Raw genomic sequence first — 53,922 nt, 5'->3', positions numbered from 1 at the left:
GCTCTCGATGACGGTGTCACCGCCATCGCCGGTGTCGTCGAAGATGCGCTGCGGTTCGCGGAAACGCGAGCGGTACCACGAGGCGCCGGCGCTCAGGCGCCATTGCGGCGATGGCTGCCAGCCGAGGTTGGTTTCCATGCCCAGCACGTTCGAGCCCGAGGCGTTGTAGCGCAGCTGGCTGAGCCGGCCGTCGTCGCCGCGCTGGATCTCGCCCAGCGCGAAGGTATCGCGGATGCGGGCGTAGGAGGCCGTGGCATCCCAGCTCCACACCGGATTGGCCGGGTCCGAGCGCCAGTCGAAGCCGAACAGGGTGGTCAACGCGCGCTCTTCCTTCAGGCCGTCGGCATTGCGCACGCGCACCTGTTCGGCCCCCAACGTATCGACATGCACGTCCTCGACGAAGATCTCCGGTGCACGGAAGCCGGTGGCAACGCCCGCCCGCCACTTCAGCTTCGGCGTCGCCTGCCAGGCCAGCGCGACGCGCGGCGAGAACACCACGTTGTCCAGCTCCGAGCTCTTGTCCACGCGGGCACCCAGCACCAGGTCGACGTTGTCGTGCAGGCTCCACTCGTCCTGGATGAAGGCGCCCAGGTTGTGGAAGGTGGCGTCTTCGAGCACTGCCAGGCGCTGGCCGTCCCCGGCGCGGTTGTCGTCGCGCAGCGCCTCATGCTTGTACTGCACGCCGAAGGCCAGCGCGTGCGCACCCAACCGCCAGTTCAACTGGCTGTCGATGTAGCGCAGTGGGTTGTGGGTGCGGCCGTACTGGCGCCACGAACGCGAGGCCGCGCTGCCGGCCACGTCGGGGTCCAGCTGCGACGGGTCATAGCCGGGCGCGGACGGATCGGTGACCACGTCACCCAGGCCACCATAGAAACTGTCGCGGTCGATGTCGGCGAAGGCGTAGGCCAGGCGGAAATCGACGTCGGCATTGATTTCCTGGTCCCACGACACGCTGCCACGGCGGTATTTGGTATCCAGCGATTCGGCGATGTTGGCCAGGTATTCCGGCTGGTCCAGGCGGTTGCCACCGCGACGGGTTTCATCGGTCACCTGCAGGTCCAGGCGGAGGCGGGTGCCGGGGTTGGGTGCATACCAGGCCTGCAGCCCGCCGACCTTGAGGTTCTTGCGGGTGATCTCGCTGTAGCCATCGCCGTTGTAGTCGATGCCGCTGTTCCAGTTGCGCTGGGCGATCACCGACAGCCCGGCGTCGGCGTCCTTGGCCACCAGGTCGAGCCGCACGTCGGCATTCTTCTGCGGCGTGCCCTTCAGCACGTCCACGCCGGCCTGCACATGCCCGCCGCTGCGCGCCGGCAGCGGCGGAATCAGGTTGATCACACCGGCCACCGCACCCGGCCCGTACAGCGCCGAGCCGCCGCCCTTGACCACTTCGATGCGGTCGACGAAGCCGGCCGGTATCTGTTCCAGGCCATAGACGCTGCCCAGCGTCGACAGCAGCGGAATGCCGTCGAACAGCAGCTGGTTGTAGGCACCGGGCAGGCCCAGCAGCTGTACCTCGCTGGTGTTGCAGTTCTGGCAGTTGCTCTCCACGCGCAGGCCGTTGATCAGTTCGACTGCGCGCGAGAAGTCGGTGGCCGCGCGCAGCGCGATGTCTTCCTTGCGCAGCACTTCGGTGCGGATCGGGACATCGGACAACAGGCGTTCGCTGCGGGTGGCGGTACTGACCTTGACCTGCACCCGGTCCAGTTCGGTGGGCGAGGGCGGCGCGGCCACGGCCGGCAGCGGCAGCAGGGTGGCCAACGCGGTGGCCAGGGGAAGGCGGCGGAAGACGGGGATGGCAACGGGCATGACAACGGCGTCCTTGGAGGGAAGGCTGGCGAGGACGATCTGGCTGGGCCGTAGTAAAGCAGTTGCTCATGAATATAGCAATTGCTATATCGGCGCTGCCACACCGGGCCACGTCGGCACAGATCAGTCGACAGCGTTGTTATAACATTACATTCAACGGGTGCGACCGTGCCTGTGGTCACGTCACCGGAGCGAAGGGATCAGCCGCGGCGGAAGGCGGCGGGGCTGCGTGCACCGACGATGATCATGCGGATCATCGTGGAAATCTGTTCCACCAGCTCCGGATCGTTCTCCGGTGGCTGGTCCATCGCCGAGGCGCCCATGGCGAACACCAGGCGGGTGATCGCCATCGACACCAGTTCCGGCTTGTGCAGCACCGCGCCGTCGAGTGCGGCCAGGCGCACCAGGTCGTGCTGCAGCTCTTCCTCGAAGTAATGCAGTTCACGCTCGACCGCGTGCTTGAAGTCGTCCGAGCCGACCGCGCCTTCGCGCAGCAGCACGTGCAGCAGCTTGTCGTCGGCGCGCAGCTGTTCCATGAAGGTTTCCACCGACACCCGCACCACGCTGGTGGCACTGGAAGTGGCGCGCTGGCGGGCTTCGCCGATGATGGTGCGCAGCGAACGCCCGGCGACGTCGATCAACGCCACCGCCAGTTCGTCCATGTCGCGGAACTGGCGATAGAAACTGTTGGGCGCGATGCCGGCCTCCCGCGCGACCTCGCGCAGGCTGAGCGTGGACAGGCTGCGATGCGGACCGATCAGTTTCAGCGCGGCGGCCAGCAGATCCTCGCGGCTCACCGTACGGCGGGCCGGGCTGTTGGCATCTTCAGGCGGTGACAGAACGGTGGCGGCGGCCATGGGACTTCCGGTAGGGCAAGGCTGAATCATACCCAATCCGGTTCAATATACACATGTATACACAGCTGTGTGTGCGCCCGTATAGTGCACCCATGAGCGCCGTCGTCCGTCCGTCCCTGTTTTCTCCCCACCGCTGGCTGTCGCCGTCGCTGTTCGATTTCTGGGCCGGCCAGCTGAATCCGTTGTGGACCCTGCGCGAGCCGGTGGCCCGCCTGGTCCGGCGCGAGCCGGCCGGCGAGGGCGCGGCCACTCTGGTCCTGCGCACCAACCGGCACTGGGCCGGCATGCGTGCCGGGCAGCACGTCACCCTCGGCGTCGAGATTGAAGGACGCCTGTGGCAACGCAGCTACAGCCCCACCGCACTGGGCCGACGCGAGCTGGCGATCACCGTCAAGGCGATCGACGGCGGCCGGGTCAGCCAGCATCTGGTTAACCATGCGCAGCCGGGCGAACTGTTCCGCCTTGATGCCGCCTTCGGCGAATTCCATATGCCGGCCGCGGCGCCGGTGCTGCTGCTGGCGGCCGGCAGTGGCATCACGCCGATGCGCAGCCTGTTGCGCGACGCCTGCCAGCGCCCGCTGGCAGCACCGGTCGATCTGTTCTACTGGGAGCGCAGCGCCGCCCACCTGCAGTTCCGTGACGAACTGCTGGCGCTGGCCGCGGCGCATCCCAACCTGCGTGTGCACCTGCTGACCACCCGCGAGGGTGAGGCGCCGGCCGCGCGCATCGATACCCATGATCTGCAGGTGGCCGGCGATGACACGCCGTTGGCGCAGCGCCATGTGCTGGCCTGCGGTCCGGACGGCTTCGTTGCCGCTGCGCGCGAGCGCCTGGCGCACCAGGTGGCCGGTTTCCAGGCCGAAGCCTTCACCCCGCCGGCGCCGCTGCGCGATGCCAGCAGCGAAGGCGAGGTGTCGCTGACGCTTGCGCGCAGTGGCCGCCAGCTGAGCGTGCCGCGTGGCCGCTCGCTGCTGGAAAGCCTCGAAGCCCATGGCATCAAGCCCAGGCATGGTTGCCGCATGGGCATCTGCAATACCTGCACCTGTGATCGCGTCAGTGGCGCCACCCGCCACCTGCGCACCGGCGACCTGCAGTCCGAATCGGCACAGCCGGTGCGGATCTGCGTGAGCGCACCGACCACCGACCTGACCCTGGATCTCTGAGGACGCCTGCCATGACCCGCGCTACCGACCGTGCCCTGAGTACTGCCGAGATGCATGCCTTCGGTGAGGAACTCGACGCGATCCGCGACCGTGTGATCGGCAGCCTCGGCGCCTCCGATACCCGCTACATCCGCCGGGTGGCTGCCGCCGTGCGCTGGTTCGGCGTGGGCGGCCGTGGCCTGCTGTTCCTGGCGGCATTCTCGCCGTTGTTCTGGATGCCGCTGCTGTGGCCGGCCGCGATCACCGGCACGCTGCTGCTGGCGCTGTCGAAGATCCTGGAGAACATGGAGCTGGGCCACAACGTGATGCACGGCCAGTTCGACTGGACCGGCGACCCCAAGCTCAATGGCAACACCTACGAATGGGACATCGTGGCCACCGCCGACAACTGGCGCAAGACCCACAATTTCCGCCACCACACCTATACCAACGTGCGTGGCATGGACGATGACATCGGCTACGGCCTGCTGCGGATCTTCCCGGAACAGCGCTGGAAGCCGTTCTACCTGCTGCAGCCGATCATCGCGCCGATCTTCGCGCTGCTGTTCCAGTGGGGCGTGGCCGCGCAGGACCTGCGCCTGGGTCGTTGGCTGAAGGGGCGTATCAGTGGCCGTGCGATGTGGCTGCAGACCCGCCCGGTGGCGCGGAAAATGGCCCGCCAGGTGCTGAAGGACTATGTGTTCTTCCCGCTGCTGGCCGGCCCGTTCTTCCTCACCGTGATGCTGGGCAACATGGTGGCCAATGGCCTGCGCAACATCTGGACCTACGTGATCATCTTCTGCGGCCACTTCACCGCCGAATCGGAGACCTTCCCGAAGGAATGCCTGCGCAATGAATCGCGCGGCCACTGGTACCTGCGCCAGCTGCGCGGTTCGTCCAACATCAGCGGCGGCTTCCTGATCAACGTGCTGTCGGGCAACCTCAGCCACCAGATCGAGCACCACTTCTACCCGGACCTGCCGGCCAACCGCTATGCGGCCATCGCCAAGGAAGTGAAGGACATCTGCCGCCGTTACGGCCAGCACTACAACAACGGCTCGCTGCCGCGCCAGTTCGGCCAGGTGGTCTGGCGCATCCTGCGCCACGCGTTCCCGAGCAAGCCGCGCCGCCTGCCGATGCCGGACATCATGTCCGCGCCGGCATCGGCCAACGCGGGCTGATCGACTCAGCCCGCTTTCGCCAGGCCCGCCTGTTCGCGGTCCAGGCGTCGCAGGAAGACCTGCATTTCCCTGCGGGCCTGCTGGTCGCCCTTGCTGCCGGCCACACGCAGTCCGCGCTGCCACGCTTCACGCGCCGCCTGCGGCTGGCCTCCGGCCAGCCAGGCCTTGCCCAGCAGCTTCCACGCCGCCGAGTAATCCGGGTCCAGCACCACGCAGCGGCCCAGATGGGTCGCTGCGCGTACCGGGTCGCCGGCATCCAGCCAGCCCTTGCCCAGGCCAAAGCGCAGCAAGGCGCTGTCGCGGCCGGAGGCAAGCATCGTCTCGAGCGACGGGATGTTCATCCGCGCACCTCCACCAGCGTTTCCAGCGGCCCGGGCAGGAAGCGCCCGCGGTGGAACAGCAGGGGCGCGCCGCCGTCCTCGTGCACATCGATGATGCGGCCGGCCAGCAGCAGGTGATCGCCCACCGGCCACTGCGCGTGTCGGGTGCAGGTCAGGTGGGCGACGGCGCCGGCAATGCGCGGCGGCGCCTGGTCGTCGTCGTCCAGCAGCGGCACATCGGTGAAACGGTTGCGTACCTGTGGATCGGCGAAGCGTCGTGCCAACGCCTCCTGGCCAGCGCCGAGCACGCTGATGGAAAACTGCGTGGCGCGCTGGAACACCGAAAGACTCTGCGCGTGCAGGGCGAGGTTCCACAGCACCACCGGAGGCTGCAGCGAGACCGGGACGAACGAGTTGATGGTCAGTCCCTGCGGCTTGCCCTGCGCATCGCGTGCGCAGACGATCGCCACGCCGGTCGGAAAATGGCCCAGCAGCCGCCGCAGGGCACGCGGCGGCAGGTTGACCGACGGCACCGGCGCCGGGGCGGGGAAGACCCCCGCCCAGGGCCCGGCATAGGGCAGTGTCTCGCCACTCATGAGGCCCGGGCCTGGCGGTAGCGCCGGCCGACTTCGGCCCAGTTGATGAGGTTGAAGAACGCGCCGATGTAGTCGGGGCGACGGTTCTGGTAGTGCAGGTAGTAGGCGTGTTCCCAGACATCGAGCGCCAGGATCGGGGTGTTGCCGGAGGCGCCGATGGCTGCGCCCATCAAGGGGCTGTCCTGGTTGGCGCTGCTTTCGATCTGCAGGCGACCTTCGCGGTCGACGGTGAGCCATGCCCAGCCACTGCCGAAGCGGGTCTGTGCGGCCTTGCTGAAGGCCTCCCTGAAGGCCTCGTAGCCCCCGAGGTCGCGGTTGATCGCCTCGAGCAGGGTGTCGTCGGGCGTGCCGCCGTTGGCACTGAGCACGGTCCAGAACAGGCTGTGGTTGGCATGCCCGCCACCGTTGTTGCGCACGCCGGCACGGATCGATTCGGGCAGGGCATCGAGATCGGCGATCAGGGAGTCGACCGGCTGCGCAGCGATGCCGGCCTGTTCGAGGGCGGCGTTGAGGTTGTTGACGTAGGTCTGGTGGTGCTTGCTGTGGTGAATCTCCATCGTGCGCGCATCGAAGTGCGGCTCGAGGGCGTCTAGGCGTAGGGGAGCGGGGGAAGCGAGTACGACATCGAAGCAATCTCCGTGGGGAAGGCCAGCGTGCTGGCCGTGGGGAGATCGTTATCGCACCTCAACATTGGTTGAGGTCAAGGGCAGGATTGAGCGGAATCCAAGGCCAGGGACAGGAGCAAGAGCGGCCGGCGCTGCGAGCGCCGGCGCCTTCATCGACTCAGCCCAACCACTCCTTGCACGCGGCATCGGGCTGTTCGCCGCACGCCTGCTGCATCCGCTGCTGCAGCCGCGCCAGTGTCTGCGCACCCTGGTGCCTGCCACTCCACGTCTTCAGTTGGCCCGCCAGGCGCTCGAAGCGCTGCCGGGTGCGCTGGTGATAGCCCGAGGGCTGCGCCTCCAGTTCGGCGATCAGGGCGGCGGTGGCCTGTTCAATGCGCGGCGCGTCGTGGGGTGCCAGCCGCAACAGGCCCTCGACATACAGCACGCCCCACTGCACGCGGGTCGCAGGTCCCTGCGCACCATCGTAGGCACGCTGCAGCCACGCCAGTGCACCGGCAGCATCACCGCGCTGCTCGGCCAGTTCGGCGAGCTCGGGCATGTAGTAGTAGGGCTGTTCGCTGAGCTTCAGCTCGGCCAGCAGCAGCGCTTCGGCGCCCGCATCATCGCCGACCTGGCGCAGCGCGTAGACCGCGCTGCTGATCGTGGCCTGGCGTGCATGCGCATTGGTGGCGGCGGCATCGGCAGCGGTCACGCGCTGCTTCACCCGCTCGACCAGGGCCGCCGGCAATGCGTCCTTCGGCTGCTGCTGGCGGGCCAGCGATACTTCGGTCAACGCACGCGACAACGCGTCGTCGGCGCGTTCACCGCGCTCGGCGTCTGCGCGCTCCAGTGCGACCAGCAGCTGCTGCCCCAGCGTGTTGCTGGTGGCCGGCCCGGCACTGGCCTGTTTGACCAGCTGCACGCCTGCATGGCCCAGCAACTCACGGTTGCGGCGCACCTCCGCCGGTTGTGCCAGCACCGCCTGCAGCAGTTCGCGCACTTCGGTGGGCGAGGCATCGGGTGTTTCGGTCGTTGCCAACGCCAGCAGGGCGAAACGGCGCTGCAGGGCAGCGTCGGGGGCGGCCTTGGACAGCTGGCGCAGCACGTCCTGGCTCCTGCGCTCGCCGGCCAGGCGGTTGGCGTCCACTTCCCAGCCGTAGTCGCCCAGCACCTGCCAGTCTTCGGCAGCCAGTCGGTCCGGCGTTTCCAATGCGGTGGCCAGGGTGGCGGCAACAGCACTGCGGCGGCCTGCGGCGACGGTCAACGCGCGGGTCAGCTCGGCGGCGTCATTGCCGCCGGCCACGCGGGTGATCTCGTTGCGCTGCGGGTCCAGCACGATCAGGGTCGGGTAGCCGCGCACACCAAAGCGCTCGCCCCAGGCCTGCGCGCCTTCCTCATCGCCATCCAGATAGACCGGAACGAATCTGCTTGTCAGCGCGATGAAGGCCGGGTCCTTGAACAGTCCGGCCTTGAGCTGGTTGCACGGTGGGCACCAGACCGCACCCCAGTACAGCAGCACCGGCTTGCCGCTGTCGCTGGCCTCGTTGAACGCGTCGTCGACATCGCCCTGGCGCCAGGCAATCGACGTGGCAGGCGCAGCGCTGGCCGCTTGTGCCGACGGCACCGGGGCGGACGCCGGCGAGCAGGCAGCGAGCGTGCCAGCCAGCAGCATGAAAACGATGGCACGCATCGGCAGTATCTCGACGGGCAGGATGAGGGCCATTGTAGGAACGGCCGCGGCGCCCGCTGATGCGCTTTGCTCATGTCAAACCGCTGCCCGGGCATATGCGCCCGCCGTCAGTGCGGTGCCGCCGCCGCGGTCAGCACCATCTGCTGGTACACCAGCCCATTGAACTCGCCGACCTCGCCGTCCAGCACGAAGCCATAGCGCAGGTAGGTCGGCACCGCGTTGAGCGAGGCGCGCACCGTCAGCACCGGTTCGCGGACCTGCGGCAGTATCGCCCGGAACAGCGCGTGGCCGATGCCCTGGCCCTGGCAGGCGGGATCGACGAACAGCATCGCCAGGTGCCGGCCTTCCTTCAGTTCGACCACGCCGACCACGCTCGCATCCTGCTCGGCCACCAGGATGTGGTTATCGCCCTGCAGGCGTGCGGCGAATGCATCGGCGGCGGCGACGCTGCCGAAGGTGGCGATGCCGGCCGCGCCGAGTGAAGGCGCCACCGCCTCGTTGAAGGCGGCCAGGCACACCGCGCTGATCGCAGGCACGTCGTCGATGTGGGCGGAGCGGATCTTCGGCATGCAGCGTTCTTCCTGTGTTGTGTGGCGTGTCATCGTCGCCGGGTACCTGCACGCTAAGCTGGTGGCATGAGTGAATTCAATCCCGCCTACGCTTCGTTGTTTCCGCAACAGGGACTGAGCCTGGGCCTGATGACGCCCGTTGCGGCGCATGGGTTGGCCGATCCACGTGAGGCCCGACGTATCGCGCGACTGGCCGATGACCTGGGCTTTGCCGCGTTGTGGACGCGCGACGTGCCGCTGATGGTGCCGCAGGGTCCGGATGCGACAGCGAGCGCACTGGATGACCCGTTCCTGTGGCTGGGCATGCTGGCCTCTGCGACCGAGCGCATCGTGGTCGGCAGCGCAGCGATTGTGCTGCCGTTGCGCCAGCCGTTGCAGGTCGCGAAGTCCGCGTTGAGCCTGGACCGGATCAGCGGCGGACGCTTCGTACTGGGCCTGGGTTCGGGTGACCGCCCGGAAGAGTTCGCCGCATTCGGCGAGGATCTGGAGGGCAGGGCGGCGACCTTCCGTGAGCGCTGGACGTTGTTGCGCGCGGCGCTGTCACCGGAGGCCGATGAGCGGACAGCCGTACTGCAGGCTACCGGTGGCTTCGACGTACTGCCGGCGCCGGCAACGCGCATCCCGATGCTGGTGGTGGGCACGGCGCGGCAGAGCCTGCAGTGGATCGCGCGCGAGGCGGAGGGCTGGGCCACCTATCACCGCGAAGAAGCCGCGCAGGAAGGGCGCATCGGCCTGTGGCAACAGGCGCTTGCGCAGCGCGGCGGGCCAGGCAAGCCGTTCGTGCAGTCGATGCTGCTGGACCTGCAGGCGGATCCGCAGGCGCCGCCCGAGCCGCTGCCGCTGGGCCTGAAGGTCGGCCGCGATGGCCTGCGCGATTACCTGCTGCGCGTGCATGCCCAGGGCGTGGCGCATGTGATGTTCAACCTGGTCGACAACGGGCGGCCGGTGGACGCGGTGCTGCGCGAGATCGGTGAGCAGGTGTTGCCGCATACGCTTCGGTAGGTGTCCACCCGGGTGGGCCCGCGCTTGCCGTTGCCACCGCTGCCCTCGCCGGTGTCCGCAACGCTCGCATCTGCGTATCATTCGCATTTGATATTCCGATGCCGGAGCCCTGCGTGACCCGACGTTTCCCCATGCACCCGACCGGCCGCCTGTTCGCTGCGGTCGCCTTCATCGAGGCCGTGACCTGGGCCGGCCTGCTCATCGGCATGTGGATGAAGTACGGCCCGATGGCCAACGTGGCGCTGGTGAAGCTGTTCGGGCCGCTGCACGGCGTGGCCTTCCTGGTCTATGTGGCGGTCACCCTGTTTGCGGCGGTACGCCTGCGCTGGCCGTGGTGGGCCAGCGCGCTGGCGCTGCTGGCGGCGATTCCGCCACTGGTGACGCTGCCGCTGGAATGGTGGTTCAAACGCCGTGGCCTGCTGGGCCTGCGTGCGATGCGCTGAACCCACTGTTGCATGCCCATTCAAGAGAACGGGTATCAAATGCAAATACGAGCCGTTATCATTTAAGGGTGGCGTCCGGTCCTGAACAGGACCGGTGCCGGGCGGGGCGCGCAGGTGCGCCCGGCCATCCTTTCCTGTTACGGCTGGTGTTCCATGCATTCACGTCCCGTCGTTCCCGGCTTGCCGGCGCTGGTGTTGGCAGCCCTGATCGGCACCATGGCGATGATGTCCTTCGTCGCTGTGATCGGTCCGGTGGTCCGCATGCTCGGCTTGTCCGAATGGCATGCCGGCCTGTCGGTCACCGCCGCAGGCGTGCTGTGGATGCTGGCCGCGCGGCCCTGGGGCCAGCTCAGCGACCGCATCGGCCGCAAGCGTGTGCTGATGCTGGCGATGAGCGCCTACACCGTGGTCTACATCGCACTGGCGGTGTTCATCGACGTTGCCCTGCAGGCGGTGCCGCCGGTGCTGGTATCGGTGCTGGTGCTGGTTGGCGCGCGTGGCCTGATCGGCCTGTTCTACGCCGCCGTGCCTCCCACGGCAGCGGCCCTGATCGCCGACAAGGCGCCGACGGGCCAGCGCGCGAAGTTCCTCGCACGCCTGGGCAGTGCCAATGCGCTGGGCATGGTGCTGGGTCCGGCAGCGGCCGGCTGGCTGGCCTATACCAATCTGTCGCTGGCGCTGTACGTGGCCGCCTTGCTGCCGCTGCTGGCACTGGCGCTGCTGGCCTGGCGGCTGCCGGCGACGCCGCCGGTGGCGGGCGCCAGCGCACAGCGCCGCGTGCCGATGCGCCGGCTGGATCCGCGTCTCCGCCTGCCGCAGCTGGCTGCGTTCGTTGCCATGGTGTCGGTGACCATCGCGCAGGTCACGGTGGGCTTTTTTGCCATCGATCGCCTCGGGCTGGATGCCGCCGCCGGCGCCCGCATGGCCGGTATCGCCCTGACTGCGGTCGGCCTGGGCCTGATCCTGGCGCAGGGGCTGGTGATGAAGCTGGAGGTGCATCCGCGGCGCTGGATCATGCTCGGTGCGCTGATTTCCGGCATCGGCTTCGCGTCGGTCGCTGGCGTGCAGCAGGCCTGGCAGCTGCCAGCGGCCTATGCGCTGGCGGCGTTCGGCATGGGCTTTGTATTCCCTTCGTTCCAGGCGCTGGCCGCTGATGCGGTGCAGCCCCACGAACAGGGCGCTGCGGCCGGCACGGTCGCCGCCGCGCAGGGGCTGGGCATGGTGGCCGGGCCGATGCTCGGCACCGTGCTGTATCGCGGCGGGCCCAGCCTGCCGTACCTGCTGGTGGGTGCGCTGCTGCTGATGCTGTGCGTGCTGGTGGCCGCGAACCGGTCCAAGGAGACGACATGAACGATTCCCTGATGCAGGGTGCGTGGCCGGAGGCTGCGCCGGCTGCGCTGGAAAGCAGCGACGACGCCTCGCTGTTCCTGCTGCAGCATGCCGGCCAGCACGTGCATGCCCGCGGCTGCCGCGCGCCGCTGCCGACCGGTGCGCTGGCGACGCTGGCCGAGCGTGCAGCAACGTTCTTTGCCCAGCAGCGCGGCGGCCCCGGGCTGCTGGTCGGCGCGGTGCCGTTCGAGCCGCGCGCCGATGACGCGCTGTACCAGCCCGAGCGCCTGCTGCCGGCACTGTCGTTGCAGCCGCAGGCGGCGCCCGCACTGCAGGGCGCGCTCCAGGCCGAGCCGGAGCCGCAGGACTATGCAGCCGCAGTGGCTACCGCGGTACAGACGCTGCGCGCACCCGGGCAGGCGCTGCACAAGGTGGTACTGGCGCGCAGCCTGCTGGCCCGCACGCAGCGGGCGATGTCGCCGGAAGTGCTGCTGGCCCGTCTGGGGGCCGATCCGTCGGTGGCGACCTATGCGGTGCCGCTGCCGGTCGAGCCGGGCCAGTCACCTGCATGGCTGGTGGGAGCAACGCCGGAGTTGCTGCTGCGCAAGCGCGGCGCACAGCTGCTGTCACATCCGCTGGCCGGGTCGGCGCGGCGCAGCGCCGATGCCAGCGAAGACCAGCGTGCCGCGCAGGCACTGCTGGCCTCGACCAAGGACCATGACGAACATCGTCATGTGGTCGAAGCGATCGTCGATGGCTTGGCGCCGTTCTGCAGCCACATCGAGGCACAGCCGCGCCCGGCGCTGCATGCCACCGCCAGCATGTGGCACCTCGGCACCCGCATCCACGCCACCTTGAGCGATCCGCAGACCCCTGCGGCCGCGCTGCTGGCGCAGCTGCATCCCACGCCTGCGGTCTGCGGCACGCCGCGGATGGCGGCGCTGCAGCGCATCCGTGCGCTGGAACCGGTGCCGCGCGGCTTCTATGCAGGGGCCGTAGGCTGGCTGGACGCGCAGGGCGATGGTGACTGGTACGTGGCGATCCGCTGTGCGCGGCTGCAGGGGACGCAGCTGCGCCTGTACGCAGGCGCCGGCATCGTCGCCGAATCGCAGCCCGAGGCCGAGGTCGCCGAGACGGCGGCCAAGTTCGCCGCCCTGTTGAACGCGCTGGGTGTCCATGACGCCGCGCCCCTGACCGGAACGACACCATGACCACTCCCGTACTGCCGATGCCGCTGCAGCAGGTCTGGCCCGACGAACGGGTGGCCCATTACCGCGCCGCAGGGTACTGGCGCGGCGAGACCTTCCCCGGCTTCCTGCGTGAGCGTGCCGAACGCTACGCCGATGACATTGCGGTGGTGGCCGGTGACATCCGACTGAGCTATGCGCAGTTGTGGCAGGACGCCGGTCGCATCGGCGCCGGCCTGCTCGCGCTGGGCCTGCAACCGGGTGACCGGGTGCTGGTGCAGCTGGGCAACACCGCCGGATTCATCACCGCCGTGTGCGGCCTGTTCCGCGCCGGGCTGGTGCCGGTCTATGCGCTGCCGGCGCACCGCATCACCGAGCTGGCCCACTTCGCGCGCAAGGCCGAGGCCAGCGCCTACATCACCACCGATGTGCACGAAGGTTTCGACCATCGCGCATTGGCGCAGGCGTTGCAGGCCGAGGTGCCGGCGGTGCGCCACGTGGTCATCGATGGCGATGCGGCCGGGTTCGCCGCCTTGCAGGCCCTGCAGGGAGACCGCGGCCTGCTGCCCCCCGACCCGGACCCGCAGTCGGTCGCGTTCCTGCAGATTTCCGGCGGCAGTACCGGCCTGTCCAAGCTGATTCCGCGCACCCACGACGACTACATCTATTCGTTCCGCGCCAGCAATGCGATCTGCGGCATCGACCGCGACAGCGTGTATCTGGTCGCGCTGCCGGCGGCGCACAACTTCCCGATGAGTTCGCCCGGCTTCTTCGGCGCGCTGTACGCCGGCGCGCGCGTGGTGCTCAGCCCCGGACCGGGGCCGGATGCCGCATTCCCGCTGATCGCCCGCGAGCGCGTGACCTGTTGTGGACTGGTGCCGCCGCTGGCGCTGCTGTGGGCGCAGGCTGCGGCGACCAGCAGCCATGACCTGTCCAGCCTGCAGGTGCTGCAGGTCGGCGGCGCCAAACTGGTGCCGGAGGCGGCGCGGCGGGTGATCGATGGCCTGGGCTGCACCCTGCAGCAGGTCTTCGGCATGGCCGAAGGGCTGGTGAACTACACCCGCCTGGATGATCCGGAGGCCCTGATCGTGGCCTGCCAGGGACGGCCGATCAGCCCGGATGACGAGGTGCGTGTGGTCGATGACCACGACCAGCCGGTCGCCGAAGGCGAGGTCGGCCACCTGCTGACCCGCGGTCCCTACACGATCCGCAGCTACCACAACGATGCCGCCGCCAACGCACGCTCGTTCACCGACGATGGGTTCTACCGTACCGGCGACCGCGTGCAGCAGCTGCCCGGTGGCTACCTGGTGGTGCAGGGCCGGGCAGGTGACCACATCAACCGGGCCGGGGAGAAGATCTCCGCCGAGGAGATCGAGGACCATCTGCTGGCCCATCCCGGCGTTTTTGATGCTGCGGTGGTCTCGATTCCGGATGAGTACCTGGGCGAGCGCAGTTGCGCGTTCGTGATACAGCAGGGTGAACCGATCAAGGCGCCTGCGCTGAAGGCGTGGATGCGCACCCGTGGCCTGGCGGCCTTCAAGGTGCCCGACCAGATCGTGTTCGTCGACAGCTTCGATACCACGGCGGTCGGCAAGATCAGCCGCCGCGAACTGCGCGCGCAGCTGCGTGCGCGTCATCTGCAACAGACAGGAGGAACGCGCTGATGGCGCTGCCCCGTATCACCGATTACCCCTTGCCGACCGCTGCCGAACTGCCGCAGGCGCGCGGACCCTGGCGCCCGCAGCGCGACCGCATGGCGCTGCTGGTGCACGACATGCAGCGCTACTTCCTGGCCGCGTTCGCTGCCGGCAGCACGCCACTGCAGCCGGCGGTGGACAACATCGCACGCCTGTTGGCGCATTGCCGTGCCAACGGCATCCCCGTGTTCTACACCGCCCAGCACGGTGACCAGGACCGTCGTGACCGTGGCCTGCAGGCGGATCTGTGGGGGCCGGGCATGGGCAGCAGTGCCGAGCACCAACCGATCATCGAGGCGCTGGCGCCGCAGCCGGGCGACCATGTGCTGGTCAAGCACCGCTACAGCGCCTTCCAGCGCAGCAACCTGGAGACCCTGATGCGGGTCCGCGGTCGCGACCAGCTGCTGGTGACCGGCGTGTACGCGCACATCGGTTGTACCGCCACGGTGCTGGAGGCGTTCCAGCGCGATATCGAAGCGTTCATCGCTGCCGACGCGGTGGCCGATTTCTCGCGGGCCGACCACGACCAGGCGCTGCACTGGATCGCCCGTACCTGCGGGGTGCCAATGACCACCGCGCACCTGCTGGAGGCGCTGTGATGGAAGCCGCTGCACCGTTGGACCTGGAGCGCATGCGTGCCGACGTGGCGCGTGTGCTGGACTGCTCACCGGCCGAGATCGGTGATGATGACAACCTGATCGACCTGGACCTGGATTCGATGCGCATGCTCGGCCTGGTCCTGGCCTGGGGCAATACCGGCCTGCCGCTGGAGTTCTCGCAGCTGGCCGAGCACACCACGCTGCGCCAGTGGTGGGGTGTGGTGCAGAAGCTGCAGGCCGCGCAGAACGCATGAACGCCGCTGCGCTGGCCACGCCGGTGGCACTGACCGAGGCCCAGGCCGGACTGTGGTTCGCGCAGCGGTTGGCCGCGGACAATCCGTCGTTCAACACCGCGCATGCGGTATGGATCGAAGGGCCGCTGGACGTGGCCGCGTTCAGCGCGGCCGCCAACCGCGCAGCGGTGGAAGCCGAGGCGTTCGCACTGCGCTTCGCCGAAGGCGCTGATGGCCAGCCGCTGCAGTGGCATGCGCCGGCACATGTGCCGCTGCTGTCGGTGCGTGATGTATCCGCCGAGGCCGATCCGGCGTCGGCGGCGCGTGCCCTGATGCAGGCCGACCGGCTCAGCGCGGTCGATCCGACCCGGGACCGGATCAGCCAGCAGGTGTTGTTCGATCTGGGTGGCCTGCGCTGGGTCTGGTACCTGCGTGTGCATCATCTGGCCGCCGACGGCTATGGCATGGCGTTGTTCACCGACCGGGTCTGCGCACTGTATGCCGGGCAGTCGAGTGAGCCGCTGCCGGGGTTGGCCGGTGTGCTGGCCGATGATGCGGCCTACCGCACCGATCCGCGCCGTGCACAGGCCGGGCAATGGTGGCACGCGCAGTTGCAGGGGGCGCCCGCAGGCGTGGGCCTGGCGGGCACCGTGGCCGCCAGCGATGACGCGCTGCGCTGGGTGCAGCCGTTGGATGCCGGGTTCCGTGAGCGGCTGCTGCAGGCCTCGGTGCGCTGGTTGCAGCCTTGGCCGGATGTACTGGCCGCGCTCGCCGCCGAGTACCTGCGCCGGATGAGCGCCGCCGATGAGGTGGTGCTGGGCGTGCCCTACATGGGGAGGCTCGGAAACGCGTCGGCGCGTGTGCCGGCAATGGTGATGAACGTGCTGCCGCTGCGGGTGGCGGCCGGCGAGGGCAGTGTCGAGGCGTTTGCCCGGGCGCTGGGCCGGCAACTCAGCCAGGGCCGCAAGCACGGCCGTTATCGCGGCGAGCAGCTGCGCCGCGACCTCGGCCTGGTGGGTGCGCAGCAACGGCTGCATGGGCCGTTGGTGAATGTGCAGCCGTTCTACAGGCCACTGGCCCTGCCGGGCGTGCAGGCCACGCTGGAGGTGCTGTGCACCGGGCCGGTCGATGATCTGACCCTGGGCTTCCGCGGCGACGGCCAGCACCTGCTTGATCTGGAGATTGAAGCCAATCCTGCGCTGTACAGCCGCGAGGACGTGCAATCGCACGCGGCGCGGCTGCTGCATTTCGTGTCGGCGGCGCTGGAGGCTGACGACATCGCAGCGGTGCCGCTGGCCACCACCGAAGAAGCGCAGCAGGGGATACACCAGTTCAATGCCACCGCGCATGCGCTGCCGCCGACCACGTTGGTTGAACTGCTGCAGCAGGGCATGGACCGTGATCCGCACGCGCCCGCGCTGGTCTTCGGCGATGCCGGGATGGATCACGCTACGCTCGAAGCCCGCAGTTTCGCCCTGGCCGCGCAGCTGCGCGCAATGGGCGTCGGCCCGGGCAGCGTGGTGGCCGTGGCGTTGCCGCGGTCACTGGACCTGATGATCGCGCTGGTGGCGGTGCTGCGCGCCGGCGCCGCCTACCTGCCGCTGGACCTTGCCCATCCCGATGAGCGGCTGGCGCGCATCCTTGCCTCGGCGCAGCCGGCCTGCGTGCTGGCCGCGGCCGAGGTGCAGCCGCGCATGCCGGGCGTCCCGGTGCTGCCACCTGCAGACTGGAACGCAGTGAGCTTCGCTGCGCCGTGGGCCGGCCCCGCACCGGTCGACGCGGCGTATGTGATCTATACCTCCGGCTCGACCGGCGAGCCGAAGGGCGTGGTCATCGAGCACCGCGCCATCGTCAACCGCCTGCTGTGGATGCGCGAGCACTATGGCATCGGCGCCGATGACCGCGTGCTGCAGAAGACCCCGATCACCTTCGATGTCTCGGTCTGGGAGTTGTTCCTGCCGCTGCTGTGTGGCGCCACGCTGGTGATCGCCGGGCCGGATGCCCATCGCGATCCCAGCGAACTGGCGCGGCTGATCCGCACGCAGGGCATCACCACGGCACATTTCGTGCCGTCGATGCTCGACGCATTCCTGGCCGCACCCGCATCGGCGCGCCTGCAGCTGCGGCGCGTGTTCACCAGTGGCGAAGCGCTGGATGCATCGTTGCGGGATCGCTTCCATGCGCGGGTGCAGGCCGAACTGCACAATCTGTACGGACCGACCGAGGCCGCAGTGGATGTCAGCTACTGGCCGGCCTCGGCCGAAGACCGGGCGCGGCCGGTACCAATCGGCTTCCCGGTCTGGAACACCCGCCTGTACGTGCTGGACACGCGCATGCAGCCGCTGCCGGTCGGCGTGCCGGGCGACCTGTACCTGGGCGGCGTCCAGCTCGCACGCGGCTATCTGGGCCGCACCGATCTGACCGCCGAGCGTTTCATGGACGACCCGTTCCTGCCGGGTGAGCGCATCTACCGGACCGGCGATGTGGCGCGCTGGCGTGCCGACGGCGCGGTCGAGTACCTGGGCCGCAGCGACCATCAGGTGAAGCTGCGCGGCCTGCGCATCGAGCTGGGCGAGATCGAGGCCGCGCTGCGCGAACTGCCCGGCATGGACCGGGTGGAAGTGCTGCTGCGCCAGGACGCCCCCGGTGACGCCCGGCTGGTGGCCTATGTGCCGTCCGCGCTGGCAGACGCCACCGTGCTGCGCAGCCATCTGGCCACCCGTGTGCCGGACTACATGGTGCCCACGGCGTTCGTTGGCGTGGATCATTGGCCGGTCACCGCCAACGGCAAGCTGGACCGCGCGGCATTGCCGAAACCAGCGCTGCAGGAGGCGGCTGGCCTGGCGCCGCGCACGCCGCTGGAACGGGAACTGGCGGCGCTGTTCGCGCAGGCGCTGGGCCGCGAGGTTCCGGTGGCGGTCGATGCGGACTTCTTCAGCCTGGGCGGGGATTCGTTGTCGGCGGTGCATCTGCTGTTGGCCATCGAACAGCGCTGGCGCTGCGAGCTGGGCCTCGGGGCGCTGTTCGCGCAGCCGACGGTGGCCGCGCTGGCGGCACGCATCGCCGAACCGCCGGCACGGGCCGACCACGCGCTGGGACCGGTGATCGCGCTGGCCGCCACCGACGGCGTCGAACGGTCGCCCTTGTTCGTGCTGCATCCGGCCGGTGGCATCGCCTGGAACTACCGCGCGCTGGCCCGCGCCCTGCAACCGGCGCGCGCGGTGTATGGCCTGCAATCACCCGCGCTGGATCCGACCCAGCCACTGCCGGCCAGCATCGAAGCGATGGCCAACGACTACGTGCAGCGCGTGATTGCGCTGCAGCCGCAGGGGCCGGTGCACCTGCTGGGGTGGTCGGTCGGCGGCATCCTGGCCCAGGCGATGGCCGTGCGCCTGCACGAGATCGGCCGCGACGTGGGGGAGCTGGTGCTGCTCGATGCCTATCCCAGCGAGTGCTGGCGCGCCGAACCCGAGCCGGATCCGATCGCCGCGCTGCGCGCACTGCTGGCAATCGCCGGGCACGACCCGGACGCACATCCCGAGCTGGACGATCGCGAGCGTATCCTGGCCTTCCTGCGGCGCGGTGGCAGCGCCCTGGGCAGCCTGCCCGACGCGGTGCTGGACGGCGTGGTGCGGGCGGTGACCGGCACCAATCGCCTGATCCGCGAGCACCAGCACCGCCCGTTCGTTGGCACGCTGGCGCATGTGCGCGCCGGTCGTGACCATCTGACACGGCCGCAGCTGCAATCTGCACTGTGGAAGGCCCATGCACTGCAGGTCGATGCGATCGAGCTGCCGTTCCTGCATGCCGAGCTGACCGGGCGCGATGCAGTGGCGCAGCTGGCGCCGTGGCTGTCGGCACGGCTGCGGCAGTGGGATGAACAACAGGAGATCGCAGCATGCAGTTGACCGGATTCGAGGGCAATGTGGCGCTGGTGACCGGCGCTGCCGGTGGCATCGGCGCCGCGCTGGTACGGCTGCTGGCCGAGGCGGGCTGCACGGTGGTGGCAACCGATCGCGAGGCGCCCGTGGTCACGGACGCCCGAGTGCAGGCGTTTGCGCTGGACGTGACCGACAGCGTGGCGGTCGATGCGCTGGTGGATCGTGTAGAGGCCCGCATCGGGCCGATCGGGCTCGCCGCAAGCGTGGCCGGGGTGCTGCACGTGGGCGAGGTGACCGCGACCACCGATGCCGACTGGCGCCGTGTGTTCGCGGTCAATGCGGATGGCGTGTTCCATCTGGGGCGTGCGCTGGCGCGGGTGATGTCACCGCGGGGGCAGGGCGCCATCGTCACCGTCAGTTCGAATGCGGCCGGGGTCCCGCGGCACGGCATGGCCGCCTATGCCGCGTCAAAGGCCGCCGCCACCATGTTCACCCGCTGCCTCGGGCTGGAACTGGCCCCGCTGGGCATCCGCTGCAACATCGTCGCGCCGGGGTCGACACTGACCCCGATGCAGACCGGCATGTGGCAGGACGAACGGGGCGCCGAGCGGGTGATCGCCGGCAGCCTGGAGACCTACAAGGCCGGCATTCCGCTGCGCAAGCTGGCCACCCCGGAAGACATCGCGCACTCGGTGATGTTCCTGCTGTCCGAACAGGCCGGGCACGTGGCGATGAGTGACCTGTACGTGGATGGCGGCGCCACCCTGCGCGGGTGAGCGAGCCGTGCTTGGCTGAGGCCGGAAGAAGCCGAGCATGGCTCGGTCCTGCAAGGTACTTCGATGCGAACCGCGATCAACCCGCGTTGCGCGGCTTGCGAGTACGCTTCGGCTTTGCGCTATCCGCACTGCTGGCGGAACCCTCCTGCAGCGCCTGCAGCCAGGACAGCGTATCCACGTAGTCGATGAAGTGCCGCAGGTAGCCGGGGCTGGCGGCCTGCAGGGTGTCGAGCATGCGCTGCACCAGCACCGCCGAGTTCAGCGGGCCGCCATCGGCCGGGGCCTCGGTGCGCAGCGTGCGGCGTACCTGCAGCTCGCTGCGCAGCGCGGACCACTCGCGGCGCACCTCATCCAGCATCGGCACCTGCGGGTAGTGCGGCAACGCGCGCGACCCCGCATCGAGGTCGCGCACCAGCGCGCGCAGGCCATCCAGCGCGGGCGGCTTACCTGGCATCCGGGGCCCTCGGTTTGGGAATCGGCGCGATCTCCACGCGCCGGTTGCGCGCGCGGCCGTCTTCGCTGGCATTGGAACTGACCGGCTGCTCGCTGCCGAACGCAGCAGCGAACACAGCGTCGGCCGGTACGCCGTTGGCGATCAGGGTACGGGTCACGGTCAGCGAGCGCTGCGCGGACAGCTCCCAGTTGTCGGCGAAACGGCGGTTGCCTTCGCGCACCGGTGCGTCATCGGTGAAGCCGCTGACCATCAGGATCTCTTCGCGCGTACCCAGGTAGGCCGCCAGCGGCGCGGCCAGGCTGCGCAGCAGCTCCTGGCCTTCCGGCTGCAGCTGGTCCGAGTTCAGCGCGAACAGCACGCTGCCACTGATGCCGATGCGGCCATCGACCAGGGTCACGCGACCGGCGGCCAACGGCCCAGCCAGCGCCTGTTCCAGCGTCTGCAGGCGCTTGGCTTCGGCCTGGCGCTGCTTCACTTCCTGGTCCAGCCGCTGCGACAGCTCCAGCTGCACCGCGACCACGCCGACCAGGATCAGCACGAACGCGCCCAGCAGCACCGACATCAGGTCGCCGAATGCGGCCCAGATCGGGGCGTGTGAACCGCCGTCGACCTCCAGCTCGTCGCTCATGCGCTGCCGGCCTTGCCGCGGCGCGCGGCCAGCTGCTGCAGTTCGTCCATCACCTGCTTCTGCGACAGCAGGCTGAGGTCGACCACCTCGCGTGCCTGCGCCACGTAATAGGCCAGCTGCTCGTCGCTGCGGGCCAGCGAGGCATCCAGTGCGCCGCCGATCTGCTCCAGGCGGCCGGACAGTTCGGTGGAGGCACTGCCGAACTGTGCGACGGCCTCGCCGAAGGCGCCGGCCAGCTGGCCGACGTCACCGGCGCTGCCGCTGAGCGCTGCCGCAATGCCATCCAGCTTGCCGGTCTCGGCAGCGATGTGGTCGGTGAAGCGGTTGCCGACGCGTTCCAGCAGCTCGGCCGAGCCACCGACCAGTGCGTCCACCGCGGTGCGCTGTTCGTGCGAGGCGTGGTTGATCGCTTCCAGCAGGGTCTGCACCGTGGCCAGCAGCCGGCCGCGCTCTTCCAGCATCGCGTTGTCGCGCACCAGACTCTCGGACAGCGTGCTGCGCAGCTCGTTGATGACCTCGGCGGCGGCCTTGGGCGCGGCGGCGGCGGTCTGCAGCAGGGTGGACACTTCGGCCAGCGTGGCGCTGGCCTGGGCGCGGCCGTTGTCGCCGATCTGCTGTGCGGTCTGCGCCAGCGTGTCGCAGACCTGCTGCTGCTGTGCGGCCAGACGTTCGCCGTTGGCCTGCAGGCGCTCGGCCAGATCGGTGGAGATGTGCTGCAGCGCCTCACTCCAGCGCTGCAGGCGTTGCTCGTCACCCGCCTGCAGCTGGGCCTGCAGCGTGGCGTGGGCCTGCTGCAGTTCGGCACTGACCGCATCCCAGCGCGCCTGACGCTGCTGCTCGCGGCTGTCCAGGCTGGCCTGCAGTTCGGCATGGGCAGTGGCGGCGGCGACCTGCGCGGCCTGCCAATCGTGGACGCGCTGCTGTTCGTGATCCTGCAGCAGCGACTGGCTGGCAGCGTGGCGCTGGTCCAGCGCCTGCAGCAGTGCCTGCGCGCGCTCGTCCAGCTGCTGGCCAGCGGCGAGCAGTGCCTGCTGCTGGCGTTCGGCCAGTGCGGTATTGAGCGCCTGCTGCTGCTCTGCGGCGGCGCGCCAGGCGTCTGCATTGCGGCTGGCATCGGCCTGCAGGCGCTCGCCGATGCGCGCGACCAGCGCCTCGGCCTGCGTGCCCTGGCCGTCACTGAAGGCCTGCAGGTGCTGGCGCAGGTCGCTCACCAGCGCCTGCTGCGCCTGGGTCTGCTCACTCACCACCCTGGCCCAGCTGGCGTCGGTCGCCACACGGCTGCGTTCGAAGCCGTCGGCCAGCCCGGCCAGCTGCTGCTGCACCGCCTGCTCGACGCGCGCGTGCAGCGCCTGACCCTGCTGGGCCAAGCCGGCCAACGTGGCTTCGGCCATCGGCTGCAGTGCGCCACCCATGGCGGCTGCGCTCGCTTCGGCGCCCTCGCGCAGCGATTGCTGCAGCGAGGCAGCCAGGCGTTCCTGAAGGGCCTGGCTCTGGGTGAGGAAATCGGACTGGCCGGCCAGCAGGCGCTCGTTGGCCGCGGCGCTGTGCTGTTCAAAGGCGCTGGTCATCGCCTGCAGGCGGTCGACCAGGGCCGGCAGGGCGGCCGACTGCGCCTGCAGCAGGCGCAGCGATTCGGCGCGCTGCCAGGCCTGCGAGTACGGATGCAGCGTGCCGGCGATGGCGCGGTCCAGCTGCTGTACCACCTGCAGGCGCTCGCGGCGCAGCAGGGCCGACAGCAGGCCCAGCATCGCCGAACTGGCCACGCCGGCGATCGAGGTGCCGAAGGCCACGGCCAGCCCTTGCACCGGCGAAGCCAGCGAGCCGCGGATCGCGGCCATGTCGGTGGCGCTCTGCAGGGCGAGGCCGGTACCACGCAGGGTGTCCATCATGCCGAGCAGCGTGCCGAGCATGCCCAGCAGCACCAGCAGTCCCACCAGGTACGGCGTCAGCACCGGGCCGGGCAGGGCGATGCGCTCGCCTTCCACGCGCAGCCGCACCGCATTGCGCAGGCCCACCGGCACGCGCTCCAGCCACGGCGACAGGCCCTGCTCGGCGGTGGACAGGTCATTCAGCGCGGTGCGCAGTCCATGGCTGGCCTGGCGGTAGCGGTACAGCTCGACGCCACCGGCGATGTAGCACGCGGCAATGACTGCGGCCACCGCCGCACCCAGGGGATGCACTGCGACATACCCGACACCGATCCAGCACACCGCCAGCAGGCCGGCAAGGAAAACAAGGACATGGAAAGCAGTTCTGGACATGGTGTTCCGGTCAGTGGGGGCGCAGGGCTGCAAGCAGCCCCTGGATCGGGTGGAAGCGCAGTTCCAGCTCGGCGAGCAGCAGCGTGCGCATGTCATGGCGGAACGCCGCGCGCCAGCCGGGCTGGCCGTGCACGCGTTCAAAACGTGAGCCCAGCACGGCGGGCGCGGTGCCCAGCAGGCTGTGCTCGCGTGGGCTGAGGGTCTGCTCCATCACCGCATCCACCTCGGCCAGGCGTGCCAGCGCTGGCGACAGCTGCACCAGCTGGTCGCGCAGGCGGCCACGCAGGCGGCCGGTCGCGGTCTGGATGGCCTGCTGCAGCACGCGGTAGCGCTGGCGCAGCGAGGCAAAGTCGGGGCTGGCTGCGGCTTCGGCCAGGTCCAGCAGGCGCTCGGCCTCGGCATCGTCGCTGATCGAGGCCAGCAGGCTGGCGTGGGCCTGGGCGCAGTCCGCGCGTAGATCCTCAAGGGCTTCGGTGGCCTCGCCGGGCTCGGGCAGGCGCCCGTCCAGCGCCCCGGCAAGGGCCACGGCACGGCTCCAGTCCACCCATTGGCCGAGGCGATCGGTCAATGCGGGACTGGTGGCCGGCATCGCGCCGTCACTGAGACGGGCGAGCAGGCGGAGGAAATCCGGTCCACCCAGGACCGGCTGCGCTGCGTTCGCCATCAAGGGGTGGGGGTCAAAAACCGTAGATTTTACAACCAGATGACCGCCGCCGTATGAAGGCGGAGGCGTAGCCCAGCATCGGGCGGGCCACACGCCTTAAAATGGAGGGCTGAATCACCGTTACCCTGACTTTCTGGAGCCTGAGATGACCGTTGCGCAGTTCTACCCGATCGGCACCCCCGGACAGCCCTGGGGCGATGCCGAGCGTGCGCAGTGGCGGGCCCGCCAGCAGCGCCAGCGCAGCTATCACGAAGATGTGGTGGCCGCGCTGGAGCGGCTGGACGAGCGCTTTGACGTGGTCCAGTACGGCCAGCTGGACTATGCGCCGGACCACTACCCGCTGTTCGCGGTGGTGAACCACGCCTGGAACCCGGCCCTGCCGACCGCCCTGGTCACCGGCGGTGTGCATGGCTATGAAACCAGTGGTGTGCATGGCGCCCTGCAGTTCCTCGAGCAGCAGGCCGAGCGCTATCTGGGCCGCTTCAACCTGATCGTGGCCCCGTGCGTGAGCCCGTGGGGGTACGAGCGCATCCAGCGCTGGAACCCGCAGGCGATCGACCCGAACCGCAGCTTCCGCGACGGTGGGCAGATCGAGGAAGCCGCCTCGCTGATGCGCTGGGTGGCCGAGCGCAAGGCCGACATCCGCGTCCATCTGGACCTGCACGAGACCACCGACAGCGACCTGCACGAGTTCGACCCGGCGCGCTGTGCCCGTGACGGCAAGCCGTTCGAGCGCGACACCATTCCCGATGGCTTCTATGTGATCGGCAACAGTGAAGACCCGCAGCCGGAATTCCAGAAGGCCCTGATCGCCGCGGTGGCCCCGATCACCCACATCGCCCCGGCCGATGCCGAGGGCAATCTGGTCGGCCTGCCGCTGCAGTCGCCCGGCGTGGTCTGGGGCGAGTCGCGTTCGATCGGCGCGTGCGCCGGCTTTACCGATGCGCTGTATGCCACCACCACCGAGGTCTACCCGGACAGCCCGCGCACCAATCCGCAGGAATGCAACGACGCCCAGGTGGCGGCGGTGTGTGCGGGGCTGGATTTCGCGCTCGCGGCGCAGTAACCCGGCCGCGCCGCGCGTGTGGACGATGCGGGTTCCTTCAGCCGGCCTGGCGCTGCGCCTGGATGGCCTGGTCGAGGGCATCCAGATCGTCGGTCGGTGAGGCCAGCCATGCCGGGTACGCCTCGGTTTCGACGAAGGCGGAGGAGCGCAGCGCATCGTCGAAGGCTGGATTGTCCTTGTGCGGATGGCGCAGCAGCCCGGACATCAGCCCGCAGATGCGGTGCGCGGCCTGGAACGCCGCCTGCAGCGATCCGGCCGGTTCGGTGACGGTGTTGAGGAAGTCCGCATAGGCCGGGCCATCGAAGTCGAAGTCCTCGCGCTGCTGGAAGGCTTCACCGCTGAGGTTGGTCTCGCCCGACGTGTGGCGGGAGAAACCCCACGACCAGATGTCGAGGAAGCGCAGGTTGTCGAGCGTTTCGCGTGCGTCTTCACTGAGCGGAACCGCGCCGGACAATGCGTGCTCCAGTGTCACCGCTGCGAACGGTTCGGTGCCCTGGTACGCCAGGAAATCGCTCAGGCAACGCAGCGCGCCGGGATGGTCCGGGTCCAGCCGCAGCGCGTGGTAGATCACGCGCGCGCCTTCCACATGGCGGCCCTGGGCGATGAAGATGTTGAGCGCGTGGTGGGCGAGCTGGTCGGGGTTGAGGTCGGCAATCCGGGGCATCGGGTCTGGCAGGCGTGGACGAACGGTGGGCACCAGTCTGACAGATCACTCATCCGGCCGGGCTGCGTGAATCGCGCATCGAGTAGATCACCGAGAAGATCTTCCAACCCCGCTCGGTGCGGACCAGCTGCCACATTTCCTTGCCCCAGTTGGTCGTCACGCCATCGTCGTGGAAACTATAGTCAAACGACACAGAGGCCACATCGCCATCGGTCTCGATCTTCGTGTTGGAGAATTTCTCTTCCGTCGGTTTCGGCGAAGCAACGACGCCGTCGATCAGCGCAATGAAGTTGTTGGAGGGAATCTGCCGTGCCTTGATCGCGTCGGGCTTGGCCTTGCGGATGTCCTGCAGGCGCATATCCTCGGAAACGACCTGCCAGCCGATGTCTTGCGCCTTGTCCGAGAAGAACAGGCTCATGTAGGTCGGCTTGTCCTTGTTGATCAGCGAGGTGCGGAACGATTCGACCACCTGCTCGATCGCCTTGACGTCGGCGGGGGCGTTCTGCGCGGCATGGGCGGGCAGGCAGGCGGCGAGGCAGAGGGCAACGGCGGTGAAACCTGCATGGGGGATCGACATCGGTGATTCCTGATGGGAAGGGGGGGCGTGCAAGCGCATCAACGCGGGTAGGTCCGCCAGAAGAGCACGCGGTCCTCGCTCCTGCTCACCGCCACGAAAATCGACTTGCCGGACGCTGGCGCGCAGCGAAAGATCCGGTATGACCGGTGGAACGTCTCCTTACCCGGCCACCAGTAGCGATCGAACGCAACAGGATCGCTGTTGCCGATTGCGGTCGCCCGGCAATCGGTAGGCAACTCCAATGGCACCGCACGGGGCTTGGTGAACGCCAGCGCGCTGGTGTTTGAATCCAGATCGTGCACCTCATGCAGGTCGGTCGCTTCTTGAGGCACCCAGTCGGGAATCCATCCCTTGTTCACCATGTCGGAGTCGATTGCCTCCTGCAGGGTGTCGAACGAACTGTCCATCACCAGGCCGCAGGCGCATAGCGCGCTACAGAACGTCACGACGATGGCGCGCCTGGCCATTCCGGCGGGACTAGTCATCGTCGTCCTCTTCTCCAGAAAGCAGCCTGCCCAGTTCTTCCGGTGGCAAGCGCTTGAGCCGCTCTTCCAGTTTCCGATCGTACGGCCGGTCGTTGGGTTCGGTATGGCGCTGCGCCTTGCGCGCGTACTGCTGCATGAACAGGCCGATCTCCTGCGCGATCCTGTCCTTCCGGCTCTTGCCTGCCATCGACGGGCGTCCCTGTGTTCATCCTGATCATCGGTCGGCGCACGCTAGCACGGATGCCGGGCGCCACAACAGGCCGGTTTGACGTTGAAGAAGGTCTGCGCGGATGATGCGCGGGCGCGTGCTTTAGCCGCTATGCCAGCAGTGGATGCGGTGGTCGCTGTGTGCAGCGATGGTGGTATGAGAACCGGTTGGGCCTGGATACCGAAGCCTGGTCGGTGGAGCTGGATGCTTCCGATCACGTGCTCGCAACGTCGCGCCTGACATCACCGTAGAAGACCGCAGCAAGCGCATGCGCATCCATCGACCTTTCATCTTCATCGCAAGCCTGGCCCTGATGGCGTTGTGCGGGCTGATGGGCGTACTGGTGCTCATCCATGGCTTCAACGAACAGGGCCTGCGCTGCGGCAGGCTGTGCTCACTGGAGATCTCCATCCGCCTGCTCTCTGGTGATCGCGGATTCGAAATGCTGGTGGCGATGGGGCTCTTTGCCACAGCGCTGCTGTGCGGGCGTATCGCACTGCGGGAGGGCATGCATACCGGGCGGGGGCAGGTGCGGCGTCGGGGGCGCAAGCACCGCCGATCGGGTCGGCCCCGGTCGTAAGGTGTCTGTGCCGGGGTAATTCGCCGCGTGTGGAGACGCTGCAAGCCGCTTCAGCGGTGCAGCGCGTCGATGATCAAACCGGTCGCGATCTCCACCAACAGGTACTCGTTATTGGACTGGCGCACCCAACGCCGGTCGCGGCCCGGCTCGCGCAGGTGATAGCGCGCGTAGTCTTCCACCCGTAGCGGCGGTCCACTTCCGCCCATGGCAGGCGCTTGCCGCGACGCCAGGCCTTCTACTGCCAGCCCGGCGGCGGTGCATCACGGTTGGGCGGGCCACCGGCGTGCGGCGGTGGCCCGTTGCCGCGCGCTTGTTGCGGCGGATCGGCGAAAGCGGGTGCCGCAGCCAGCGCGGCAGCCGTGGTCAACGCAATGGCGAACAAGCGTGCGGTGTTCATCGCAACCTCCTGGCCTTGCCGCCTCAAGCGCGCTCGCGCGCCTCATACCAGTTGCGTGACCGGTTCACGATCTTCACCACCGAAAGCATCACCGGTACTTCAATCAGCACCCCCACCACCGTAGCGAGCGCGGCGCCGGAGTGCACGCCGAACAGGCCTACGGCCGTGGCCACCGCCAGTTCGAAGAAGTTGCTGGCGCCGATCAATGCCGACGGCCCGGCCACGCAGTGCGCCACTCCCAGGCGCCGGTTGAGCAGATAGGCCAGCCCCGAGGTGAAGTAGACCTGGATCAGGATAGGAACCGCGATCAACGCAATCACCAGCGGCTGCTGCACGATCTGCTGGCCCTGGAACCCGAACAGCAGCACCAGGGTCAGCAGCAGCGCCGTCAGGGACAGCGGCCCCAGCCGGCGCAGGGTCGCCTGCAGCCCGGGTTCGCCATGGCGTGACAGGATCCAGCGCCGCAGCAACGCGGCCACCAGCACCGGCGCCACGATGTACAGGCCGACCGACAGCAGCAGCGTGTCCCACGGCACGGTGATGGCCGACAGGCCCAGCAGCAGCGCCACCACCGGCGCATAGGCACCCACCATGATCGCGTCGTTCAACGCCACCTGGCTCAAGGTGAAGTTGGCGTCGCCGCGGCACAGGTTGCTCCACACGAACACCATGGCGGTGCAGGGTGCGGCGGCCAGCAGAATCAGCCCGGCGATGTAGCTGTCGATCTGGCCGGCGGGCAGCCAGTCGGCAAAGACGTGGCGCAGGAAGAGCCAGCCCAGCAATGCCATCGAGAACGGCTTCACGGCCCAGTTGATGAACAGCGTCACCCCGATGCCTTTCCAGTGCTGCCCCAGCTGGCGCATCGCACCGAAATCCACCCTCAGCAGCATCGGGATGATCATCAGCCAGATCAGCACCGCCACCGGCAGGTTGACCTTGGCCACTTCAGCCGCGGCGAGGGTGGCAAAGGCAGCGGGCAGGAAGTGCCCGAGCAGCGTGCCGAGGATGATGCACAACGCGACCCAGAGCGTGAGGTGGCGCTCGAACAGGCCCATGGGTGCCGCTGTGCTCATGGCGTGCGCGCTGCCGGTAGCAGATGGCCGATCTGATCCAGCGCCTGCAGGAGCATCCTGCGGTCTTGCCACACGTGCCCCGGCAGCGCCAGCAGCGCATGCAGGCGTGCCTTCACGATGGCATGCGCGTGGGCGAAGGCCGCGGCCTTGTCGGCATCGCTGCCCTGTACCTCGGCCGGGTCCGGCAGACCCCAATGGCTGCGGACGAAGTCACCGAACACGACCGGGCAGGCTTCCGCTGCCGCCGCATCGCAGACGGTGATCACCAGATCCATGGGCGCGGCATCGGCGAACGCGTCCCAGGATTTGCTGCGCAGTCCATCGACCGGCATGCCTTCGGCGCGCAGTTGTGCAAGCGCGAACGGATTGACCTGGCCGGTCGGGTGGCTGCCGGCACTGAAGGCCGTGAAGCGGTCGCCGCCCCACGCGCGCAGGGTGGCTTCGGCCAGCACACTGCGTGCGCTGTTGCCGGTGCAGAGAAACAGGACATTGCGGATCATGGCGGCGGGGTGTCGGGGAGAGGTGGTTCGGCGTACAGACGCTATGTGGGGTGCGCAGCATGGGCTGTGCAGCGGCGGTCAGCACCTGCGCGGTCTGGGCGCGGGGGCGCACTGCGCGGCAGGTGAGGCGGCGCAGCAGTTGTCGGTGAGGTAGTCGATGAGGCCGTTCATTGCATCGAAGCGGGCGCGGTAGCAGACGGTGCGGCCCTGGCTTTCACTCTGCACAAGGCCGGCCTGCAGCAGTTCTTTCAGGTGGAAGCTGAGCGTGGCCGGCGGTACCTGCAGCGCGGCGGCGATGTCGCCGGCCAGGCGGCCGGCGGGGCCGGCCTGTACCAGCAGGCGGAAGGCCGCCAGGCGGGTGCCATGACCCAGTGCGGTGAGGGCGGCAATGGCGTTCTTTGTTTCCATAGTTCTAGAATAATCTAATAAAAGAGCAGGCCGCAAGTGCGGCCCGGCAGCGCCCGCGCTAGACGCTCAATGGGATGGCCAGCACCTTGCGCTATGCCTACAGCAAGGCAGGGCGCCTGACCGCGTTGACGTACCCCGATGGCAGCGTGGCCGACTACGTGCGCGATACCCAGGGGCGCGTCAGCCAGATCGGCCTGATCCGGCCCGGCCAAGCCCGCCAGATCGTGGTGAACACCGTGACCTACGCGGCCTTCGGCCCGGCGACAGGCTGGACCTACGGCAATGGCCGCCAGCTGCAGCGTCCGCCAGGCGCAGCAGCAGGCGATCTGGCTGGACAACTCTCCGGTGGAGCTGATCAATGTGTCAAGCGCAGGTGTGCCAGAGCTGGCCTACGTCCAGCCGGATCATCTGGGTACGCCGCGCGTGGTGATCGATCCGGTGCGTGATGTCGCGATCTGGGAGTGGAGCAACAAGAGCGAGGTGTTCGGTGACTGGGTCCCGAGTGCTGATCCGGAAGACGATGGAGTAGTGTTTGAACTCGGCCTGCGCTTTCCCGGCCAGCACGTGACTTGCGCGTGTGGCTCGATCAAAACATCAAGGGCAACTCTGCCGCTGACTCCGCCGCGGATCAGCTGGCAAATCGCCTCGGACGTGGTGGTAACTTCTCCTGCTGATGACTCGGACGCCTCAAATGCACGCTGCCAAGCTGCTCCCAATCGTGACGCTGTCAATCGCACTTTCTGGTTGCATGGAAGTTGCCAGCACCGAGTATGCAGACCGCAACCAAGCCGTCTCAAGACAAGCAATCGGTGAATCGAAGTGGTTGCCTTCATGGTTGCCTGAGGACGCAGTCAACATACGCGAGTCGCACGACATGGACACAAATGAATCGTGGCTGGTTTTCCGCCTGACCAGTGGGGTTCTTGCTTTGCCCGAAGACTGCAGGCTAGTGAGCAGACCGGAGATGTCCGACGCGCGAGTCATGCGGAGATTTCCTCAGTTTGCCCGCAACGCGTGGGCGCGAGCGTCAAGCTATGGCGGCAAGTTCTATCTGTGTCCGGAGGGTAATGTTGGTCGCTGGGTCATGCAAGATGAAGAATTGGGCCTTGTTTACAGCGGAATAGAACTATAGATAGCCGGATGGTCTCGCTTGGTAGGCGAATGCGTGAGTGGCATTTGGCAGCCTCCTTTTCCGGCGCCTGATTCGGCAATTTCCGGCCGAGCGTCGTGTGAGGGAGGGGTTCTGGGATATCGGTCCCATGGTCTATGGTGGCTGTAGGACAGGCGGCACGTAGAGGCGAATGGAAATGAAAGACAAACTGAGAGAAAGAGAGGCGCTGTCGCCAACTAGCTTCTATGACCAATATTATGCGGATAGTGGCCTGGATCAGGAAGCCGTAGTGGAGCTGCTGGAGCATGTTGCAGATGAGCTACGACTGCCCTCCGGGAAGCTCCGTCCCGCAGATCGGTTTTCGAAGGAACTGTCGCCTGGTGAAGCTCATCACTGGGACTCGGGGTATGGAGTTCTAATATTCGAGCTTCAAACGCTCGCAAAAGAACGCGGCGTTGCAGTCGATCGGCGGGTGGATTCGCTCGACGACTATATTCGTATCATGGCGGGTATCTATTGATGCGGTTGATGATTCCCTGAATGGCTATCGGCGTAAGACGTAACAGTGCGTACTGAGGATTCGGGGATGCCAAAGGTGAGGTGTGCCGCTGCTGTCATTACCGGTCTGGTTCTGGCGGGCTGTGCAACATCGGGTGGCGATATGATCGTGCGCGTCTCGGGAAGCGTGCCACCAGGTCAGGGTGACGTTCGCACGCTCGATTGTGAGCTGAGCATGCTTGGGGAGGACGAGGGTGTAGTTTCGTCGAAACCGGTTGGAAGCACATTCTCGGTCCCCATGATGGTCGTTGCAGGGCCGGAACCCAGAAGCTACCGATTCGCCGTCGAATGCAGGGACGGTCGAAGGTTCGCATTCAAGGAAGTTCAGATCAGTAGTCGGCGGTCATATGCCAGGGATCTCAACCTCGGGGAGCTTCAGGCGCGGTGAGAGGGGGAGGGCGGAGCTCCCGGCGGTGGCGACCATCGGAGGTTGTCGAACGAAACAAAGTGCACAGTGTCTGCAGTGGGGAGCGCTCTCCCACGTTCAGGGGCCTGACGGGAAATCCAGTCCATGAGATTCATTTGTGTCTTGCTTTTCATCCTTCTCGCGGGCACGGCGCTATTGATCCTTCGGGGGCTCCATCGAGGCGAGCTGCGTGAGAAGCCGGTCTATGCCGCTTTGCAAAGTGCAGAGCTGGAGTACAGAGGCGAGCCTGTTGGTGACCTGATCTATGAAGAAGGGGGCGGGCATCTGCTCGCCGGGTTCTCTACAGGCGCGCAAGCGAGGGTTTGGGTTGCGATGGACACAATGAGGGACAATGAGGATCTGTTTGTCGTCCCCATGCACGGGGAACAGAAGATCCCTTGTCAACCTGAAACGACCGAGCCGTCCTGCGTGCCTGGTTTCGTGATTCGTGCTCCGGCGGGGCCGTTGGCCGCCACACTCCACATATTGGGGCCTTGATGGTGGTGAAGCTCCTGACAGCACTACTTCTGATTGGCGTCGGACTTGGATTCTCTGGCGGCGCATGGGCTGTAGGGAAGCGGCCCTTCAAGATGATCCAGTTCTGCGTGCATGACCAAGAGGGCTTGAGGCGGTTCAAGCAGACCCTCAGCGCCATCGCCAAGGACGAAGGAATGCAGTTCTTTGATGGCAGCGCGGAATTGGATCGCCAGCTTGCCAAGTCAAAGGTGGACGTTAAGCGCCCTGTCGTCTACGTCGGAGTGAAGCGGGAAGACGGCTCTGGAATGGAGGCGGGGAACCTCGGATTGGATCGCTTCGAGATAGCTATCGGCTTCTCTGAAGGGAAGCTGCCCGCCGAGGCACGGTCATTTTCTGTCCGCGTCGAACGCGCTTTGGCAGATCGCTGGAATGTACACGCGGTTCCCCCGGACAAGGGCGCTGCGCCGACGGCGTGTCGGGCGGGAGGCGATCCTCGCTGAATGGCGTTGCAGATGGCCTTCACCCTTCGGGCTTCAACCGCCCCACCGCCTGCGCGCACAGCGACTGGCAGGCCATCACCAATCCCTCCATCACCCGGTCGCCCACGTATTGCCCGGGTTCGCCGTTCTGGCGGGTGCGCTCTGCAGCCAACAGCATTTCCAGCACCACGCGCAATCCACTCAACGCGCAGTCGGCATCGGCCAGGGCCAGGCAGCGGCCGGGCAGTTGATGCCGCTCCGGCCAGGGTTGGCCATCGGCCGCCGCACCGGAGCCGATGCGGTTGAGATTGGCAATGAAAGTGTTCCTGTCCACTGCAGGCGCAGCTTGTGGCGAACCGTCGTCGTGGGCGGTGCTGCGGTAGGCTTGCAGATGCGGGAAGTCCGATTCGTTCATGGCAGGGCTCCGTGCAGGGCAATCGGTAGCCGCCACGCATAAAAGTGGCGGACGGTACGTGGTTCGAACACCGGGTTGATGTCAGTCCGGCGGGCCCGAAGGCCCCCACGCACCGCCCGCCATAGCCGGCAGACGGATTGCCAGCCGGCGCCACGCTAGGGTGGCGCCGGCTGGCAAGCGCATACGTCAACATCAACTCGGGTGTTCGAAGCCCGGCCACCCTTTTCCGGTGGCACGCCATCTGAGCCCGTGGTGCTGTGCAATGCCAATCAGAAGAGTTGTAAACATCACTCGATTGGAGACGCTTTCGGCATTCTCCCACGCTGTTAAGCATTGCCAGCGCGGGCTGGCGCGGTGATCCGCCCGCACCGTGCAATCTGCGACAGGTGTCGAGGTTGGGCGAGGAAAGGAAGCGGGCGGGGAGGGGCGATGGCGACAACCCATGGCCAGCGCCGGGCCCGGCCTGGCGAGCCGACGGCGCGCGACCGTGAAGGATTCCGCCGGGCAGGGCCCGGCGCTACCGATTGCGTCCTTCCTTGACGTTCCCGGCCACCAAGCGCAGGCTTGCCCGGCATGCTTCCTAAACAGAAGGGTGACTTATGACAGCAACCGCTTCCCTGCACCCCGCGCCCGACCGCCAAGGCCGTACGCGCCTGTGGAGTGTGTTCTGGCTGCAGGGCGTCATTCCCAGCAACATTCTGTGGGCGGTAGCGCTCTGGGCCCTGGCCAACCAGCGCACCACGCTGCTGCTGGGGGTATTTGCCGTGTTGCTGCTCTATACCGGCTGGATCATCCCGGCGGTATGGCGGGCGGCGCCGACCGCGCGCACCCCCAACCTGGGCGTGGCCGCGCGCGGGCTGACCGTGGCCTGGGGCCTGAACACCGTGCTGGTGATCTTCTTCCTGACCCTGCAGCGGGTGGCTCAATAGAACTGAACGGGCTCGCCGCCACGGTCGAAGGCGGCGAAGCGGCCGATCTGACCGTCATGGATGGCGTTGACCATCAGCTGCAGCGGGCGCGCGGCTTCGTCGCTGTTCGGGGCGATGCCGGCGCGGCCGTCCATGGCGGCCACGAACACCAGGTCCCAGTCGATGCCGGTGGTGGTCGATTCGGCCGCCAGCGCCTGGAAGCTGGCGACCTCGCTCGGCAGTTTGTCCACGCACAGGACCGGCGACAGGGTGCCGCCTTCACGACGGTCGTGCCGGTCGCGCTGGTCGGCGGTGGGCGATTCGGGCAGGTCGGCCTTTACGAACACGAACAGCAGGCGCTGCGGCTCGGACTGCGCGCTGGCGGCCTGCAGCAGTTGCTGGAAATCGTTCATCATCATGAGGGTTGTCACACGCCCGCTGCACGGAAAGCCGCATGCTGCCACAACACCTGCCGCGCGGGGCCGAAGTCGATTGATTTAAGTCATGCCCATGGAACTGACTGCCGCGTACTCTGGCAATCGTTCCAGCAGACGAGGGTTTCCGGGCCGTTCCGGGTACAGGCAAGACGGTGGAGCAACAAGGTGGACCAGCCATGAGCCAACTCACCGACGGTTTTGGACGCAGCTTCCCGTACCTGCGCCTGTCGTTGACCGAAGCGTGCAACTTCCGTTGCAGCTATTGCCTGCCCGACGGTTACCAGGCCGATGGCCGCCCGCGCTTCCTGCAGGTGGATGAAATCGCGCGCCTGGTACGCGCGTTTGCCGCGCTGGGCATGAGCAAGATCCGCCTGACCGGCGGCGAGCCCAGCCTGCGCAAAGACCTGGACGAGATCATCGCCACGGTGGCCGCTGTACCGGGTATCCGCAAGGTCGCCATCACCACCAACGGCACCCTGCTGCCGCGGCGGCTGCCGGGCTGGCACCGGGCCGGATTGACCGCACTGAACGTGAGCATGGACAGCCTGCAGCGCGAGCGCTTCAGGACCATCACCGGGCATGACCGCCTGCCGGAGATCGAGCAGGGGCTGGCCCTGGCACAGGCGCTGGGCCTGCCGGCGATCAAGCTCAATGCGGTGCTGCTGCGCGGCCTGAACGACGACGAGCTGCCGCAGTGGATGGACTACCTGCGCGACCGTCCCTTCAGCGTGCGCTTCATCGAACTGATGCGCACCGGCGACAACGAAGCCTATTTCCAGCGCCACCACCTGCGCGCCGACGTGCTGATCGAGCAGCTGCTGGCGGCCGGCTGGCACGAGCGGCCGCGCGCGGCCGATGCCGGCCCGGCACGTGACTTTGGTCACCCGGACCACCGCGGCAGCATCGGCATCATCGCCCCGTATTCGCGTGACTTCTGCAAGGGCTGCAACCGCCTGCGGGTAACCGCCAAGGGCGACCTGCGGCTGTGCCTGTTCGGCGAGTTCGGCGTGCCGCTGCGCCCGCTGCTGCAGCGCGACGATGACCACGACGCGCTGCTGGCACGCATCACCACACAGCTTGGCCTGAAAGCGGCCGGGCATGGACTGCACCAGGGCCAGACCGGGCTGACCCCGCACCTGGCCTCCATCGGAGGATGAGCAACACGATGAGTGGGGAATTGAATGCGGCCTTCCACATGGCCGATGTCCGCGACAAGCGCATCACCCGCCGCCGTGCGGTGGCGGTGGGCGAGCTGCATGCCGGTCCGGTGGCCTATCCGCTGATCGTCGAGCGCCGCCTGCCCAAGGGCGATGCGCTGGTGATGGCCGAAATTGCCGGCCTGCAGGGCGCCAAGATGGCCTCGATGCTGATGCCGCTGTGCCACCCGCTGCCGCTGGAACTGGTGCAGGTGTTCTGCGCGCCGGTGCCGGAACGGCAGGCGATCCGCGTGTGGTGCGAGTGCGCGAGCGAAGCGCGCACCGGTGTGGAGATGGAGGCCCTGGCCGGCGTCAACGCGGCGCTGCTGACCCTGTACGACCTGAGCAAGCCGGTGGAACCGGCCCTGCGCATCGAAGGCATCCGCCTGCTGTTCAAGGAGGGCGGCAAGCGCGGTGTCTGGCTGCACCCGGATGGCATGGACGATGCCGAGCGCGCGCGTTTCAAGCCGCGTGCACCGAAGGGCCTGGACGGCGCGGCCTGCGCGGTGATCACGCTGAGCGACCGCGCCAGCGAAGGCACCTATGAAGATGTGTCTGGCCCGACCCTGGTGAGCGGTGTGAAGAAGCTGGGCGGTGAGGTAGTAGCCGCCGAGGTGTTGCCTGATGGCATCGAGCCATTGGCGGGCCGCCTGCAGGCCTTGGCCGCCGAGGGTGTGCGCCTGTGCCTGTGCACCGGTGGTACCGGGCTGGGCCCGCGGGACCTGACCCCGGAGGCGCTGCGTTCGTTGAACGCGCGGCCGGTGCATGGCCTGGCGCAGATGGTGCGGGCGCTGAGCGCGCAGCACACGCCGATGGCCTGGCTGAGCCGCGCCGAGGTGGTGCAGCTGGGCAACATGCTGGTGTTTGCATTGCCGGGCAGCCCGAAGGCGGCGGCGCAGTGCCTGGACATCCTGGCGCCGGTGCTCGGCCATGCCCTGGCGATGGTCGATGGCGGTGGCCACGCATGATCGCCTACAGCGAAGCACTGCAGCACCTGCTGGCGGCGGCCGCGCCGCTGCCGGCCGAGCGCCTGCCGTTGCATGCGGCTGCCGGCCGTACCCTGGCCAGTGACATCCACAGCGGGCAATCGTTGCCGCCGTTCGACAACTCGGCGATGGATGGCTTCGCGCTGCGCGCCAACGGCGCGGTATTCGAGGCCGGTAGCGAATTCGCCGTGCAGGGCTGGCAGGCGGCCGGCGATGCCGGCGCCGAAGGCGGCGAGGGTGCCTGGGAAATCATGACCGGCGCACGCATGCCGGTGGGGCTGGATACGGTGGTGCCGGTGGAGAACGTGGCGGTCCTCGCCAGCGACGATGGACGCCCGACCCGCATCGCCCTGAACGGCACGGTGAAGCCGGGCCAGAACGTGCGCCTGCGCGGCCAGGACGTGAGCGACGGCGAGCGCGTGCTGCAGGCCGGGCAGGTGCTGGACATCAACGCGCGCACCCTGCTGCACGCCATCGGCGTGGGCGAAGTGGCGGTGGTGGCGCAGCCGAAGGCCGCGGTGATCGCCACCGGCAAGGAGCTGGTGACGGACGCCACGCAGACGCTGGAATCCGGCCAGATCCGTGACAGCAACCGGCCGTACCTGGTCGGCCGCCTGCAGGCCGCCGGTGCCGAGGTGGTCTGGCAGGGCACGGTGGGCGACGACGTGGCCGCGTTCAATGCGGTGCTGGACGAGGCGCTGGCTGCGGGCGCGCAGCTGCTGATCAGTACCGGCGCGGTGTCGGCCGGCCGTTACGATTTCGTTCCCGATGCGCTGCGTGGCCGTGGCGCGCGCATCGTGTTCCACAAGGTGGCGATCCGCCCGGGCAAGCCGCTGTTGTTCGCGGTGCTGCCCAACGGCGCGCTGTACTTCGGCCTGCCGGGCAACCCGGTCTCGGCGGCGGTGGGCCAGCGCTTCTTCGTCGAGCCGGTGCTGCGCCGCCTGCTGGGGCTGGCACCGGAGCCGGTGCTGCAGCTGCCGCTGCAGGCCGACGTGCGCACGCCGCCGGGCCTGCGCTTCCACGCCCGTGCGCGGGTCGAAGTGGATGGGCAGGGCCGCCTGAGCGCGCGCGTGCTGTCCGGGCAGGAATCGTTCCGTTTGATGTCCATGCTGCAGGCCAACGCCTGGGTGGTGCTGGAGGGCGAGGGCGACCTGGCCAGCGCCGGCACGCCGGTGCGCGTGCAGGGCTGGGGTCACCACGATCCGGTGCAGCTGGCGAGCCAGGAGTCATGATGAAACAGGTGAATCTGCAGTTGTTCGGTGCGTTTTCCGATCTGGATGCCAGCCGCGAGATCGCGGTGGACGTGGCCGGCGCTACCGTGGCCGACCTGCGCCAGGCGCTGCGCGAGCTGCTGCCGGCGCGTTGGCCGGGCTTCCGCGCGGGCCTGCTGGACTATTCGGCCTTCGCCGACCAGCAACGCGTGCTGCGTGACCACGAGGCGCTGCCCGAGGATGGCCGGGTGGCGATCCTGCCGCCGGTCAGTGGGGGCTGAGCGATGAGCGGGAAGATCACGGCGAAAGTGGTGGAGCGCGCGCAGGCGGCGATCGATCCGGCCGAGGGCATCGCGGCGGTGTCCGATCCGGGCTTCGGTGGCATCGACGTGTTCATCGGCAAGGTGCGCGACCTCAATGTCGGGCGGCCGGTACGCGGCATCAGCTATGACCTGTTCGAGCCGCTGGTGCTGAACGAGATCGAGCGCTTCGCGGCGGAGATCGAGGCCCGCTTCGGGCCGCGGCTGAAGCTGTATGTGGCCCACGCCAAGGGGCGGCTGGCGGTGGGCGACGTGGCCATCGTGGTGGCCGCCGGCAGCCCGCACCGCGATGAGGCGTTCCGTGCCTGCCGGCAGCTGATCGAGGCGGTGAAGCACCAGTGCCCGATCTGGAAGCAGGAGCATTACGAAGACGGCGACAGCGCGTGGAGCGAAGGCTGCAGCCTGTGCCATGCGGACAGCGAGCCCGCACATGACCATGCGCACGACCACGATCCTTCCCACTGACGGGATCGTGCTGGCCGGCGGGCTGTCCAGCCGGATGGGCCGCGACAAGGCGCTGCTGCCATGGCGCGGCGGTACCCTGCTGGAGCATATGCGTGGTCTGTTGCTGAAGGCCGGGGCGGAGCGGGTCTGGGTGAGTGGCCATTACCCGGCATTCGACGGCATTCCGGACCGGGTGACGCGCTGCGGGCCGCTGGGCGGGCTGTACAGCGTGTGCCTGCAGATGCCCGACGGCCTGGCCTGGGTGGTCCCGGTGGACACCCCGCGGCTGACCCCGCAACTGCTTCAGCAATTGAAGCAGGCGCACCAGGGGCAGTGCACGATCTATGACGGGCATCCGCTTCCGATGCTGTTTAATGTGGACAATGAAAGTCGTAATCTCCTCGAATCCATGATCCATGACCCCCTTGGCCCGCGATCCCTGCAGGCCCTGCAACACCGTCTGGGTGCCCACACGGTGCGCCTGGCCCCTGCTGACGAAAGCGCGATGGTGAACTGCAATACCCCCGCCCAATGGGAGGATGTCGCCTCATGAAGGTGCAGCTGCAGGACCAGGCGATGCGCCTGCGCCTGGACGAGGCCGAGCTGGCCCGGTTGCTGGCCGGCGACAGCGTGGAGAACCTGACCCGTTTCGGCGGCGGCGGGGGCTGGGGCACGGCCGTTTCGCTGCATGGCGGCGAGCAGGCGGTGCTGCTGGACGGCGGTACCGACTGCCGGCTGGTGCTGCCACGGACCGCGGTCGAGGCACTGGCCGCGCGCCTGCCGTGCCGCGACGGCCTGGCGTTCCCGCTGTACCTGGACGATGGCACCACGCTGCAGCTGCAGTTCGATGTCGACGTACGCGACAGCGTGCGCCAGCGCGGGGTGACCCGCCGCCCTTCCGCGTCACCGGTTTGACATTTGTCAGGGGCAGGGTGGAAACCGGTCCCTGATTGATCCAGATCAACCCCGTCGTCCGTGCTGCACGGCCTAATGGCTGCATGACGACGGGTCACAACTTGAAGCGCAGTACCCACGTCATTCCACAGCCATGGAGCCATGTATGACCGTTGGTAGCGATCCTGTTGTCCGCAGCACTGCCCGTTCCGGTCGCGTCATCAGCGACTGGACGCCGGAAGACCCCGGCTATTGGGAGCGCACCGGCAAGCGGGTCGCCACCCGCAACCTGGTCATCTCCATTCCCTCGCTGCTGCTGGCCTTCTCGGTCTGGGTACTGTTCTCGGCGGTGTCGATCAGCCTGCCGAAGATCGGCTTCAGTTTCAGCACTGACCAGCTGTTCTGGCTGGTGGCGCTGCCCAGCCTGTCCGGCGCGACCCTGCGCATCTTCTACTCGTTCGTGATCCCGATCTTCGGCGGCCGCCGCTGGACGGCGTTGTCCACCGCCTCGCTGCTGGCGCCGACGATCTGGCTGGGCTTTGCGGTGCAGAACCCGGCCACGCCCTACTGGGTGTTCGTGGCCATCGCGATCCTGTGTGGCTTCGGTGGCGCCAACTTCTCGTCGTCGATGTCCAACATCTCCTTCTTCTACCCCAAGCAGAAGCAGGGCCTGGCGCTGGGCCTGAATGCCGGCCTGGGCAATGTAGGCGTGTCGGTGGCGCAGGCGGTGATCCCGCTGGCGATCACCGTGGGCGTGTTCGGTGCGCTGGGTGGCGCGCCGCAGCCGACGCAGGACGGCGGCGCGCCGCTGTTCCTGCAGAACGCCGGCTTCATCTGGGTGCCGGCGATTGCGATCTGCGCCATCGCCGCCTGGTTCGGCATGAATGACCTGACCAGTGCGCGGTCCTCGTTTTCCGAGCAGGCGGTGATCTTCCGCCGCAAGCACAACTGGCTGATGTGCTGGCTGTACATCGGCACGTTCGGCTCCTACATCGGCTTCTCGGCCGGCTTCCCGATGCTGGTCAAGAGCCAGTTCCCGGACGTGAACCCGCTGGCCTACGCCTTCATCGGCCCGCTGCTGGGTGCGCTGATGCGCTCGGTGGGCGGCAGCATGGCCGACCGCTGGGGCGGCGCGCGCCTGACCTTCTGGGTGTTCGCGCTGATGATCGCCGCGGTGTTCGGTGTGCTGCACTTCCTGCCCAGCGATGGCCAGGGCGGCCACTTCTACGGCTTCCTGCTCAGCTTCATGGCGCTGTTCGTGCTCAGTGGCATCGGCAACGGCACCACCTTCCGCATGATCCCGGTGATCTTCCGCACCCTGCACGAGCGCTGGTCGGCCAACGACAGCGCCGAGGGCAAGGCCGCCGCCGGGCACCAGGCCAGCATCGAATCGGCCGCGGTGGTCGGCTTCTCCGGTGCGATCGGTGCCTACGGCGGCTTCTTCATTCCCAAGAGCTACGGCTCCTCGATCACGTTGACCGGCAGCCCCGACATGGCGCTGTACGGGTTCGTCGTTTTCTACGTCACCTGCCTGGCCGTGACCTGGTGGTGGTACTACCGGCGCGGTGCCGAGACACCCTGCTGACAATGAAAACGCACCGCAGCCAGATGACACACACAGCCACGATGCAGATGTCCGCAAAGGGAGAATCCCGATGAGTTATTTCCTTGATCGCTTGCAGTTCTTCAAGCGTGACCCCCAGCCCTTTGCCGATGGCCATGGGTTCGCCAAGAGTGAGGGCCGTGACTGGGAGAACAGTTACCGGCAGCGCTGGCAGTACGACAAGGTCGTGCGCTCCACCCACGGTGTGAACTGCACCGGTTCGTGCAGCTGGAAGATCTACGTCAAGAACGGCCTGGTCACCTGGGAGACCCAGCAGACCGACTACCCGCGCACCCGCCCGGACCTGCCCAACCACGAACCGCGTGGCTGCCCGCGCGGCGCCAGCTACTCGTGGTACCTGTACAGCGCCAACCGGCTGAAGTACCCGCTGATCCGCGGCACGCTGCTGCGCCTGTGGCGCGAAGCGCGCAGGAGCATGGGCCCGGTCGATGCCTGGGCCAGCATCGTCGAGGACAAGCAGAAGGCGCGTTCCTACAAGAGCCGCCGCGGCATGGGCGGCTTCGTGCGCCTGCAGTGGGAAGAGGCCAACGAGATCATCGCCGCCTCCAACCTGTACACGGTGAAGCAGTACGGCCCGGACCGCGTGGTCGGCTTCTCGCCGATCCCGGCGATGTCGATGGTGTCCTACGCCGCCGGTGCGCGCTACCTGTCGCTGCTGGGCGGCGCCTGCCTGTCCTTCTATGACTGGTACTGTGATCTGCCGCCGGCCTCGCCACAGATCTGGGGCGAGCAGACCGACGTGCCCGAGTCGGCCGACTGGTACAACAGCCGCTACATCATCGCCTGGGGCTCGAATGTGCCGCAGACGCGCACCCCCGATGCGCACTTCTTCACCGAGGCGCGCTACAACGGCACCAAGACGGTGGCGATCTGCCCGGACTATTCCGAGCTGGCCAAGCTGACCGACCACTGGCTGCATCCCAAGCAGGGCACCGATGCGGCGCTGGCATTCGCCTTCGGCCATGTGATCCTGCGCGAGTTCCACGTCGATTCGCCCTCGCCGTACTTCCAGGACTACTGCCGCCAGTACTCGGACATGCCGATGCTGGTGCGCCTGGAGCGTCGTGACGATGGCCGTCTGGTGGCGGGGCGCTTCCTGCGCGCCAGTGAGCTGGGCGGACTGGGCGAGGCCAACAACCCGGACTGGAAGACCCTGGCCTACGACGAGAACAGCGGCCAGATCGTGGTGCCGAACGGCTCGATCGGCTTCCGCTGGGGCGAGAAGGGCAAGTGGAACATCGAGGAAAAGGAAAGCAACGGTGCCGATACGCGTCTGCGCCTGAGCCTGGCCGACGGTCACGAAGGCATCGAAGCAGTGAGCTTCCCGTACTTCGGCGGCATCGAGAGCGACGGCTGGACCGCCGCCCCGGCCGAAGACGTGCTTGAGCGCAACATTCCGGTGCGCCGCCTGGCCCTGGCCGACGGCGGCCAGACCCTGGTGGCCACGGTCTACGACCTGCTGCTGGCCCAGTACGGTGTGGACCGCGGCTTCGGTGGCGGCAACGTGGCGCGCAGCTTCGACGACATGGTACCGGGCACCCCGGCGTGGCAGGAGCGCATCACCGGCGTGTCGCGCGGCGAAGTGATCGAGATCGCCCGCGAGTTCGCCCGCACCGCCGACAAGACCCGGGGCCGCTCGATGATCATCGTCGGCGCGGGCATGAACCACTGGTTCCACAACGACATGAACTACCGCGGCCTGATCAACATGCTGATCATGTGCGGCTGCGTGGGCCAGACCGGTGGCGGCTGGGCGCACTACGTGGGGCAGGAGAAGCTGCGCCCGCAGACCGGCTGGCAGCCGCTGGCGTTCGGCCTGGACTGGAGCCGGCCGCCGCGGCACATGAACGGCACCTCGTTCTTCTATTTCAATACCGGGCAGTGGCGCTACGAGAAGCTGCAGGTGGACGAGCTGCTGTCGCCGCTGGCGGATGCGCGCAAGTACAGCGGCAGCCTGGCCGACCTGAACCTGCGCGCGGTGCGCATGGGCTGGCTGCCGAGCGCCCCGCAGCTGGACCGCAATCCGCTGCAGCTGGTGCGCGAGGCCGAAGCGGCGGGCGTGGCGCCGGCCGACTATGCACTGGGCAAGTTCAAGGACGGCTCGCTGGACTTCGCCTTCGCCGACCCGGATGCGCAGCAGAACCACCCGCGGATGATGTTCATCTGGCGCTCGAACCTGCTGGGGTCGTCGGGCAAGGGCCACGAGTACATGCTGCGGCACCTGCTGGGGACCCGCCATGGCCTGCAGGGCAAGGACCTGGGCGAGATGGGCGCGGTCAAGCCGCAGGAAGTGACCTGGCGCGATGAAGCGCCGGAAGGAAAGCTCGACCTGCTGGTGACGCTGGACTTCCGCATGTGCACCACCGCGCTGTATTCGGACATCGTGCTGCCGACCGCGACCTGGTACGAGAAGGACGACCTCAACACCTCGGACATGCACCCGTTCATCCACCCGCTGTCGAAGGCGGTGGACCCGGCCTGGGAATCGCGCAGCGACTGGGAGATCTTCAAGGAAGTCGCCCGCACCGTGAGCGAGATGGCGCCGGGCGTGCTGGGCGTGGAGAAGGACCTGGTGCTGGTGCCGACCCTGCACGACACGCCCAACGAACTGGGCATGCCGTTCGGCGTGGCCGACTGGAAGAAGGGCGAGTGCGAGGCGATTCCGGGCCGGACCATGCCGTCGATGACGGTGGTGGAGCGTGACTACCCGAACCTGTACCGCAAGTTCACCTCGCTGGGCCCGCTGCTGGACACGCTGGGCAACGGCGGCAAGGGCATGAACTGGGACACCCGGCATGAGGTCGACTTCCTCGGCAAGCTCAACCACACCGTGCACGAGGAGGGCGTCAGCCAGGGCCGTCCGGCCATTTCGACCGCGATCGATGCGGCCGAGGTGATCCTGCACCTGGCGCCGGAAACCAACGGCCATGTGGCGGTGAAGGCGTGGGAATCGCTGGGCAGCTTCACCGGCCGCGAGCACACCCATCTGGCGGTGGGCAAGGAACACGAGGCGATCCGCTTCCGTGACATCCAGGCACAGCCGCGCAAGATCATCTCCTCGCCGATCTGGTCGGGCCTTGAGGATGACAACGTCAGCTACAACGCCGGCTACACCAACGTGCATGAGCTGATCCCCTGGCGCACGGTGACCGGCCGCCAGCAGTTCTACCAGGACCACGAGTGGATGATCGACTTCGGCGAGGCGTTCATGAGCTACCGCCCGCCGGTCAACACACGCACGGTCGAGCCGCTGCTGAACCAGCGCCCGAACGGCAACAAGGAGATCGTGCTGAACTGGATCACCCCGCACCAGAAGTGGGGCATCCACAGCACCTACAGCGACAACCTGATCATGCAGACGCTGTCGCGCGGTGGCCCGATCGTGTGGATCAGCGAGGACGACGCGCGCAGCGCCGGCATCGTCGACAACGACTGGATCGAGCTGTTCAACGTCAACGGCGCCATCGCCGCGCGTGCGGTGGTCAGCCAGCGGGTGATGCCGGGCATGGCGATGATGTACCACGCCCAGGAACGCATCATCAACGTACCGGGTTCGGAGATCTCCGGTACCCGCGGCGGCATCCACAACTCGGTGACCCGCATCGTGCTCAAGCCCACCCACATGATCGGCGGCTACGCGCAGCTGGCCTATGGCTTCAACTACTACGGCACCTGCGGTACCAACCGCGATGAATTCGTGATCGTGCGCAAGATGGACAAGATCGATTGGCTGGATGGTGAAAGCGTTCCTGCGATGGCCAAGGAGGTGGTGTGATGAAGGTCCGTGCACAGATCGCGATGGTGCTGAACCTGGACAAGTGCATCGGCTGCCATACCTGCTCGATCACCTGCAAGAACGTCTGGACCTCGCGCGAGGGTGTGGAGTACGCCTGGTTCAACAACGTGGAAACCAAGCCGGGCATCGGCTACCCGAAGGAATGGGAAAACCAGGAAAAGTGGAACGGGGGCTGGGTGCGCACCGGCAGCGGCAAGCTGGTGCCGCGCGCCGGTGGCCGCTGGCGGATGCTGGCCAAGATCTTCGCCAACCCGGACCTGCCGCAGATCGACGACTACTACGAGCCGTTCGACTTCGACTACCAGAACCTGCACACCGCCAAGGACAGCCCGCACCAGCCGACCGCGCGGCCGCGTTCGCTGATCAGCGGCGAGCGCATGCAGAAGATCGAGTGGGGCCCCAACTGGGAGGAGATCCTCGGCTCGGAGTTCAGCAAGCGCTCGCGTGACTACAACTTCAATGAAGTGCAGAAGGAGATCTACGGCGCCTTCGAAAAGACCTTCATGATGTACCTGCCGCGCCTGTGCGAGCACTGCCTGAACCCGGCGTGCGTGTCGGCGTGCCCGTCGGGCGCGATCTACAAGCGCGAAGAAGATGGCATCGTGCTGATCGACCAGGACAAGTGCCGTGGCTGGCGCATGTGCGTGTCGGCCTGCCCGTACAAGAAGATCTACTACAACTGGAAGAGCGGCAAGTCGGAGAAGTGCATCTTCTGCTACCCGCGCATCGAAATGGGCGAGCCGACGGTGTGTTCGGAAACCTGCGTAGGCCGCATCCGCTACCTGGGGGTGATGCTGTACGACGCCGACCGCATTGCCGAGGCGGCATCGGTACCCGCCGAGAAGGATCTGTACCAGGCCCACCTGGACATCTTCCTGGACCCCAGCGATCCGGCGGTGATCGCCGCCGCGCGCAAGGAGGGCATCCCGGACAGCTGGCTGGAATCGGCCAGGCAGTCGCCGGTGTACAAGCTGGCCATCGACTGGAAGCTGGCCCTGCCGCTGCACCCGGAATACCGCACCCTGCCGATGGTCTGGTACGTGCCGCCGCTGTCGCCGATCCAGTCCGCCGCCGAGCGCGGCCGCATCGGCATGAGCGGCGAACTGCCGGACGTGGCCTCGCTGCGCATCCCGGTGCGCTACCTGGCCAACATGCTGTCGGCCGGTGACGAGGCGCCGGTGGTACGCGCGCTGGAACGGTTGATGGCCATGCGCGCCTGGCGCCGCGCCAAGAACGTGGACGGCGTGGAAGACACCGCCGTGCTGGACCAGACCGGGCTGACCGTGGCCCAGGCCGAGGAGATGTACCGCTACCTGGCCATCGCCAACTACGAGGACCGTTTCGTGATTCCCACCGCCCACCGCGAGTACGCCAACGACGCCTTCGGCGAGCGCGGCGGCTGCGGCTTCACCTTCGGCAACGGCTGCAACGGCGACAGCCCGGCCGACCTGTTCGGCCAGCGCAAGAGCACAACGTTCGTGGTGGACAACGGCCCCAACCATCGCCGCAAGGAGGTGGTGTGATGAGCGTGCTGAAGCTGGTGGGGGTGCTGCTGGACTACCCCCGCGACGAACTGTGGCAGCACGGCGGGGAACTGCTTGCCGCCTGTGACGAGGTGGCCCTGGCGCCGACCCGGCGAAAGCAGCTGCGCGGTTTCGTGCAGCAGCTGCTGGACAGCGATCCGCTGGATGCGCAGGCGGCGTGGCTGGCGACCTTCGACCGCGGTCGCTCGATGAGCCTGCTGCTGTTCGAGCACATCCATGGCGAGTCGCGCGACCGCGGCCAGGCGATGGTCGATCTGGTGGAAACCTATCGCAAGCACGGCTTCGAGCTGGATGCGCGCGAACTGCCGGACTACCTGCCGCTGCTGCTGGAGTTCCTGGCCCATCGCCCGGACACCGAGGCGCGTGAATGGCTGCACCACATCGGCCACATCGCCGGCATGCTGGCCGCGCGCGCGGCCGAACGAAAGCTGCCGCATGTGCCGCTGCTGGAAATACTGGTCGAAGCGGGCGACGGCAAGGTCAACCTGGAGGCGCTGCGGCAACGCGCCAGTGAAGAACCCCGCGACGACACCGCCGAGGCGATGGACAAGCTGTGGGAAGAGGAGGCGGTGCGCTTCGGCGCCGAAGCCCCTGCCGAAGACTGCAAGCCACCGACGCGCTCGCCGGCCCGTCCCGTGCACCGTGAGGTCCAGCCATGAACGACTATCTGCATCAATTCGCCTTCCAGTACTACCCGTACATCGCCGTGGCGGTGCTGCTGATCGGCAGCTGGGCCCGCTATGACAAGGCCATGTACACCTGGCGCACCGGCTCCAGCCAGATGCTGTCGGACAAGGGCATGCGGATCGGCAGCAACTGCTTCCACATCGGCATCCTGGCCATCCTCGGCGGCCACCTGGTCGGCCTGTTGACCCCGCACGCGCTGTACGAGCATTTCATCACCTCGTCGCAGAAGCAGATGCTGGCGATGGTGGTGGGCGGCGTGTTCGGTGTGCTGTGCTTCATCGGCATCAGCATCCTGCTGGTGCGCCGCCTGTTCAATGCGCGGGTACGCGCCACCGGCAGCTTCGGTGACACCCTGGTGCTGGTGCTGCTGTTCGCACAGCTGTGCCTGGGCCTGTACAGCATCCGCATCTCGTCCGGCCACCTGGACGGTGGGGTGATGGTGCAGCTGGCCGAATGGGCGCAGCACATCGTCACCTTCCGCGCCGGTGCGGCGGACTACATCGTGGGGGTCAGCTGGGTCTACAAGCTGCACATCTTCCTGGGCCTGACCCTGTTCCTGATCGCGCCGTTCACCCGCCTGGTGCATGTGTGGAGCATTCCGCTGAGCTACCTGTGGCGGCCGTATCAGGTGGTGCGCCGGCGCCAGGCCACGCTGCGCTACGGTCCGCGGGAGTAAGCCATGGGCAGCCTGCCGAAGTTCCTGCCGATCACCGTGATCGACTCCGCCCAGCCGGTGCCGGCCGAGGCCCACCAGCACCACCACGACGGGGCGGAGCAGGGGCCGCGTTCGCTCGGGCAGCCGGCCCCGTGCCGGCTGTTCGTGGAGGACACCGCGATCAGCGAAGCCGACATCGCGCGTGAAATGCAGCACCACCGGGCGATGCGTCCGGAACAGTCGCGCGCCGAGGCGGCGCGTGCACTGGTGGTGCGCGAGCTGCTGCGCCTGGAGGCCCAGCGGTTGGGCCTGCTGGTCCCGGCCGGGGGCCGGGTCAGCGACGAGGAAGTGCTGATCCAGCAGCTGCTGGAGGACGCCATCGAGGACCGCGTGCCGACCGACGAGGACTGCCTGCGCTACTTCGAACAGAACCCCGAGCGCTTCCGCGCCCCGGACCGCGTGCGCCTGCGCCACATCCTGCTGGCGGCGCCGGCCGATGACGTGGCCGGGCGCCTGCAGGCCCGCACGGAAGGCGAACGCCTGGCCAACGAACTGAAGCAGGCGCCACACCTGTTTGCCGATTTCGCGCTGCGCCACTCGCGCTGCCCGTCCAGCGCCGAGGGCGGCGACCTGGGTTGGCTGCAGCGCGGGCAGACCACGCCGGAGTTCGACCGCCAGGTGTTCCGCCTGCGCGAGGGCCTGGCCGGTTTCCCGGTGGAATCGCGCTGGGGCTACCACGTGGTCTGCGTCGATGCCCGCGAGCAGGGCCAGCCGCTGTCGTTCGAGGCGGTGCATGCGCAGATCCGCGATTACCTGGAACTGCAGGTACGCCAGCGCGAAGTGCAGGCCTACCTGCTGCAGCTGCAGGAACGCTATCCGGTCCGCGGGCTGGATGAGATCGAAGCCGAAGCCGGGATCGGCTGACCTGACCTGACCAAGGAGAACCCATGAACCAGGCCCTCGCCCCCGCCAGTGCCGGGCAGCAGCAGCGTGCGCTGTGGCTGAGCACCTTTGCCTTCACCGTGTGCTTTGCGGTGTGGATGATCTTCTCCATCATCGGTATCCAGATCAGCGAGCAGCTGGGCCTGAGCGATACCCAGTTCGGCCTGCTGATCGCCACCCCGGTGCTGACCGGTTCGGTGAGCCGGGTGTTCCTCGGCATCTGGTCGGACCAGTTCGGTGGCCGCAAGGTGATGGCGCTGGTGATGCTGTGTGGCGCGGTGGCCACCTGGATGCTGACCCATGCGCACACCTACCCGCAGTTCCTGTTTGCCGCGCTGTGCGTGGGTATTGCCGGTGGCAATTTCTCGGTAGGCGTGGCCTATGTGTCCAAGTTCTTCCCGGCCAGCAGGCAGGGCACCGCGCTGGGCATCTTCGGGGCCGGCAACATCGGCGCGGCGGTGACCAAGCTGCTGGCGCCGATGGTGATGGTGGCCGCCGGCTGGATGATGGTGGCCAAGGTGTGGGCGGTGGCGCTGGCGGTCACCGCGGTGCTGTTCTATCTGTTCAGCAAGGAAGACCCCTCGCTGGAGCAGCGCCGCCGCGAGGGCGTCAAGCCGGTGCCCTTCGCCGAACAGATGGCGCCGCTGAAGAACCTGCAGGTGTGGCGGTTCTCGCTGTACTACTTCTTCGTGTTCGGTGGCTTCGTGGCACTGGCGCTGTGGCTGCCGCACTACCTGGTGGGCGCCTACGGCATGGACGTGGGCACGGCCGGCATGCTGGCGGCGTGCTACTCGATTCCGGCCAGCCTGTTCCGCGTGGTCGGCGGCTGGATGTCGGACCGCATGGGCGCGCGCCGGGTGATGTACTGGACCTTCGGTGTGTCGGCCGTCTGCACCTTCCTGCTGGCCTACCCGGATACCGAGTACGTGGTGAAGGGCATCCACGGCCCGATCCACTTCCACCTGGCCATCGGCGTGGTGATGTTCACCGTGCTGGTGTTCGTGCTGGGCTTCTTCATGTCGCTGGGCAAGGCGGCGGTCTACAAGCACATTCCGGTGTACTACCCGCAGCACGTGGGCGCGGTGGGCGGGGTGGTCGGCATGATCGGCGGGCTGGGCGGCTTCATCCTGCCGATCGTGTTCGGTGCGCTGAACGATGCACTGGGCATCTGGAGCAGCTGCTTCATGCTGCTGTTCGGGGTGGTGTCGGCCGCACTGGTGTGGATGCATTTTGCGATCCGCCGCATGGAGCGCCGCCATTTCCCGCAGATCGACCGCGAGACCGACCTGCCCGAAGCGATCGACGCAGCGGCAGCCGATCGCGCGCGCGGCCGGTCCCCGCGGTGACCGGAGCGGTGGTGCTGCTGCACCGTGCCGGGCTTGATTTCAATCAGGGCCACGCGAAGAGGAACGCCCGAAGATGTCTGCCATGAGCTTCCACGTCGACGAGAGTGAGGACACTGCGCTGCAGGCGGCATTGCTGCGGCAATCCCGGCATGTGCTGTTCCCGGCGGCCGACCAGTTCAGCAGCGGGTTTGGCGAAAGCGGCTGGCGCGCCGCCGTGCGCGCCAGCAACGAGCACCTGATCCCGCGCGGCCTGACCCTGGGCTTCCAGGCCGGCCGCGGTGGCCGCGATGTGCCGGCGCCGGGCTATCTGGACACATTGCTGCAGGCCCTGCAGCTGCAGGCCGATGCCCTGGCCGAGGACCGCGAAGTGGTGGCGATGGTGCTGCAGCTGGGATTGGCCGAGACGTTGCCGCCGACCCAGCTGGGCCAGCTGCTGGATGCCGTGCCGCAGTACCTGCGCACGGTGGCGCGGCCGCAGGTGGAAGTGCGCGTGGATGCCGGCAGCACGCTGTCTCCGGCGCAGCTGCGCGCGGTGGGCTGCACCCGCCTGAACGTGATCGACCGGCCCGATGCCCCGGGGCCGAGCCTGCTGGCACAGGCGCGGCAGGTGGGTTTCACCGCACGCTACTATCAACTGCGGGTGCCCGCGCGCGAGGACACTGGCTTCATCGAACGCCTGCATGAGGTGCTGGCCGAGGCCCCTGAGCGCATCCTGCTGCCGGCGCCGTGCGCGCTGCCGCAGCAGCCCTCGGCGGCCCACTGGCTGCAGGCGTGGCGCCTGCTGCGCGCGGCGGGCTACGAACCGATCGGTGGCGATCACTACCAGCGCGGCGACCTGCCGAACCCGCATGGGCCAGGTGACGGCCAGCGCCATTGCGACCTGGCCGGCGTGCCACGGCGTGACCGCAGCGACTTCATCGGCCTCGGCCTGGCCGCCTGCAGCCAGATCGGCGAAGTGTTCTACCGGCTGGAGGACGAACCGGGTGCGTGGCGTGCGCGCCTGCAGTCGGGGCACATGGGGGTGGCCGCGGGCCTGATCCTGTCCGAGCACGAGCGCCTGGCAGCCGAGGTTGCGCAGAGCATCGCCTGCGACCACGCGCTGGACGCCGCTGCGTTCGAATGGCGCAATGACGTGCCGTTCGAACAGTGCTTCGCCGAGTCGCTGCCTGCGCTGTCGCCGCTGCTTGCGCGCGGCTGGGTCGGCTGGGACGGGCGCGTGCTGCGCCTGGCCGAAGAAGGGCGGCTGCTGTGGCGTATGATGGCCGCATGCTTCCGGCCGGCGGCCGCCATCGCTTGAGTGCTGTCCCGATGTCTTCCCATCCGCCATCCCAGGGCCGTCTTGGCCGGGCCACACCCAATCCTGCCGCGGCCGATGACGGCGACGCGCTGCATTTCTGCAGCACCTGCGCGTTCTCCGATGCCTGCATGTCGCAGGGCTATGACAAGACCGCGCTGGGCGACCTGCATGTGCTGGTTGACCACGTCGGTCCGTTCCATGCCGGCGAGTACATCTTCCGTGCCGGCGAATCCTTCGATTCGATCGCCGCGGTGCGGGCCGGCATGGTCAAGACCTTCGTCGACGACAGCCAGGGCAACGAGCAGGTGCTGGGCTTCAGCCTGCCGGGCGAGGTGATCGGGCTCAATGCGATCCACGGTTCGCGCTTTCCCTGCAATGCGGTGGCGCTGGATACCGTGCACCTGTGCCGGATCTCGTTCCCCAAGCTGAGCCTGCTGGCCACGCGCATGCCGGGGCTGCAGGCCAAGCTGTTCAGCCTGCTCAGTGCCGAGATCGGCAAGGTCGCCACGCTGGCGGCCAACCACCGTACCGAAGAACGCATGGCCGCGTTCCTGCTGGACATGTCCGAGCGTTACGCGCGGCGCGGTTTTTCCGCCACGCGCTTCAACCTGACCATGGCCCGTACCGAGATCGCCAATTACCTGCGGATGGCGCCGGAAACCGCCAGCCGGGTGCTGCGCCGGCTCAGCGATGACGGCGTGATCGCGGTGAAGCAGCGCGAGATACTGCTGCTGCAGCCCGAGCGCCTGGCGGCGCTGGCGGTGGCCGACGAATCCGATCCGAACTGAACGTCCAGGAGCCAACGATGAAGCGAGCGGGACTGGTGTTGCTGGGAGTGCTGGCCACGGGACCGGCCTGGGCGGCCGGGCTGACGGTGTCGGCGGCATCGAGCCTGACCGAGAGCTTCCGCGAACTGGGCGCGGCCTACGAGAAGGCGCACCCGGGGACCCAGGTCGATTTCAACTTCGCCGCGTCCGGCGTGCTGCTGCAGCAGATCAGCCGTGGTGCGCCGGTGGATGTGTTCGCCTCCGCCGATGAAGCCACGATGGACCAGGCCGAGCAGCAGGATCTGCTGGCGGCTGGCAGCCGCGCGGTGTTCGCAGTGAACGCGCTGTGGGTGGTGGTGCCGCCGCAGGCCACCGCCGCGCCGCGCAGCTTGAAGGACCTGGCCGGTGCCGGCGTGCAGCGCATCGCGCTGGGCAACCCGGACAGTGTGCCGGTGGGCCGCTATGCCAAGGGAGCACTGCAGGCAGCGGGCCTGTGGCCATCGCTGCAGGCCAGGATCATCAGTACCCAGAACGTGCGCCAGTCCCTGGACTATGTGGCACGCGGCGAGGTGGATGCCGGCTTCGTCTATGCCACCGATGCGCAGGCGATGCCCGACCGCGTGCGGCGCGCCTTCGCGGTGCCGGTGTCCGGACGGATCGCCTATCCGCTGGCGGTGACACGGGCCAGTGCACAGCCGGCCGAAGCCCGGCGCTTCACCGCCTTCGTGCGTTCGGCGCAGGGCCAGGCGATCCTGGCCAGGCACGGGTTCGGCAAGCCCTGACGGATGGATCTGGACTGGAGCGCGTTGGGGTTGTCGCTGAAGGTGGCCGGATGGGCGACCGCGATCAACCTGGTGCTGGGCGTGGCGCTGGGTGCACTGCTGGCGCGCCGGCGCTTTCCAGGGCGCGAGCTGCTTGACTCGCTGCTGACCCTGCCGATGGTGCTGCCGCCGACGGTACTGGGGTACTACCTGCTGGTGCTGATCGGCCGCAATGGTCCGATCGGCGCATGGCTGCAGGCGTGGTTCGGCATCAACCTGGTGTTCACCTGGCAGGCTGCGGTCATCGCAGCGGCGGTGGCCTCGCTGCCCCTGGTGTTCAAGCCGGCCCGCGCCGCGTTCGAGGACGTGGACGGGCAGCTGGAACAGGCGGCCCGCACGCTGGGGGTCTCCGAGGCTGCCGTGTTCTTCCGCATCACGCTGCCGCTGGCCTGGCGCGGCATCCTGGCCGGCCTGCTGCTGGCCTTTGCGCGCGCGATGGGCGAGTTCGGCGCAACGCTGATGGTGGCCGGCAGCATTCCCGGCCGTACCCAGACCTTGTCCATCGCCATCTATGAAGCGGTGCAGGCGGGGCAGGATGGCAAGGCCAACGCGCTGGTGATCCTGACCTCGGTGGTGTGCATCGTGATCCTGCTGCTGGCCGCGCGACTGGTGGGCGGGCGTCGCCGGGAGCTGCGCGATGTGGCTTGACCTGCGGGTGCAACGCCGCCTGCAGGCGGCTGGCCAGACCTTCGTGCTGGATGTGGCGTTGCAGTGCACGCA

56 protein-coding genes and 3 pseudogenes (2 of these 59 running past the window's edge) are annotated in these 53,922 nt (G+C 67.9%); 38 read left to right on the top strand and 21 right to left on the bottom strand.

Going from position 1 to position 53,922, the window contains the following annotated elements; translation table 11 throughout:
- Together Q5Z10_RS12600 and fabR are read right to left on the bottom strand one after the other, a co-directional pair.
- Positions 1–1,806, bottom strand: partial view of a TonB-dependent receptor plug domain-containing protein gene (locus Q5Z10_RS12600; RefSeq protein ID WP_303635771.1) — the 5' portion only. The gene continues 354 nt to the left of window position 1, outside the view; 1,806 of the gene's 2,160 nt are visible here — the first part of the coding sequence; the start codon lies at positions 1,804–1,806; its stop codon lies off the left edge, out of view.
- A 200-nt stretch (positions 1,807–2,006) separates the two neighbouring features.
- The gene (gene fabR, locus Q5Z10_RS12595; protein ID WP_303635770.1) at positions 2,007–2,663 is read right to left on the bottom strand and encodes an HTH-type transcriptional repressor FabR; all 657 of its coding nucleotides are present in this window, start codon (positions 2,661–2,663) and stop codon (positions 2,007–2,009) included.
- Between the two features lie 92 nt (positions 2,664–2,755).
- Between fabR and Q5Z10_RS12590 the strand changes: the two genes are divergently transcribed.
- Positions 2,756–3,826: a ferredoxin reductase gene (locus tag Q5Z10_RS12590; protein WP_303635769.1), complete on the top strand. Its 1,071-nt coding sequence runs from the start codon at positions 2,756–2,758 to the stop codon at positions 3,824–3,826.
- 11 nt (positions 3,827–3,837) lie between these two features.
- Positions 3,838–4,986, top strand: coding sequence for a fatty acid desaturase family protein (locus Q5Z10_RS12585; protein WP_303635768.1), 1,149 nt, complete (start codon positions 3,838–3,840; stop codon positions 4,984–4,986).
- A 5-nt stretch (positions 4,987–4,991) separates the two neighbouring features.
- On the opposite strand, the gene Q5Z10_RS12580 is transcribed toward Q5Z10_RS12585, so the two are convergent.
- The 5 genes and pseudogenes from Q5Z10_RS12580 to Q5Z10_RS12560 all read right to left on the bottom strand — a co-directional run bounded on the left by Q5Z10_RS12580 (position 4,992) and on the right by Q5Z10_RS12560 (position 8,766).
- Positions 4,992–5,327, bottom strand: coding sequence for a tetratricopeptide repeat protein (locus Q5Z10_RS12580; RefSeq protein ID WP_303635767.1), 336 nt, complete (start codon positions 5,325–5,327; stop codon positions 4,992–4,994).
- Positions 5,324–5,902 (bottom strand): flavin reductase family protein, encoded by a 579-nt coding sequence (locus tag Q5Z10_RS12575; protein ID WP_303635766.1) that lies wholly within the window; start codon positions 5,900–5,902, stop codon positions 5,324–5,326. The genes Q5Z10_RS12580 and Q5Z10_RS12575 overlap by 4 nt, the downstream gene beginning before the upstream one ends.
- Positions 5,899–6,527, bottom strand: a pseudogene (locus Q5Z10_RS12570) (superoxide dismutase). The gene Q5Z10_RS12575 and the pseudogene Q5Z10_RS12570 overlap by 4 nt, the downstream one beginning before the upstream one ends.
- A 158-nt stretch (positions 6,528–6,685) precedes the next feature.
- Entirely contained in the window at positions 6,686–8,197 is a 1,512-nt protein-coding gene (locus Q5Z10_RS12565; RefSeq protein WP_303635765.1) for a thioredoxin family protein, read from the bottom strand.
- 107 nt (positions 8,198–8,304) lie between these two features.
- On the bottom strand, positions 8,305–8,766 hold the full coding sequence (locus Q5Z10_RS12560) for a GNAT family N-acetyltransferase (protein WP_303635764.1): 462 nt from the start codon (positions 8,764–8,766) through the stop codon (positions 8,305–8,307).
- Between the two features lie 66 nt (positions 8,767–8,832).
- Here Q5Z10_RS12560 and Q5Z10_RS12555 point away from each other — a divergent pair, with 66 nt between their 5' ends.
- From Q5Z10_RS12555 to Q5Z10_RS12515, 9 genes are all read left to right on the top strand, one after another.
- Positions 8,833–9,768 carry a TIGR03571 family LLM class oxidoreductase gene (locus tag Q5Z10_RS12555; protein WP_303635763.1) on the top strand — a complete coding sequence of 312 codons (936 nt, stop codon included), beginning with the start codon at positions 8,833–8,835 and terminating at the stop codon, positions 9,766–9,768.
- Positions 9,769–9,899: 131 nt separating this feature from the next.
- The gene (locus Q5Z10_RS12550; protein WP_032129991.1) at positions 9,900–10,211 is read left to right on the top strand and encodes a DUF3817 domain-containing protein; all 312 of its coding nucleotides are present in this window, start codon (positions 9,900–9,902) and stop codon (positions 10,209–10,211) included.
- Between the two features lie 153 nt (positions 10,212–10,364).
- Positions 10,365–11,561, top strand: coding sequence for an MFS transporter (locus Q5Z10_RS12545; protein ID WP_303635762.1), 1,197 nt, complete (start codon positions 10,365–10,367; stop codon positions 11,559–11,561).
- The gene (locus tag Q5Z10_RS12540; RefSeq protein ID WP_303635761.1) at positions 11,558–12,751 is read left to right on the top strand and encodes an isochorismate synthase; all 1,194 of its coding nucleotides are present in this window, start codon (positions 11,558–11,560) and stop codon (positions 12,749–12,751) included. Before Q5Z10_RS12545 ends, Q5Z10_RS12540 begins: the two co-directional genes overlap by 4 nt.
- Positions 12,748–14,394, top strand: a complete 1,647-nt coding sequence (locus Q5Z10_RS12535; protein ID WP_303635760.1) for a (2,3-dihydroxybenzoyl)adenylate synthase — start codon at positions 12,748–12,750, stop codon at positions 14,392–14,394. The genes Q5Z10_RS12540 and Q5Z10_RS12535 overlap by 4 nt, the downstream gene beginning before the upstream one ends.
- Complete coding sequence (locus Q5Z10_RS12530; protein ID WP_303635759.1) at positions 14,394–15,026, top strand: isochorismatase family protein; 633 nt, start codon at positions 14,394–14,396, stop codon at positions 15,024–15,026. Before Q5Z10_RS12535 ends, Q5Z10_RS12530 begins: the two co-directional genes overlap by 1 nt.
- Positions 15,026–15,280, top strand: coding sequence for a phosphopantetheine-binding protein (locus tag Q5Z10_RS12525; RefSeq protein ID WP_303635758.1), 255 nt, complete (start codon positions 15,026–15,028; stop codon positions 15,278–15,280). Before Q5Z10_RS12530 ends, Q5Z10_RS12525 begins: the two co-directional genes overlap by 1 nt.
- Positions 15,277–19,167: a non-ribosomal peptide synthetase gene (locus tag Q5Z10_RS12520; protein ID WP_303635757.1), complete on the top strand. Its 3,891-nt coding sequence runs from the start codon at positions 15,277–15,279 to the stop codon at positions 19,165–19,167. The genes Q5Z10_RS12525 and Q5Z10_RS12520 overlap by 4 nt, the downstream gene beginning before the upstream one ends.
- Positions 19,158–19,916, top strand: a complete 759-nt coding sequence (locus tag Q5Z10_RS12515; RefSeq protein ID WP_303635756.1) for a 2,3-dihydro-2,3-dihydroxybenzoate dehydrogenase — start codon at positions 19,158–19,160, stop codon at positions 19,914–19,916. The genes Q5Z10_RS12520 and Q5Z10_RS12515 overlap by 10 nt, the downstream gene beginning before the upstream one ends.
- Positions 19,917–19,992: 76 nt before the next feature.
- Here Q5Z10_RS12515 and Q5Z10_RS12510 read toward each other — a convergent pair whose 3' ends face one another.
- The 4 genes from Q5Z10_RS12510 to Q5Z10_RS12495 are packed head-to-tail and all read right to left on the bottom strand — an operon-like array spanning position 19,993 to position 23,923.
- Positions 19,993–20,442, bottom strand: coding sequence for a DUF2894 domain-containing protein (locus Q5Z10_RS12510; RefSeq protein ID WP_303635755.1), 450 nt, complete (start codon positions 20,440–20,442; stop codon positions 19,993–19,995).
- On the bottom strand, positions 20,360–20,998 hold the full coding sequence (locus Q5Z10_RS12505) for an OmpA family protein (RefSeq protein ID WP_303635754.1): 639 nt from the start codon (positions 20,996–20,998) through the stop codon (positions 20,360–20,362). The genes Q5Z10_RS12510 and Q5Z10_RS12505 overlap by 83 nt, the downstream gene beginning before the upstream one ends.
- Positions 20,995–23,259: a DUF802 domain-containing protein gene (locus Q5Z10_RS12500; protein WP_303635753.1), complete on the bottom strand. Its 2,265-nt coding sequence runs from the start codon at positions 23,257–23,259 to the stop codon at positions 20,995–20,997. Before Q5Z10_RS12500 ends, Q5Z10_RS12505 begins: the two co-directional genes overlap by 4 nt.
- A gap of 10 nt (positions 23,260–23,269) precedes the next feature.
- Positions 23,270–23,923, bottom strand: a complete 654-nt coding sequence (locus tag Q5Z10_RS12495) for a DUF3348 family protein (RefSeq protein WP_303635752.1) — start codon at positions 23,921–23,923, stop codon at positions 23,270–23,272.
- Positions 23,924–24,068: 145 nt separating this feature from the next.
- Between Q5Z10_RS12495 and Q5Z10_RS12490 the strand changes: the two genes are divergently transcribed.
- The gene (locus Q5Z10_RS12490; RefSeq protein ID WP_303635751.1) at positions 24,069–24,989 is read left to right on the top strand and encodes a M14 family metallopeptidase; all 921 of its coding nucleotides are present in this window, start codon (positions 24,069–24,071) and stop codon (positions 24,987–24,989) included.
- A gap of 37 nt (positions 24,990–25,026) precedes the next feature.
- On the opposite strand, the gene Q5Z10_RS12485 is transcribed toward Q5Z10_RS12490, so the two are convergent.
- The 4 genes from Q5Z10_RS12485 to Q5Z10_RS12470 are packed head-to-tail and all read right to left on the bottom strand — an operon-like array spanning position 25,027 to position 26,902.
- The gene (locus Q5Z10_RS12485) at positions 25,027–25,653 is read right to left on the bottom strand and encodes a hypothetical protein (RefSeq protein WP_303635750.1); all 627 of its coding nucleotides are present in this window, start codon (positions 25,651–25,653) and stop codon (positions 25,027–25,029) included.
- A gap of 49 nt (positions 25,654–25,702) precedes the next feature.
- Positions 25,703–26,230, bottom strand: coding sequence for a Cif family virulence factor (locus Q5Z10_RS12480; RefSeq protein WP_303635749.1), 528 nt, complete (start codon positions 26,228–26,230; stop codon positions 25,703–25,705).
- Positions 26,231–26,268: 38 nt separating this feature from the next.
- Positions 26,269–26,715 (bottom strand): YbbD-related protein, encoded by a 447-nt coding sequence (locus Q5Z10_RS12475; protein ID WP_303635748.1) that lies wholly within the window; start codon positions 26,713–26,715, stop codon positions 26,269–26,271.
- The gene (locus tag Q5Z10_RS12470) at positions 26,708–26,902 is read right to left on the bottom strand and encodes a hypothetical protein (protein ID WP_032129968.1); all 195 of its coding nucleotides are present in this window, start codon (positions 26,900–26,902) and stop codon (positions 26,708–26,710) included. The genes Q5Z10_RS12475 and Q5Z10_RS12470 overlap by 8 nt, the downstream gene beginning before the upstream one ends.
- 289 nt (positions 26,903–27,191) lie before the next feature.
- Between Q5Z10_RS12470 and Q5Z10_RS12465 the strand changes: the two genes are divergently transcribed.
- The gene (locus Q5Z10_RS12465; RefSeq protein WP_303635747.1) at positions 27,192–27,503 is read left to right on the top strand and encodes a hypothetical protein; all 312 of its coding nucleotides are present in this window, start codon (positions 27,192–27,194) and stop codon (positions 27,501–27,503) included.
- Between the two features lie 50 nt (positions 27,504–27,553).
- Here the strand turns inward: Q5Z10_RS12465 and Q5Z10_RS21365 are convergent.
- The 4 genes and pseudogenes from Q5Z10_RS21365 to Q5Z10_RS12440 all read right to left on the bottom strand — a co-directional run bounded on the left by Q5Z10_RS21365 (position 27,554) and on the right by Q5Z10_RS12440 (position 29,881).
- Positions 27,554–27,900: pseudogene (locus Q5Z10_RS21365) on the bottom strand (RcnB family protein).
- A 23-nt stretch (positions 27,901–27,923) separates the two neighbouring features.
- Positions 27,924–28,955, bottom strand: a complete 1,032-nt coding sequence (gene arsB / locus Q5Z10_RS12450; RefSeq protein WP_303639182.1) for an ACR3 family arsenite efflux transporter — start codon at positions 28,953–28,955, stop codon at positions 27,924–27,926.
- Positions 28,956–28,969: 14 nt separating this feature from the next.
- A complete protein-coding gene (locus tag Q5Z10_RS12445; RefSeq protein ID WP_303635744.1) occupies positions 28,970–29,473 on the bottom strand; it encodes an arsenate reductase ArsC in 504 nt (167 codons plus the stop codon).
- A 78-nt stretch (positions 29,474–29,551) separates the two neighbouring features.
- A complete protein-coding gene (locus Q5Z10_RS12440) occupies positions 29,552–29,881 on the bottom strand; it encodes an ArsR/SmtB family transcription factor (protein WP_303635743.1) in 330 nt (109 codons plus the stop codon).
- Positions 29,882–29,943: 62 nt separating this feature from the next.
- On the opposite strand from Q5Z10_RS12440, the pseudogene Q5Z10_RS12435 reads away from it, so the two are divergent.
- The 5 genes and pseudogenes from Q5Z10_RS12435 to Q5Z10_RS12420 form a co-directional block, all read left to right on the top strand.
- Positions 29,944–30,463: pseudogene (locus Q5Z10_RS12435) on the top strand (RHS repeat-associated core domain-containing protein); the annotation flags it as partial.
- Between the two features lie 91 nt (positions 30,464–30,554).
- Positions 30,555–31,013, top strand: a complete 459-nt coding sequence (locus Q5Z10_RS21460) for a YbbD-related protein (RefSeq protein ID WP_503457089.1) — start codon at positions 30,555–30,557, stop codon at positions 31,011–31,013.
- A 175-nt stretch (positions 31,014–31,188) separates the two neighbouring features.
- Complete coding sequence (locus Q5Z10_RS12430; protein ID WP_303635742.1) at positions 31,189–31,512, top strand: hypothetical protein; 324 nt, start codon at positions 31,189–31,191, stop codon at positions 31,510–31,512.
- 549 nt (positions 31,513–32,061) lie between these two features.
- Complete coding sequence (locus Q5Z10_RS12425; RefSeq protein WP_303635741.1) at positions 32,062–32,454, top strand: hypothetical protein; 393 nt, start codon at positions 32,062–32,064, stop codon at positions 32,452–32,454.
- Entirely contained in the window at positions 32,454–32,933 is a 480-nt protein-coding gene (locus Q5Z10_RS12420) for a hypothetical protein (RefSeq protein ID WP_303635740.1), read from the top strand. The genes Q5Z10_RS12425 and Q5Z10_RS12420 overlap by 1 nt, the downstream gene beginning before the upstream one ends.
- 19 nt (positions 32,934–32,952) lie before the next feature.
- On the opposite strand, the gene Q5Z10_RS12415 is transcribed toward Q5Z10_RS12420, so the two are convergent.
- Positions 32,953–33,327: a hypothetical protein gene (locus Q5Z10_RS12415; RefSeq protein WP_303635739.1), complete on the bottom strand. Its 375-nt coding sequence runs from the start codon at positions 33,325–33,327 to the stop codon at positions 32,953–32,955.
- A 599-nt stretch (positions 33,328–33,926) separates the two neighbouring features.
- Between Q5Z10_RS12415 and Q5Z10_RS12410 the strand changes: the two genes are divergently transcribed.
- Positions 33,927–34,256, top strand: a complete 330-nt coding sequence (locus Q5Z10_RS12410; protein ID WP_303635738.1) for a hypothetical protein — start codon at positions 33,927–33,929, stop codon at positions 34,254–34,256.
- On the opposite strand, the gene Q5Z10_RS12405 is transcribed toward Q5Z10_RS12410, so the two are convergent.
- The gene (locus Q5Z10_RS12405; RefSeq protein WP_345783992.1) at positions 34,250–34,654 is read right to left on the bottom strand and encodes a ribonucleotide reductase subunit alpha; all 405 of its coding nucleotides are present in this window, start codon (positions 34,652–34,654) and stop codon (positions 34,250–34,252) included. The two genes, Q5Z10_RS12410 and Q5Z10_RS12405, sit on opposite strands and share 7 nt — an antisense overlap.
- A gap of 194 nt (positions 34,655–34,848) precedes the next feature.
- On the opposite strand from Q5Z10_RS12405, the gene moaA reads away from it, so the two are divergent.
- The 19 genes from moaA to Q5Z10_RS12310 form a co-directional block, all read left to right on the top strand.
- Complete coding sequence (gene moaA / locus Q5Z10_RS12400) at positions 34,849–35,829, top strand: GTP 3',8-cyclase MoaA (protein ID WP_303635736.1); 981 nt, start codon at positions 34,849–34,851, stop codon at positions 35,827–35,829.
- An 8-nt stretch (positions 35,830–35,837) separates the two neighbouring features.
- Positions 35,838–36,836, top strand: coding sequence for a bifunctional molybdenum cofactor biosynthesis protein MoaC/MoaB (gene moaCB / locus Q5Z10_RS12395; RefSeq protein ID WP_303635735.1), 999 nt, complete (start codon positions 35,838–35,840; stop codon positions 36,834–36,836).
- Positions 36,833–38,086, top strand: a complete 1,254-nt coding sequence (locus Q5Z10_RS12390; protein WP_303635734.1) for a molybdopterin molybdotransferase MoeA — start codon at positions 36,833–36,835, stop codon at positions 38,084–38,086. The genes moaCB and Q5Z10_RS12390 overlap by 4 nt, the downstream gene beginning before the upstream one ends.
- On the top strand, positions 38,086–38,346 hold the full coding sequence (locus Q5Z10_RS12385; RefSeq protein WP_303635733.1) for a MoaD/ThiS family protein: 261 nt from the start codon (positions 38,086–38,088) through the stop codon (positions 38,344–38,346). Before Q5Z10_RS12390 ends, Q5Z10_RS12385 begins: the two co-directional genes overlap by 1 nt.
- Before the next feature lie 3 nt (positions 38,347–38,349).
- Positions 38,350–38,850, top strand: a complete 501-nt coding sequence (locus tag Q5Z10_RS12380) for a molybdenum cofactor biosynthesis protein MoaE (RefSeq protein ID WP_303635732.1) — start codon at positions 38,350–38,352, stop codon at positions 38,848–38,850.
- Entirely contained in the window at positions 38,816–39,382 is a 567-nt protein-coding gene (mobA, locus tag Q5Z10_RS12375) for a molybdenum cofactor guanylyltransferase (RefSeq protein WP_303635731.1), read from the top strand. Before Q5Z10_RS12380 ends, mobA begins: the two co-directional genes overlap by 35 nt.
- Entirely contained in the window at positions 39,379–39,744 is a 366-nt protein-coding gene (locus tag Q5Z10_RS12370) for a hypothetical protein (protein ID WP_303635730.1), read from the top strand. The genes mobA and Q5Z10_RS12370 overlap by 4 nt, the downstream gene beginning before the upstream one ends.
- A 145-nt stretch (positions 39,745–39,889) precedes the next feature.
- Positions 39,890–41,308, top strand: coding sequence for a NarK family nitrate/nitrite MFS transporter (locus tag Q5Z10_RS12365; RefSeq protein ID WP_303635729.1), 1,419 nt, complete (start codon positions 39,890–39,892; stop codon positions 41,306–41,308).
- Positions 41,309–41,378: 70 nt separating this feature from the next.
- Positions 41,379–45,122, top strand: a complete 3,744-nt coding sequence (locus Q5Z10_RS12360) for a nitrate reductase subunit alpha (protein ID WP_303635728.1) — start codon at positions 41,379–41,381, stop codon at positions 45,120–45,122.
- Entirely contained in the window at positions 45,122–46,666 is a 1,545-nt protein-coding gene (gene narH, locus Q5Z10_RS12355; RefSeq protein WP_303635727.1) for a nitrate reductase subunit beta, read from the top strand. The genes Q5Z10_RS12360 and narH overlap by 1 nt, the downstream gene beginning before the upstream one ends.
- Positions 46,666–47,346 carry a nitrate reductase molybdenum cofactor assembly chaperone gene (narJ, locus tag Q5Z10_RS12350; protein ID WP_303635726.1) on the top strand — a complete coding sequence of 227 codons (681 nt, stop codon included), beginning with the start codon at positions 46,666–46,668 and terminating at the stop codon, positions 47,344–47,346. Before narH ends, narJ begins: the two co-directional genes overlap by 1 nt.
- Entirely contained in the window at positions 47,343–48,050 is a 708-nt protein-coding gene (narI, locus tag Q5Z10_RS12345) for a respiratory nitrate reductase subunit gamma (RefSeq protein ID WP_303635725.1), read from the top strand. Before narJ ends, narI begins: the two co-directional genes overlap by 4 nt.
- A gap of 3 nt (positions 48,051–48,053) precedes the next feature.
- Positions 48,054–48,953 (top strand): peptidylprolyl isomerase, encoded by a 900-nt coding sequence (locus tag Q5Z10_RS12340; protein WP_303635724.1) that lies wholly within the window; start codon positions 48,054–48,056, stop codon positions 48,951–48,953.
- Positions 48,954–48,976: 23 nt separating this feature from the next.
- Positions 48,977–50,317, top strand: coding sequence for an MFS transporter (locus tag Q5Z10_RS12335; protein ID WP_303635723.1), 1,341 nt, complete (start codon positions 48,977–48,979; stop codon positions 50,315–50,317).
- 82 nt (positions 50,318–50,399) lie between these two features.
- Positions 50,400–51,614 carry an oxygen-independent coproporphyrinogen III oxidase gene (locus tag Q5Z10_RS12330; RefSeq protein WP_303635722.1) on the top strand — a complete coding sequence of 405 codons (1,215 nt, stop codon included), beginning with the start codon at positions 50,400–50,402 and terminating at the stop codon, positions 51,612–51,614.
- Positions 51,615–51,625: 11 nt separating this feature from the next.
- The gene (locus Q5Z10_RS12325; protein ID WP_303635721.1) at positions 51,626–52,402 is read left to right on the top strand and encodes a helix-turn-helix domain-containing protein; all 777 of its coding nucleotides are present in this window, start codon (positions 51,626–51,628) and stop codon (positions 52,400–52,402) included.
- Positions 52,403–52,419: 17 nt separating this feature from the next.
- Positions 52,420–53,163, top strand: coding sequence for a molybdate ABC transporter substrate-binding protein (gene modA, locus Q5Z10_RS12320; protein ID WP_303635720.1), 744 nt, complete (start codon positions 52,420–52,422; stop codon positions 53,161–53,163).
- Between the two features lie 3 nt (positions 53,164–53,166).
- Complete coding sequence (modB, locus tag Q5Z10_RS12315; protein WP_303635719.1) at positions 53,167–53,850, top strand: molybdate ABC transporter permease subunit; 684 nt, start codon at positions 53,167–53,169, stop codon at positions 53,848–53,850.
- Positions 53,840–53,922: the 5' end (the start) of a sulfate/molybdate ABC transporter ATP-binding protein gene (locus Q5Z10_RS12310; RefSeq protein WP_303635718.1), read on the top strand. 583 nt of this gene lie beyond the right edge of the window; the window shows 83 of its 666 coding nt (coding positions 1–83); the start codon lies at positions 53,840–53,842; the stop codon falls past the right edge of the window. The genes modB and Q5Z10_RS12310 overlap by 11 nt, the downstream gene beginning before the upstream one ends.

This window comes from Stenotrophomonas sp. 704A1, assembly GCF_030549525.1.
Classification (GTDB): domain Bacteria; phylum Pseudomonadota; class Gammaproteobacteria; order Xanthomonadales; family Xanthomonadaceae; genus Stenotrophomonas; species Stenotrophomonas tuberculopleuritidis.
This window is presented reverse-complemented; position numbering and strand designations above follow the sequence as displayed.

Coding starts and splice junctions, on each gene's coding strand:
- fabR (WP_303635770.1), bottom strand. CDS start 2,663: ATGGCCGCCGCCACCGTTCTGTCACCGCCTGAAGATGCCAACAGCCCG.
- Q5Z10_RS12590 (WP_303635769.1), top strand. CDS start 2,756: ATGAGCGCCGTCGTCCGTCCGTCCCTGTTTTCTCCCCACCGCTGGCTG.
- Q5Z10_RS12585 (WP_303635768.1), top strand. CDS start 3,838: ATGACCCGCGCTACCGACCGTGCCCTGAGTACTGCCGAGATGCATGCC.
- Q5Z10_RS12580 (WP_303635767.1), bottom strand. CDS start 5,327: ATGAACATCCCGTCGCTCGAGACGATGCTTGCCTCCGGCCGCGACAGC.
- Q5Z10_RS12575 (WP_303635766.1), bottom strand. CDS start 5,902: ATGAGTGGCGAGACACTGCCCTATGCCGGGCCCTGGGCGGGGGTCTTC.
- Q5Z10_RS12565 (WP_303635765.1), bottom strand. CDS start 8,197: ATGCGTGCCATCGTTTTCATGCTGCTGGCTGGCACGCTCGCTGCCTGC.
- Q5Z10_RS12560 (WP_303635764.1), bottom strand. CDS start 8,766: ATGCCGAAGATCCGCTCCGCCCACATCGACGACGTGCCTGCGATCAGC.
- Q5Z10_RS12555 (WP_303635763.1), top strand. CDS start 8,833: ATGAGTGAATTCAATCCCGCCTACGCTTCGTTGTTTCCGCAACAGGGA.
- Q5Z10_RS12550 (WP_032129991.1), top strand. CDS start 9,900: ATGCACCCGACCGGCCGCCTGTTCGCTGCGGTCGCCTTCATCGAGGCC.
- Q5Z10_RS12545 (WP_303635762.1), top strand. CDS start 10,365: ATGCATTCACGTCCCGTCGTTCCCGGCTTGCCGGCGCTGGTGTTGGCA.
- Q5Z10_RS12540 (WP_303635761.1), top strand. CDS start 11,558: ATGAACGATTCCCTGATGCAGGGTGCGTGGCCGGAGGCTGCGCCGGCT.
- Q5Z10_RS12535 (WP_303635760.1), top strand. CDS start 12,748: ATGACCACTCCCGTACTGCCGATGCCGCTGCAGCAGGTCTGGCCCGAC.
- Q5Z10_RS12530 (WP_303635759.1), top strand. CDS start 14,394: ATGGCGCTGCCCCGTATCACCGATTACCCCTTGCCGACCGCTGCCGAA.
- Q5Z10_RS12525 (WP_303635758.1), top strand. CDS start 15,026: ATGGAAGCCGCTGCACCGTTGGACCTGGAGCGCATGCGTGCCGACGTG.
- Q5Z10_RS12520 (WP_303635757.1), top strand. CDS start 15,277: ATGAACGCCGCTGCGCTGGCCACGCCGGTGGCACTGACCGAGGCCCAG.
- Q5Z10_RS12515 (WP_303635756.1), top strand. CDS start 19,158: ATGCAGTTGACCGGATTCGAGGGCAATGTGGCGCTGGTGACCGGCGCT.
- Q5Z10_RS12510 (WP_303635755.1), bottom strand. CDS start 20,442: ATGCCAGCGAAGACGGCCGCGCGCGCAACCGGCGCGTGGAGATCGCGC.
- Q5Z10_RS12505 (WP_303635754.1), bottom strand. CDS start 20,998: ATGAGCGACGAGCTGGAGGTCGACGGCGGTTCACACGCCCCGATCTGG.
- Q5Z10_RS12500 (WP_303635753.1), bottom strand. CDS start 23,259: ATGTCCAGAACTGCTTTCCATGTCCTTGTTTTCCTTGCCGGCCTGCTG.
- Q5Z10_RS12495 (WP_303635752.1), bottom strand. CDS start 23,923: ATGGCGAACGCAGCGCAGCCGGTCCTGGGTGGACCGGATTTCCTCCGC.
- Q5Z10_RS12490 (WP_303635751.1), top strand. CDS start 24,069: ATGACCGTTGCGCAGTTCTACCCGATCGGCACCCCCGGACAGCCCTGG.
- Q5Z10_RS12485 (WP_303635750.1), bottom strand. CDS start 25,653: ATGCCCCGGATTGCCGACCTCAACCCCGACCAGCTCGCCCACCACGCG.
- Q5Z10_RS12480 (WP_303635749.1), bottom strand. CDS start 26,230: ATGTCGATCCCCCATGCAGGTTTCACCGCCGTTGCCCTCTGCCTCGCC.
- Q5Z10_RS12475 (WP_303635748.1), bottom strand. CDS start 26,715: ATGACTAGTCCCGCCGGAATGGCCAGGCGCGCCATCGTCGTGACGTTC.
- Q5Z10_RS12470 (WP_032129968.1), bottom strand. CDS start 26,902: ATGGCAGGCAAGAGCCGGAAGGACAGGATCGCGCAGGAGATCGGCCTG.
- Q5Z10_RS12465 (WP_303635747.1), top strand. CDS start 27,192: ATGCGCATCCATCGACCTTTCATCTTCATCGCAAGCCTGGCCCTGATG.
- arsB (WP_303639182.1), bottom strand. CDS start 28,955: ATGGGCCTGTTCGAGCGCCACCTCACGCTCTGGGTCGCGTTGTGCATC.
- Q5Z10_RS12445 (WP_303635744.1), bottom strand. CDS start 29,473: ATGATCCGCAATGTCCTGTTTCTCTGCACCGGCAACAGCGCACGCAGT.
- Q5Z10_RS12440 (WP_303635743.1), bottom strand. CDS start 29,881: ATGGAAACAAAGAACGCCATTGCCGCCCTCACCGCACTGGGTCATGGC.
- Q5Z10_RS21460 (WP_503457089.1), top strand. CDS start 30,555: ATGACTCGGACGCCTCAAATGCACGCTGCCAAGCTGCTCCCAATCGTG.
- Q5Z10_RS12430 (WP_303635742.1), top strand. CDS start 31,189: ATGAAAGACAAACTGAGAGAAAGAGAGGCGCTGTCGCCAACTAGCTTC.
- Q5Z10_RS12425 (WP_303635741.1), top strand. CDS start 32,062: ATGAGATTCATTTGTGTCTTGCTTTTCATCCTTCTCGCGGGCACGGCG.
- Q5Z10_RS12420 (WP_303635740.1), top strand. CDS start 32,454: ATGGTGGTGAAGCTCCTGACAGCACTACTTCTGATTGGCGTCGGACTT.
- Q5Z10_RS12415 (WP_303635739.1), bottom strand. CDS start 33,327: ATGAACGAATCGGACTTCCCGCATCTGCAAGCCTACCGCAGCACCGCC.
- Q5Z10_RS12410 (WP_303635738.1), top strand. CDS start 33,927: ATGACAGCAACCGCTTCCCTGCACCCCGCGCCCGACCGCCAAGGCCGT.
- Q5Z10_RS12405 (WP_345783992.1), bottom strand. CDS start 34,654: ATGATGATGAACGATTTCCAGCAACTGCTGCAGGCCGCCAGCGCGCAG.
- moaA (WP_303635736.1), top strand. CDS start 34,849: ATGAGCCAACTCACCGACGGTTTTGGACGCAGCTTCCCGTACCTGCGC.
- moaCB (WP_303635735.1), top strand. CDS start 35,838: ATGAGTGGGGAATTGAATGCGGCCTTCCACATGGCCGATGTCCGCGAC.
- Q5Z10_RS12390 (WP_303635734.1), top strand. CDS start 36,833: ATGATCGCCTACAGCGAAGCACTGCAGCACCTGCTGGCGGCGGCCGCG.
- Q5Z10_RS12385 (WP_303635733.1), top strand. CDS start 38,086: ATGAAACAGGTGAATCTGCAGTTGTTCGGTGCGTTTTCCGATCTGGAT.
- Q5Z10_RS12380 (WP_303635732.1), top strand. CDS start 38,350: ATGAGCGGGAAGATCACGGCGAAAGTGGTGGAGCGCGCGCAGGCGGCG.
- mobA (WP_303635731.1), top strand. CDS start 38,816: ATGACCATGCGCACGACCACGATCCTTCCCACTGACGGGATCGTGCTG.
- Q5Z10_RS12370 (WP_303635730.1), top strand. CDS start 39,379: ATGAAGGTGCAGCTGCAGGACCAGGCGATGCGCCTGCGCCTGGACGAG.
- Q5Z10_RS12365 (WP_303635729.1), top strand. CDS start 39,890: ATGACCGTTGGTAGCGATCCTGTTGTCCGCAGCACTGCCCGTTCCGGT.
- Q5Z10_RS12360 (WP_303635728.1), top strand. CDS start 41,379: ATGAGTTATTTCCTTGATCGCTTGCAGTTCTTCAAGCGTGACCCCCAG.
- narH (WP_303635727.1), top strand. CDS start 45,122: ATGAAGGTCCGTGCACAGATCGCGATGGTGCTGAACCTGGACAAGTGC.
- narJ (WP_303635726.1), top strand. CDS start 46,666: ATGAGCGTGCTGAAGCTGGTGGGGGTGCTGCTGGACTACCCCCGCGAC.
- narI (WP_303635725.1), top strand. CDS start 47,343: ATGAACGACTATCTGCATCAATTCGCCTTCCAGTACTACCCGTACATC.
- Q5Z10_RS12340 (WP_303635724.1), top strand. CDS start 48,054: ATGGGCAGCCTGCCGAAGTTCCTGCCGATCACCGTGATCGACTCCGCC.
- Q5Z10_RS12335 (WP_303635723.1), top strand. CDS start 48,977: ATGAACCAGGCCCTCGCCCCCGCCAGTGCCGGGCAGCAGCAGCGTGCG.
- Q5Z10_RS12330 (WP_303635722.1), top strand. CDS start 50,400: ATGAGCTTCCACGTCGACGAGAGTGAGGACACTGCGCTGCAGGCGGCA.
- Q5Z10_RS12325 (WP_303635721.1), top strand. CDS start 51,626: ATGTCTTCCCATCCGCCATCCCAGGGCCGTCTTGGCCGGGCCACACCC.
- modA (WP_303635720.1), top strand. CDS start 52,420: ATGAAGCGAGCGGGACTGGTGTTGCTGGGAGTGCTGGCCACGGGACCG.
- modB (WP_303635719.1), top strand. CDS start 53,167: ATGGATCTGGACTGGAGCGCGTTGGGGTTGTCGCTGAAGGTGGCCGGA.